The following is a 57671-nucleotide window of genomic DNA, read 5'->3' on the forward strand; positions in this document are numbered from 1 at the left end:
TCATCACTTGCGTATCAGCCTTATCCGCTATCAGTCCTGACACCCTGTGCAGATAAATTACAGGGATGACTGCGTATGGCAGTAGCCAGTAGTGAACGGATTAGGTAGTATCACGTTCAGACATCCAGACGTATATATGTTTGGAAGGATATCCCGGCAGGGAATCCGCATTACCGGATTTTACTGACCTGGCGGGGGACGGTTAAGGACAGGCAGCAAAAAACCAGGCAGGGCTGCAGGAAAATAACCGCAGTCGTTCTCTGCATTATTTTCTGAAAATCACAATAATCAGCCTGATGACAGGCGAACATTTCGGGGCAGAAGATGAAAAAAATAGCACTCTCGTTACTGGCACTGAGTTTATTTAGCAGCACTGCGGCTTTTGCCGAAACACCGGCGCCGCTGCCGGCAGCTCTGGCTAACCATCAGGGACCAGTGCGTATCGCGGTGATCCGCAACCTGGGGTCAGACGATAACACCACCCAGTTTGTGGCTGGTGCCATAAAGCAGGCGCGTAAGCTGGGTTTTAAAGTGAATACCTTTCTGAGCAACGGAGATGACGCCCGTTTCCAGGACTTCGTGAATCAGGCGATTACCCAGAAGTATGACGGCATTATTTTGTCGCAGGGCCGCGCTCCCTATTCTGAAGCGCTGGTTAAACAGATTGTCAAAGCAGGGATTGCGGTGTCGGTATTTGATACCGCAGTACCGGATAACATTCCTGGCGTCACTGTAACTCAGCAGGACGATGCATCGCTGACCGATATGTCCTTCGGGCAACTGGTCAAAGATTTCCACGGTAAAGCCAACATCGTGAAACTTTGGGTGGCTGGCTTTCCGCCGATGGACCGTCGTGAAAAAGAGTACCAGAAACTGCTGCAACAAAATCCGGGGATAAAACAACTGGAATCGCTGGGGGCTGTCTCCAGTGACGTTCAGGGAGATACCGCCAATAAAGTCGGAGCCATTCTGGCGAAATATCCAAAAGGTAAAATTGACGCTATCTGGGGTTCCTGGGATGCCTTTAGTCAGGGAGCCTATAAAGCGCTGCAGGAAAATCGTCGTACCGAAATTAAACTGTACAGTATCGATATTTCCAATCAGGACCTGCAGATGATGCACAGTAAAAACAGCCCGTGGCAGATGACCGCGGCGGTTGATCCACAGCTGATTGGGGCAACAAACGTCCGTCTGGTGGCGCTGAAAATTGCCGGTGAAAAGACTCCGGCGACTTATGATTTTAAAGCGTCATCTGTCTCTCAGGCCCTGCTGACTCAACAGAGTGGCGAGGTGAATATGGCAAGCCTGGCAAAAATTATCCCTGGCTGGGGACAAACTAATGATTTCGTCGCCCCCTGGTTCGCGACACTGGAAGCTAAAGCAAAGTAAGGGGTCAGAATGAACGCATTACCGCAACCCGACTACAGCCGCAATATGCGGCTGATTGGTCACAGCGATCAGGGCGGCAGGCCTGACGGCGTGCAGTTGATGGTGCACCGTGGCTTTGCTTATATCGGGCATATGGTCTCTTCAGGATTTTCGGTGGTGGATGTGCGTGATCCTGCCCGGCCAAAAAACGTCAATTATGTCGCAGCCCCGCCAGGTACGTGGAACGTTCATTTGCAGGCCCACGATGATCTGCTGCTGGTGATTAATGCCCGTGATCTGTTTGCGGATGTGCGTTTCGCTGATGAAAAGGTCTATTACACCCGTCAGGTGGGTCACACCGTGAGCGATGTACAGGATAAAGGCTGGAGTGCAGGGCTGCGGATATTTGATATTTCCTCTCCACAGCAGCCACGGGAAATCAGTTTTCTGTCGCTGGACGGTATTGGAATTCACCGTATCTGGTATGTAGGTGGCCGCTGGGCCTATGTTTCGGCACTGATTGATGGCTTTACTGACTATATCTTCCTGACCATTGATCTGGCCGACCCGCGTAAGCCGGTCGTCGCCGGAAAATGGTGGTTGCCGGGGATGAATCAGCAGACCGGTGAGGTGCCTGACTGGCCGGAAGGCAAACGCTATGCTCTGCATCACGCGATAATCAGCGGTGATACCGCATATGGCTGCTGGCGGGATGGTGGGCTGACGATTCTGGACGTGAAAGACCGGACCGCGCCTCAGTTGCTGAGCCACCGCAACTGGAGCCCGCCGTTTGGCGGAGGGACACACACCGCATTACCGTTACCGGATCGCGACCTGCTGGTGGTGCTGGATGAAGCCGTTCTGGATGAGCAGCAGGACGGTGAAAAACTGATCTGGTTGTTTGATATCCGCGATAAGACCAACCCGGTGAGTATCTCCACCTTTCCACAACCGGATGAAACCGATTATGTGGCGAAAGGGGCACATTTCGGGCCGCATAATCTGCATGAAAACCGGCCGGGCAGCTTTATCAGTTCAACGCTGATTTTTGCTACCTACCAGAATGCCGGGGTCAGGGCTTTTGATATCAGTAATCCGTATCGTCCGGTAGAGACAGGGGCACTGGTGCCTGCTGCACCACAAAAAATGATGGATACACGGCCCGGACGGCCAAAGGTCATTCAGTCCTGCGACGTGTTTGTGGATGCAGAAGGTATTATTTACAGCACCGACTACAATGCCGGGCTGTCGATCATCGAATACCTGGGATAACCTGATAAGCCAGCCGGCAGGTTGGCTTTTTTTCTCTGAATTACAGATCTTTAGAATACTCAATGGCTTCCCTAACCTGAAGCAACGCCGTTTCCAGAACAGGAATACCCACGGATCCTGGCGCGATACGTAACGCATCGGGAGGATTCCCCGTGACCGAAAAAGGTTCCGCTGTGGAAACCGCAATGTTCATCCCGGCGCTGAGTGCCGTTGTGATGACGGGAAAATGACTGACCATCATTATTTTATAGCCAGTAACCAGTTTTAAAGTATTTTACTAAAACCCGTTGCGTCCTTACTTTGGAGTCAATTAATGATGATTCACTAAGTACAGGGTAATGCTGTACCGAAAACCCTGCAGGGGATAGAGCTAATGACGACTGAGAAACTGGAAGTAGATACGCTGGTGGTTGGGGCCGGACAGGCGGGTGTAGCGATGAGTGAACACCTGACCAAACTGGAAATTCCTCACCTGGTGATTGAGCGTAACCGGATTGCCGGTAACTGGAGAAGCCGTCGCTGGGACAGTCTGGTGGCTAACGGCCCGGCCTGGCATGACCGCTTCCCGAATATGGAATTTGCTGATGTCAGTCCTGATGGCTTTGCCCCAAAAGAGAGTGTTGCTGACTATTTTGAAGCCTATGCCGAAAAATTTAATGCCCCCATTCGCACCGGTGTCGAAGTAAAAAAAGTGACCCGCAATACAGGGCGTCCGGGATTTACCATTGAAACTTCCGAAGGAATTATCGAAGCCCGCCGTCTGGTGGCTGCCACCGGTCCTTTCCAGAAGCCGGTCATCCCGCCGGTCATCCCACAGGATATTGGCCTGACCCAAATCCACTCCGCCGATTATCATAACCCGCAGCAGTTACCGGAAGGTGGAGTGCTGGTGGTAGGTGCCGGTTCTTCCGGAGTTCAGATTGCCGAAGAATTGTGCCGTGCCGGCAAAAAGGTCTATCTGTCGGTCGGTGCCCATGATCGCCCGCCACGCGCCTATCGTAACCGCGATTTTTGCTGGTGGCTGGGGGTGCTGGGTGAATGGGATGCCACGGCAACAAAACCGGGTAAAGAGCACGTAACCATTGCGGTCAGCGGTGCCAACGGGGGCTATACCATCGATTTCCGGAAACTGGCGAACGAGGGCGTGAATCTTGTGGGTCTGACCCGGGGTTACGCTGACGGTAAAGTCAGCTTTGCCGATGATCTGGCTCAGAATATTGCCAATGGTGATGCCAGCTACCTGGGGATGCTACAGGCGGCCGATCAGTATATTGCCCGTAACGGTCTGGATTTACCTCTGGAGCCTGAAGCACACGAAATTCTGCCGGATCCACTTTGCATGACAAACCCGACACTCTCGTTGGATCTGCAGGCCGAAGGGATCACTTCTATTGTCTGGGCTACCGGTTATTCGACAGATTACAGCTGGTTGCAGGTAGATGCTTTCGATGCTCAGGGCAAACCACAACATCAGCGCGGGATCTCTTCCGAGCCGGGAATTTATTTCCTGGGTCTGCCGTGGTTATCACGCCGTGGTTCAACCTTTATCTGGGGTGTCTGGCACGATGCTAAGTATATTGCTGACCAGATTGCTATTCAGCGTCAGTATATGAATTATCACCACCAGTCGGAATCGACAAAGTAATTTTCTTTTATCAGCGCCTTTCCGGGTCCACTGGTGGCGCTGAATCCGCAAACTGACTGTCAGCCAATACCAGGGGCTATGGCAGGGTTGTTTATTACAATTTAACCCGCACTACGGTTTCCCCCTGCGGTCCTTATCTGACCACTGGGGGAGTTTTTTTCGTTACCAGCTCACAGGTTTCAGTTGCATTCCGTGATTTCCACGATAGTCCGGAGACTTTGGTGAACTCCAGCCAGTCAGCAGTTCAGTCTGTGGTTTGAAAATCTCCACCCCCAACGGCCGGCAGACTTTCAGTGTATCTTCAGCTTCATCTCCCCACATTGGCAGGGACAAGTCACCCCCGGGGCAGGTAGAAATTGCGCATAACAGATCGATTTCGGCAAAGAACTCCAGGTAGTCCCCGGATTGTGCCGGGCAGGCCTTCATAAAGTACTGATCATTATCATTCAGGCCGGTGCACTGGAACACATTCATCACATCGTGAACATCAAATTCGGTCAGACCCCATGGCTGAACCGCACGCACCAGATTCGAGTGACAGTGATGGTCAAAATCTTCACCGGTCAGCAGCTTATTCACATAAGGATCGCAGCGGGTGCCCAGTAAGTCATGAACACGACCACCGTCACTGTCTGTCCCATAATCTGCCAGCGAATCGGCGGTAATGGTCGCCATCGGGCGGATAAATGGCAGATTCGACCACAGGCGATCGTAGACCGAAAGATGTGCCCGCTGAAGCTGTCGGGTGCGGGATACCCACATTCTCTCCCGCGGATCATGGCGGTTCCAGATATTCAGATCGCCCACCTGGGGGCCTTGCGGGGCGGTAATACGGAACAAATGACCGGCGGGTACTTCCCAGGCATATCCGGTGCGGATCGGCACCAGGTGAGAAGAGAGTAGTTCATGAGGACCTTCGGCCAGCGCTTTGTAAAACTGGCGATCGACATCAAGGGCGGAACCAGAAGTACTTTGATAGGCAGCAGGATAATTCGACATCGGGGTAATTCTCCGTATTAAACAGGATGACTGAAAGAATCGGTCAGCTGACGTTCTGAATAATCGAGGTAATCGATTAATGCAGTGCAGGCTGCCTGAGATTGTTGTTGGCGTAGTAGTGACAGAATGTCCTGGTCGCGGGCAATCCAGGGGAGCTGAAATTCCCTCTCTGCGGCGCCGCTGCAGAACAACAGACGTAACTGGGCCAGCAGGACACTGAAAAAGTCGTTGAAGCGCTGACAGGCCAGCATCCGGACAATACTTTGGTGAAAGCGCAGGCTCTGGGTACCCACCTCACGCCACTGTTCCGCACTGGCTGCCAAAGTTGCGTTATCGAGATGCTGTTGCATGCGTTGAAGATGAAACTCACTGACCGGTGTATTGGTGCTCAGTGCCAAGACCTCAAGATGTCGGCGGGCCTTAAAAATGTCGCGGATATCGCGTCGGTCCAGCTGTCGGACAAATACCCCGCGATTTTGCTGATAGTTCACCAGCCCCTCAGCATGCAGAAAGCGCAGTGCTTCCCGCAGGGTATTACGTGAACTGTCACAACGTTCTGCCAGCTCTGTCTCTGCCAGTGGCTGGCCGGCAATCAGGTTACCGTTAATAATATTCTCCCGCAGCAGGGTAGCGACCCGCGCAAATGCGGGCAGCCCTGAATAATCGGCATTATCCGGAGTTTCAATATTCAGTTGCCGTGAGGCGTGGGTAATCTCCTGCATCGTGATCTCTCAGGCCGCAGCCATATTGTTGATGAATTTAGAAATTCGGTGGTCATGCATTTTCAGGATTTCGGCAGGCGGGGCATCCACCCCAATCCGGCCCTGTTCCATAAAAACAATACGGTCTGATATCGCCAGGGCAAATTTCATTTCATGCGTCACAATCAGCATGGTGATACCTTCCCCGGCCAGTTTTTCAATCACTTGTAATACTTCGTTGACACGCTCCGGATCCAGCGCTGAGGTCGGCTCGTCAAACAGTACCACCGCCGGTTTCATTACCAGAGTTCTCGCAATAGCAACCCTTTGCTGCTGACCACCGGATAGCTGGTGAGGATACTTATTGGCATGTTCAAGCATGCCCACTTTATCCAGCATGATCAGGCTGCGTTGATGAAGCTCTTTACGTGAATCGCTCTGATGCAGAAGCGGCGCCAGCAACAGGTTTTCCAGAACCGTTTTATGTGGGAACAGGTTAAATCCCTGAAAAACCATACCCAGCCGGGTGATTTGTGCCCGATAGGGCAATGCATTTTCCTGTTGTCCGGCGGTGATAAATTCTCGTCCCAGTAATTCCACACTGCCTTTATCCATCTTTTCCAGTCCATTGACCATTCGGATCAGCGTGGTTTTACCCGAACCGGAAGGACCGATGATAGAAATGACTTCTCCGGGTCTGACACTGAGGCTGATATCATTTAATACTGGCTTGCCGTTAAATGCCTTACTCAAACCGTTTAGTTGCAGTATCGGCCTGGCTGAAGCACTGTGGCTTTTTCGTATTGCTTTCGGTGCTGCAGGCAATGATGCCCGGGTCTGTTCAGCATCGAAAAGGGCCGGTTTGCGATTTTTCACATCACAGCGACGTTCCAGCCAGCCAAACAGGCGTTCGAAGACGGTGACAATCAGCACGTAATAACAGGCCACCGCCAGCAATGTTTCCATCACCTTAAAGTTTTCGGTATATAACCGTTCGCCGACCATCAGGATTTCAGACAATGAGATGACTGAGACCAGCGAGGTCATTTTTACAATGGTAATAAACTCATTCACCAGAGTGGGTAATGAAATGCGCAATGACTGAGGAATAATAATACTGAAACGGATTTGCCGGGTGCTGAGTCCCAGTGCTTTACCCGCTTCAAATTGTCCTTGTTGCACCGAAAGCAGACCGCCACGGTGAATTTCGGCGATGTAGGCTGTTTCACTCAAAATTAATGCAATAAGCCCGGCAGCAAAGGGATTGGATAACACCACGCTGGTTGCCGGAATCATTTGCGGCAGGTTATAGGTAAAAATAAGCAGCACCAGCAACGGCAGGCTACGAAACAGCCAGATATAGCCTGCAGCCAGATTGCGAATCAGCGGATTTGCGGACTGTTTAGCCAGTGCAACACCCAGCCCTAGCACAATACCGCCTAGCCACGTCAGCACGCTGAGTTTCACCACCATCCAGCTGGCCTGCCAGAAATCCGCATCGCGGAATAAACTTATCAAATAAGACCAGTCAAAATTCATCTTTGCCCCCGCAGATAACAGTTACAGAGTTCCGGCCAGTGCTTTGGCGACTTCACTGTTATCCGGCATTTGCAGGTTGTATTTGTGCAGTAATGCCTGATAGCTGCCATCTTTGACTTTTTGCGCAAATGAAGCTTTTAGCTGGCTAAGCAGTTCCGGGTTATTTTTATTAACGGCCAGCCCGACTACCACAGGGTAGATAATCTGGGATGAACTGATTTTTAGTCGTGAACCGGTTTTTTCAACGGTTGCTTTAGCCACGGCTGCGTCTTCGTACTGAACATCTACGGCTTTGGATAGCAGTGCCTGCGCGGCTTCTGGTGAGGTCGGGAATTCAAGCACTGTAATTACTCCCAGGCCTTTTGGCTGGCAGTAGTCAGTGGAGAGTTTATTCAACCGCGCAATCCAGGCTCCCCCTTTAATTGATGAAACCCGCTTACCACATAAGTCTTCCGGTTTTTGCGGTAAAAATGTTGAGTTCGCCTGTACCAGTAATGAGCCGCCAGTTTTCATGTATGGCAGGAAATCGACCTGTTGTGCGCGTTCAGGAGTGACATAAAGCGTGGATGCGACGATATCGAAACGGTTACTTTTCAGGCCGAGGATCAGACTGGCAAAACGGGTATCAACCACAACCGGGGTCAGTTTTAGTGGGGCAGAGATTAGGTTGATAAATTCGGCATCAAAGCCTGCCGGTTTGCCCTGCTCTAAATAGTTGTACGGGGGATAGGTGAGGTCTGACCCCACCAGCAGATGACCAGGCTGCAAGGTTGCGGCCTGTGCCAGGCCGAAGAACAGAGGAGCTGTCAGGCAGCATAAGCGTAATATGGATTTCATTTCAGTATCTCCGCGATATATTGTTGAACAATGACAATTCATTTATCGTGCCATGTTTTATGAAGAGCGAATGATAACGAATGTTTTTACCGGCAAAGGAGAGTGAAGGCCCGGGGGGTGATGTGGAGTGGTGCAAATGCACCACAGATTGCACAGCGGTGGGGCAAAAAGTCAGGGTCAGGAGATTTTCAGCAATACATTCACCCGCAGGGGGAGCCGCCCCAATGTCGTGTAGTCGGAGAGATAACGGCGGCGTAGTTCCAAAGCCGACACTGTGCCGCGATCTATGTTGGCAGTTTTCTCCTGACGGGGGCGGGAGGGGGCCGGCACGCAAAAAAACCGGCGGCATAACAATAGTATCAGCGCAGTGCGGTGACCTTTTGCAGCAGCAATTCTTTCGCCTGATCGAGCAGTGCCGGGTTAGTTTGTCGGGACAGGGCCTCGCGAGGTTTTTTACCCAGGAAATAGTGAATTCGTTCACTGTTAGCGCCTGAAGGATGGGGCAGGCCTGTCAGTATCCTTGCAGGATCAATCAGTTGTTGTTCTGCCAACCATTCTACCCCAGCGGTTGCCACCGGTCCGAGAGGAACAAACACCGCTTGTGGCAGTTGTCGCGCTTCGGCTGTAAAGCCGCGCTCAATACTTTGTCGCAGTAACGAAGATCGTTGGAATGACGGGGTATTGTTGTAATTTTTACCGTTCACAAATACCGGCTGATTAAACAGCGAAGTAAAATGCACCAGTGCCATATCTTCAGCAAACAGTGAGCGGCAGGAGTGAATGCCTAGCCAGTCCGCCAGACCGATAACATCCAGTAGCTGTGTCAGATTATTTCGAATAGCGCCACTGAAGGCACCTTGCTGTTTGGCGAGAAAAAGCGCCTGCTGGTCCGTGTCGCCGTTGAGCAGTGACTGTTGGGCCGCAGTCACCGCATTCAGCCATTGCTGATAGCCAGGAGTAATGCCAACCAACACAACGCGCGCTGCAGGATTCAGATAATCGAACGGAATATAGTATTCGCTGAGCGTCCCTTCCTGATGTAACAGAAATTCCTGAGGCAACTGACGGGCAGCAGGCTGGCTGAAACTGAGAATCGCCGGACGAAACTGGCTAAACAGCATAAAAAATAACCCTAAAGTATCAGAAGAATAGTCTGACAAAGGGTAACATGCGCAACACCCGCGGCAAATCATCTGCAATGAAGAATACCGGACAACCCTGCCGCGAGGCGGCAGGGGAAAGGCAGTCAGTGACTGATAATCTGGCTGAGAAAGTCGCGGGCTCGCTGAGTTGCAGGGGCAGTGAAGTTGCGATGCCTACACTCAAATTACAGGATATGAGGCGCCACCATGTTATTCCCCCAGCAGAGTCAGAGCCCGGGAGAAAAAGTCCTCTTCACCGAAGTTACCGGATTTAAGCGCCAGTCCCAGTGGGCCTTGCTGATCACTTGCCAGTAAGGCCGGTACACCGGTGCTCAGTTCTGCGCCAATAACCACCGAACGGATGCCAAGCCCGGTGACAACCGCCCCCGATGTTTCACCTCCGCCAACCACCAGACGCCTGACTCCAGCCCCCGTCAGCAAGGGAGCCAGCCCTGCAAAGAATTGTTCGATGGCCTGAGAAACCTCTTCACGTCCATACTGCTGCTGTAACTCTCTGACCCGGGCGGCATCACCGGAGGTATAAATCAGCGGTAACTGCTGCTGATGGTCCGCCACAAACTGCAACAACTCATCATAGCCGGCTTCGCCACGGATAATTTGTTCCACATCCAGTGGCAGCACAGCATAACGCTGACGGTGATATTCAATTTGTCGTAACGTCATCCGTGAACAGCTGCCGACCAGAATGGCGCCCTGGCCCTGTACGGAAAAGGATTCTGGTTTTTCACCGCAGGCTTCCCCCCGGGAAATAAAGTTATGGGGTAGCCCACGGGCTATCGCTGACCCACCGGTCAGCAGCGGAGCATCATGGCAGGCTTTGGCAATCGACAATAGATCGTCATCACTGATGGCATCCACCAGAACCAGACATTTTTGTTGCTCAGCCTGCTGCTGTAACAGGGTTCGTATTGTTTCGCTGCCTTGCTGTACCTGTTGCCAGTGGATAAAACCTTGCGGCAGCGTTGACTGGCTGGCCAGCACTCGTCGCAGATCGGCGTCGGTCATCGGGGTCAGAGGATGGTTTTCCATCCCCGACTCGTTCAGCAACTGATCGTTGACAAACAGATGCCCCTGATACAAGGTCCGCTTCATGGCTGGGAATGACGGGCAAACCACCACGCCCCGCGCCGATAATTTTTCTGCCAGTGCTTCAGCGACCGGCCCGATGTTGCCCTGGTCGGTAGAGTCAAAGGTAGAACAGTACTTAAAGACAATCTGTCGGCAGCCTTGTGCCAGCAACCAGTCACAGGCCAGCAATGATTGTTCAATGGCCTGATCGACAGGCCAGGAACGGCTTTTCAGAGCGATAACGCCGGCACCGATGGCATTTTCAGCAGGGGCGTCGGGTACTCCCATATACAATGCGGTTTTCAGGCCACCTTCTTCCGGTAACCCACCAGCCAGTGTGACACCAATATCACTGGCCCCGGTGAAATCATCTGCTATCACACCTATTAACATGAGTCGCTCCGTGTGTCCCGGGCCAGCCGGTGTTTCATTTTCAAAACAGCGGACTGTGGTGCCGCCAGTATGGGTAAAGCGCTCGCCGCCTGAACGGTCGCCAGTGCGCCGGATGTCGAAAAGTGGGCCAGCATTATTGCCTGACAATCTGCCAGTTGTGCTGCATATTCAGCGACCAGCGCATGGTGACGCGGGGCATCCCCGGCCCGTAACGCTTCTATGGCGCCGGGGACACAGAGGGTTTTCAGGGTAGCCTGGCTCTGCCGCTGTCTGGTCAGTGCATAGAATTCGCTTTCCATACCACTGACGGCCGGGGCAAAGGTGGCCAGCATACCAATCCGGGTGCCGTGCTCCAGTGCAGCTTCAAACATCGCCTCATTCGGTTTCAGTACCGGAATAGTGAACATCTCGTCCAGCGCCTCCAGGGGTTCACCAAAAGCAAAACAGGTGGCCAGAATACCGTCAGCACCCATGTCACGGGCATAGGTACCAAAGCGGATAAAACGGCTTCTCAGTTCAGGCGTCATTTGAGAGGATTTTGCCCGCTCCAGCGATAATCCCTCATCCAGCAAATGAATGGCTGTGGCTTCCGGCCATAAAGCCTGCATTGCCTCCGTGATCGGTTGCATAGCCACCGGCGTGGCATGCAGCAGAACTATTGATTTCATCACAGTGTTCTCCCGGGTCAGGGATTAATTACGCAGTTCCAGACCAAATTTCTGATATTCATCGGCGGTTTCCGGCGCAGTCACAATATCGATCAATTCTGCTGCCTGTTGTTTACGTTCAGAACTGGCAAACTGCGCGATAGAAAATGCGGTGATCTTCTGTAATTCATCCGGCAGATAACCAATGATTTCGACGCCGGGAACCACCAGCAGCTCGCTAATTTGCTGAATGGCTAAATCTGCTTCCCCGGTGATCAGTTTTTCCGCAGTAAAACCTTCCGGGATAGGGCAGGCTTTGGCGTCAATCTCCTGTTCGATCCCGAGTTTTTTTAATACGGTTTTGAAATGAATACCACTGGCTCCGCCGACGGAGTAGCAGATGGAGCGTCCTTCACGCAGGGTTTTCACCAGCTGTTCTGTCCCGGAAACATCGACATGTGGGGCACCTTGTTTCACCGCAAATCCGATCCTTGAGATCACCAGCGGTTTTCGGGTTGCCGGATCGACAATCCCCTGAGCCACCAGTTGATCCATTGCCGGATCCGTGACAATTACCACGTCGCATTGCTGACCGTTTTCTATGTTTTTCATCAGTACTGTGGTCGGGGTCCAGTGAATATCAATCTCTCCGGACTGGCGACGATAGCGGTCGAGCAATGTCGCATCAAAAGGTGAACGAACGACCAATGCACTGTGCAGTGATAAAGGACCTGAATGACTCATAGTTAACTCCTGAATTCGTGGGGGTGGGCCGCCATAGAGCAGCCCGTTTGGCTACATGGCCAGCCAGATGGTAACGGGGACAGTAATCACTGCCAGTATGGTACTGACCATGATGGCAAAGGCTGCTTTTTCCGGATGCACATCCAGCGCTGAAGCTACTGCGGCAATATTGGCCGGAAGTGGGTTACAGGCCAGCATAACCATGACCACATATTCATAAGTCTGAAGATGAAACTGGCGGAAAATCAGGATAATCACCAGAGCATACAGCCCTTGTTTCCAGAGGATGGAGTAGAAGGCGAATTTCCAGTCCGGTACCAGTTTGTCAAATCTCGCCAGTGACATCCCGATAATCATCATCCCCAGGGTAGAGTATCCCCCCACAAAACCGTTCACTCCGCTTTTAATAAACTCAGGTAATTCAAAGTGAAAATATTTTAGAATCAATGCCAGGATCGCTGCATGCAGGGTAGGCATTTTGGCAACACGGATCAGACTGGTTTTCACTGAATAGAGGCCACGGGCGGTAATATAATAGGCCGCGGTAAATTCATAGATACTGGAAGCGACCTTGGCAAACACCACAATACTGATTGCCGCAGCGCCATCCGGAGTACCTCCCAGCAGCCCTATAGCCAGTGGCAGAACAAAATAGCCAACATTACCCTGTCCGCCGGCAGCGCCAAACAGGTTAGCACGGTTGTCTTTCCATAAAAAACGCCCGACGAATAACGCCAGAAAGGCAGCAATACAGGAGATGACATAAAATACTACCGAATACATGGCATATCCGACGCCTGCCGGAGAATTCAGTATTAATACAAAACAGACAATCGGTGAAAAAATATAAATTAATAAGTTGGCAATGTCTTTGGAATTTATTTTAAATTTCCTGGACGCATACCAGCCTATCATCGACACAGCGATTAAATATGCCACGCGTGGCATAATTTCATAAGCGGTCATTTTATTTTTACCTGTGTATAGTGAGTAGGGTAATTTAAACAGTGATTACCATCGGCATTTAAATGTTGTTTCCAAATCATTAATGGCCTGCTCAGAAAGCAGTGCTGCCTTGCGACCCGTTTCTATCCATAGTTTTGCTGTTTCTTCTAATTCTTCGAGAATATAACTTGCCTGTGAAACACTGTTTCCCCAGACAACCGGACCCAGCCGTTCCAGCATGACACCTTTGACCTTATCCGCCAGTCCGGCCACTATTTCTGCCACTTCCGGCGCACCTGGTCGTTGATATTCAATTAACGGGATTCTGCCGACTTTCATGACCTGATAAGGCGTGATGGGAGGCAGAATAGCATCAGGGCTCCAGACACCCAGTAAGGTTAGTAAGACCAAAGAGGTGGAATGGGTATGCAGAACACTGCTGGCAGCTGAATTCTGTTTATAGATACCGCGATGCAACAACAGTGTTTTGGAGGGTTTATTCCCACTAATCCATTCACCGGCCAGGCTGACTTTAGCAATATCATTCGGGTCAAGAGTCCCCAGACAGGCGTCGGTGGGGGTAATCAGCCAGCCATCATCCAGACAGGCACTGATATTACCCGATGAACCGACAATATATCCTCTGTTATATAAGCTTGCCCCGGTCAGACATATCTCTTCGCGTATTTTATTTTCGTCTTTCATAATAACTTCCTTCCTGAAATATATCGATAAAGGTCACTTTGGGTGACGTGACCTCAAGCAAGCTCTGCTTACATTCACCGGAAATAGAGTCGGTAATTATTTCATCCATTGAGGATAACGGGCAGACGGTATAAAAACCGTATTTTCCATATTTACTGCTATCCGATACCAGAATATTTCTATTTGATACAGAAATAACTGTCTGCTTAACCACTGCTTTACCTTCATATGGTGTCGAAATTCCGTGGACTAAATCCCAGGAACTGGCACTCAGAAAGGCTAAATCAATATTCAGCGCTTTGATAAAATTGGCTGCGCTTAATCCGACGCAGGACAAATTACGTTTATCTACCCGCCCCCCCACGTGATAGAGATCGATAGCGGGGTTAGACATCAGCAACTGACTGATAGAAAAATCATTGGTGACTACCGTCAGATGAAAATTAGCCGGAATACAACAGGCTATTTCAAACGTGGTGGTTCCCGCATCCAGATAGATAATGGTGCCTTCAGAGATGCGCTGCATAGCCCGTTTACCCAGCTCTTTTTTCAGCTTATGGTTCAGGTATGATTTTTCCTGATAGGGCAGTTCCTGATGCAGTAGTTCGCTGAGTCTGATACCGCCATTGACCCGTTGAACTTTTCCTTCCCGTTCCAGAATCTGTACGTCCCGGCGGATGGTCATGTGTGACACGTTCATCAGGGACGCCAGGGCGTCATAAAGCGCAATCTGGTTTTCATGGACATAGCGATAGATAAAGTCCCGACGTTCATTAGCCGTTAATGCAATCGCCATTTGCCACCACTCTTATCACTGTCTGTTCTGTGTCTGTGTTAATGAATGTAGTTTACGGTGATCAATTTCACATTAAAAGTTGCGTAATCACAGATTTTACACCGGGTAAAATTAAGGTTTTTTATTTAACTATATGAAAATTAATTATTTTAAATCTTAATAACCTGATTTTATTTTTCACACTGGCATGTGAAATATCAGAGTGACGGGGAGAGGGTGAAAATTTCCGTGGCTTGGGTGATTAAACAAAAGGTATCCGCGATGATAAGAGCACAGCACAGTTAAAAAAAACCTCACCAGAATGATGAGGTTTTCGCTAAGCAGAGATGTCGGAAAAATTATCCGACAGGCTGTGGATTAGTCATCCAGGAAGCTTCGCAGAACTTCCGAGCGGCTTGGGTGACGTAATTTACGCAGTGCTTTGGCTTCAATCTGACGAATACGCTCACGGGTAACATCGAACTGTTTACCGACTTCTTCCAGAGTATGGTCAGTATTCATATCAATACCAAAACGCATCCGCAGGACTTTAGCTTCACGGGCAGTCAGACCAGCCAGTACGTCATGCGTTGCAGAACGCAGGCTTTCAGACGTTGCTGAATCCAGCGGCAGCTCCAGCGTGGTGTCTTCGATAAAATCACCCAGATGTGAATCTTCGTCATCGCCAATCGGTGTTTCCATCGAAATAGGCTCTTTCGCGATTTTCAGCACCTTACGAATTTTATCTTCAGGCATCAGCATCCGCTCTGCCAGTTCTTCCGGTGAAGGTTCACGACCCATTTCCTGCAACATCTGACGTGAAATACGGTTCAGTTTGTTGATGGTTTCGATCATGTGTACCGGAATACGAATGGTTCTGGCCTGGTCTGCAATTGAACGGGTAATGGCCTGACGAATCCACCATGTCGCATAAGTTGAGAACTTGTAACCACGACGGTATTCAAACTTATCAACCGCTTTCATCAGACCAATGTTACCTTCCTGAATCAGATCCAGGAACTGCAGGCCACGGTTGGTGTATTTTTTAGCAATTGAAATCACCAGACGCAGGTTAGCTTCTACCATCTCTTTTTTCGCACGGCGGGCTTTCGCTTCACCGATAGACATACGACGGTTGATGTCCTTCACCTGCTCGATGGTCAGACCGGTTTCTTCCTCAACCTGAGCCAGTTTGTGAAGGCCACGTTCCACATCATCTTCGACTTCCAGCAGCTTTTCAGACCATGGTTTTTTCATTGCCAGAGCAGCTTTAAACCAGGTGCCATTGGTTTCGTTGCCGGTAAACAGTGTGATGAAGTTTTTCTTCGGCATTTTGCACACTTCAACACACAGTTTCATGATGGCGCGTTCCTGAGCACGGACACGATCCATCATCTGGCGCATATTGTTGACCAGATAATCAAACTGTTTTGGCACTAAACGGAACTGTTTAAAGACTTCAGACAGATTCTGAATTTCGGCAATCGCATCAGCATGGCTGCGGCTTTTGCTTTTGATGACGGTACGGGTGACTTCGTACTGGGCACGTAATTCGCCGAATTTTTCACGTGCCAGCTCAGGATCGATAGAGTTATCATCTTCTGAGTTATCATCATCGCTGTCTTCATCTTCGTCGTCGTCATCGTTACGGTCTTCTTCCGATAACTCTGACCCGATATTGGTCGCTGTCGGTGCCAGATCTTCCTCAGCATTCGGATCGACAAAACCAGTAATAATATCGGAAAGCCGTGCTTCTCCGGCTTCGACTCTGTCGTATTGTTCCAGCAGATAAGTGATTGCTTCCGGATATTCCGCGACTGAGCATTGAACCTGGTTGATACCATCTTCAATACGTTTAGCAATATCAATTTCGCCTTCGCGGGTAAGCAGTTCTACGGTACCCATTTCACGCATATACATGCGGACAGGGTCAGTGGTCCGGCCAATTTCAGACTCTACGCTGGAAAGTACCTGCGCGGCCGCTTCTGCTGCATCTTCATCAGTATCGGAACTGTTTTCATTCAGCATCAGATCATCGGCATCAGGGGCTTCTTCTACCACCTGAATACCCATGTCGTTGATCATCTGAATAATGTCTTCAATCTGATCGGAGTCGACAATATCTTCCGGCAGATGGTCATTGACCTCAGCATAGGTCAGATAGCCTTGCTCCTTACCACGGGTGACAAGTAGCTTCAGCTGTGACTGCGGGTTTTGCTCCATAAGACGGTATCCACACTTCTGTTAATGAGATCGGTGTTTGTCGGGGTTAACCGGCAAATAACAGTAAAGGCGTTTCATTGGCTGCGGCCTTCATCGCAGCAATGGGCATCTGCCCTGAGTAATCGGCAATTAAGCCGCGAGTAATCTTTTTGTCATCATTCAGGCTTCAGTATAGAAGAAGCCTGACAACTCTGTACAAACTGGTGGTTTTTACAGCAAAATTTACATTCAGTCACAGGTCGACGTGTCAGCAAACGCCAACCGACAATCTATTTTTTGGCCAGTGCTGTCAGCAACGATTGCAATTCAAGCCGTTCGTCACTGTTCAGCCCATGAGTGCGATCACGGGCAATCAGCCATTCGAGTCGCTGCTCCAACGCTGTGTTATAAATACTGGTCAGTGAGTCACTAAACACCGCTTCCACTTCATCATCTACTATCATGTGGTTCCAGACAGCCAGAGTTTCAAGGGACTGTGCCGTTTTAGTATCACGATAACTTTCCAGTAACTGGGCAGTAGTTAAGCCTGGCTGCTCATTACAGCGTTGTACCAGTTCAGCGAACAGTGGCAGTCCGGCAATACCCGTCTCTTTTAACCCTTCAAGCGACGGGACTTTAGCCGCCAGTGCCGGGTTCTGTAACAGCAACGCGACCAGAATCCGCATGGTGGTTTTTTTTCATCACTGGCGAAGCGTTCACCGGTTTGTTTTCGGCCTTTGCCGGTAACAATTTTTCCAACTGACGGTCGTCCAGAATACCCAGTTTGTTGCCCAGTACCTGACGTATATAAATCCGCAGCGTTTCTCCCGGGATCTGACTAATCAGTGGCAGAGCCAGGGTACTTAAACGTGCTTTTCCGTCACGGGTACTCAGGTCTACCTGAGGCAGTAAATTGTCGAACAGGAAGTCTGACAGCGGTACAGCCTGTTCCATTCGTTGCTCAAACGCCTGTTTGCCTTCTTTACGTACCAGCGTATCCGGATCTTCGCCATCCGGCAGAAACATAAAACGCAGCTGGCGGCCATCGGTAATGTAAGGCAGGGCAGTTTCCAGTGCACGCCATGCGGCGTCACGTCCCGCCCGGTCACCGTCATAACAGCAAATCACGGTATCGGTATTTCTGAACAGTAGCTGTATATGTTCACTGGTGGTTGAAGTCCCCAGAGAGGCTACTGCATAATCGATGCCAAACTGCGCCAGAGCCACCACATCCATATAGCCTTCAACCACTAATAACCTGGCGGGCTGGTTATGGATTTGTGTGACTTCATAGAGCCCGTATAGTTGCCGGCCTTTATGGAAAATTGAGGTCTCCGGTGAGTTAAGGTATTTGGGCGTATCATTCCCCAGTACCCGACCACCAAAACCAATCACTCTTCCTCGTTTATCACGAATTGGGAACATGACCCGGTCACGAAAACGGTCATAACTGCGGCCATTGTCATTAGTGACCAGCATCCCGGCTTCTGTCAGAGAGTGTTTATCTTCCTGATGTTTTCCAAAACGCTTTAAGGCGTTGTCCCATCCTGGTGGGGCGAACCCTATCGAAAAATGTTCGATCACCTGCTGACTCAGTCCGCGACTTTGCAGATAGTGCCGGGCAGGTTCTGCCTGAGGTTGTGATAAAGAAGACTGGTAAAACTGATTCAGACCGTCCATCAGCTGGTAAAGGCTTTGTCGCTGATGCCGCTCCATGGGGGTGTCACCGCTACCGCTTTCGTAGGGAACTTCCAGTCCATTCATGGTGGCCAGTTCTTCGATGGTTTCGACAAACTCCAGACGGTCAAAATTCATCAGAAAATCAATAGCATTACCATGAGCACCACAGCCAAAACAGTGGTAAAACTGTTTGTCACCGTTGACGGTAAAAGACGGGGTTTTTTCGTTATGGAAAGGGCAACAGGCGTGATAATTCTTGCCTTGCTTTTTCAGCTTCACGCGGGCATCAATAAGATCCACGATGTCTGTGCGGGCAAGCAAGTCATTGATAAATATACGCGGTATTTTCCCAGCCATAGACTCCGGTTCTTTAACTCATAAACGACAACAAGCCGCGCCTCCTTTCGGAAAGCACGGCCTTTCACTTTACTCAGTCTGCGTGTAACACGCATGGGAGCAGGCTCCCGGACAAATTAGTACAGACGAGTGCGGCGTGCGTTTTCGCGAGCCAGTTTCTTGGCATGACGTTTAACAGCAGACGCTTTAGCGCGCTTACGTTCGGTCGTTGGTTTTTCATAAAACTCACGACGACGGACTTCAGCCAGAACGCCTGCTTTTTCACAGGAACGCTTGAAGCGACGCAGTGCTACGTCGAAAGGCTCGTTTTCACGTACTTTAATTACCGGCATGTAACTCTCACCTCGATAAATTCGATTTGTGCAGCTGGCTGCAGCGCCAGCTTATTTCAAAATGGTGCAGTATTTTACTCCAGCGTGGGCTGGCTTGTAAAGCACCATGAACAATTTCAAACCAACAAAGCGCTTCGCAGCACTGTGGTTGCCGGTTTTTTTCAGACCGCGAAGTATAGCCTATTCTTTGGCCGGTAAAAAATCTTTTTAATGAAATCGTGCAGCATAGGCCAGAATTGTTAGCTGTGGTACACTCCTGCGGCGAAATCAGAGGTGAGTGTGATGCGAGTTTTGGGTATTGAAACGTCTTGCGATGAAACCGGAATTGCAATTTATGACGACGAATCCGGTCTGTTGGCTAATCAGCTATATAGCCAGGTGAGTTTACACGCTGATTATGGCGGTGTGGTGCCGGAACTGGCATCCCGCGACCATGTCCGTAAAACGGTACCCCTCATTCAGGCGGCGATGGCTGAGGCAGGGCTGACAGCTACAGATATTGATGCGGTGGCTTACACTGCCGGTCCCGGGCTGGTCGGGGCATTAATGGTCGGAGCTACCGTCGGTCGCTCTCTGGCTTTTGCCTGGCAGGTGCCGGCGATTGCCGTCCACCATATGGAAGGCCATCTGTTGGCTCCAATGCTGGAAGATAACCCACCTGAATTTCCTTTTGTTGCCTTGCTGGTCTCAGGGGGACATACCCAGCTTATCAGTGTCACCGGGATTGGTGAGTATGAACTGCTCGGCGAGTCGATTGATGATGCCGCCGGAGAAGCCTTTGATAAGACAGCTAAATTACTGGGGCTGGATTATCCCGGAGGGCCACTGCTGTCGAAAATGGCAGCGCAGGGGACGGCAGGACGTTTTACCTTTCCACGGCCAATGACCGACAGGCCAGGCCTGGATTTCAGTTTTTCGGGCCTGAAGACCTTTGCCGCGAATACCATCCGTAACCATGACGATGATGCCGGGACCAAAGCTGATATTGCGAGGGCATTTGAAGATGCGGTGGTGGATACCCTGATGATAAAATGTAAGCGCGCACTTCAGCAGACCGGGTTTAAAAAACTGGTGATTGCCGGAGGTGTCAGTGCTAACAAAACACTACGAGAAAGAATGGCAGAGATGATGCAGCAACGCGGCGGTGAAGTGTTTTATGCAAGGCCAGCGTTCTGTACCGATAATGGTGCCATGATAGCCTATGCAGGGATGGTTCGTCTGAAAGGGGGAACCCACAGTGATCTGGGGATTACAGTGCGACCACGCTGGCCACTGGCGGAATTGCCGCCGTTAGTGCCCTGATCTGGGAAATTTCAGGAGCGGCCGGAGGTTTAGTGTTTGCCGCTATCTGTAGGCTGCGATTTGGTTTTGCGTTTCCACAGGCGGGGCTCCATACCCCGCCACAGACGCTGAATATTGTCGTGATGACGTAGCAGAATCAGGCAGGACAGCATAGAGACAGGAAAGGTAAACTGTGGCTTAAACCACCAGACATAAAAGGGTGCAATTAATGCACTGATAATCGCTCCCAGCGAAGAGTAACCACTGAGTAGTACTGTCAGAATCCATGTGCCCATCATCAGCCCGGTCAGGTCCCAGCCAATGGGGGCAATCGCACCCAGCGCAGTCGCCACACCTTTACCGCCGCGAAAGCCAAAAAATACCGGATAGATATGGCCGAGACAGGCCGCTATTGCCGTCAAACCCAGGAAGAAGGGAGAAATATGTAACTCCCATGCCAGCCAGACCGGCAACATCCCTTTTATGACATCAAATAATAGCACCGCAACTGCGGCCAGTTTACCACCCACCCGTAAAATGTTGGTCGCACCGGGGTTGCCAGAACCCAGGGTACGGGGATCAGGGTATCCGCAGAGTTTGCACAACAGAATTGCTCCGGAAACGGAACCGCAAAGATACGCAAAAAGGATCATACCTGCAGCGATTACTGTCATAATACTTCCCATACCTGTCCGTTGTTTTGGTTGCTGTCTGGATAATACGCATAAAGCAACGGAAGTGGTATCTGATCACCATAAAAACACAGAGAGTATCACGATGGATCTTGTCTTTATCGAACAGCTGACCGTATTTACCACCATTGGCGCCTATGACTGGGAACAGACTATTCAGCAAAAATTGTTACTGGATATAGAAATGGCATGGGATAACCGCAAAGCCGCGAAGAGTGATGATGTGGCAGATTGTCTAAGTTATGCGGATGTTTCTGAGGCAGTGTTACAGCATTTACAGGGACAGCGCTTTGCCCTGGTTGAGCGGGTAGCAGAAGAAGTAGCGGAATTACTTATGCAGCGTTTTGACTTACCCGGAGTACGAATTAAAGTCAGTAAGCCCGGCGCTGTCGCGCAAGCGAGCCAGGTGGGAGTACGCATTGAGCGGGGAATTATTCCTAAATAACCGGAAACAGATAGTAAATAATTGCCATCAAACTGAAACCCAATCAGAGTATTGACTGTCATATGCCGTGGAACTCATTGTCGGTACAATGATTTAACGGTTCTGGCATAGTTCAGAAAAGTTCACATAACTGCTTATTTTAAGCCATCAGTAAAAATGGCAGCCAGGTGTTGTGTTGATTGGGGTGAATTGGAGAGGATTTTTTGATGGCAGATATGCACCACCTGTTTGTTGCAGCAATTTTGGGCATTGTTGAAGGGTTAACGGAATTCTTACCCGTTTCATCCACAGGCCACATGATTATTGTCGGCCATTTGCTGGGGTTTGAGGATGAAACCGCAGAAACCTTTGAAGTTGTCATCCAGTTGGGGTCGATACTGGCTGTCGTTGTGATGTTCTGGCGCAGGTTGTTTGGGTTGATAGGTATTCATTTTGGGAAGGTTCCCCATGAAGGTACTGGCCAGGGGCATCTGACGCTTATCCATATTTTACTGGGTATGATTCCGGCTGTCGTTCTCGGCCTAATTTTGCATGACCGGATCAAAACACTGTTTACCCCGATTAATGTGATGTATGCGCTGGTCGCCGGGGGGATTTTGTTGTTGCTGGCAGAATACTTTAAACCCAAACAGCCAAAATCGGTGGGTCTTGATGATATTACCTACCGCCAGGCTTTTATGATTGGTTGCTTTCAGTGTCTGGCTCTGTGGCCTGGTTTTTCACGTTCAGGCGCAACTATCTCCGGTGGAATGCTGATGGGGATAAGTCGCTATGCGGCTTCTGAATTTTCGTTTCTGCTGGCGGTGCCGATGATGATGGGCGCGACAGCACTGGATTTATATAAAAGCCTCAGCTTCCTGACTGTCAGCGATATTCCGATGTTTGGTATTGGTTTTATTATGGCATTTATCGTGGCACTGATTGCGATTAAGACCTTCCTGGAACTGATTAAACGAATTTCGTTTGTCCCGTTCGCTATCTACCGTTTTATCCTCGCGGTGGTGGTCTATATGATTTTTGCCTGACGATGATTCAAAAGATAAGCATGGCCGGAATTTATTTCCGGCCTTTTTTTATCTCAGGCGGAGGATGGGGAGTGGCCCTGAAGTGCTGCGACCCGGCGACGGGTCAGTTCAGTGCGGATTTGTGGGCCGCTGAATCCGTCACTAATCACTTCAGACACCGGTACTGCAACAGCAGCCTGGTACAACGCCAGAGTATAGTCGGCCTGTGGATAGGCTTGCCCGGTTAATCCTTCACGTCCACGGGCATCGGCTTCACTGGCAGTAATCAGTTGTGTCAGTCGTTCCGGCCTGCGCCATACGTCAATACTGTCAAACAGCTGGATCACTTTCTCCGGCGGCTGACGCTGGATAGTGTGGATCACATCATGATATTCGGTAATAACCAGAGACAGTTCACGAACATGATTAGGGACTTTCAGACGCTGACACAGCGCACTGACCAGTGGTAACCCGGCTGCACCATGTCCCGGATGAGAAGGCCAGACTTGTTTGGGGGTCAGGGCTTTGCCTGCATCATGGAACAGCGCAGCAAAGCGGATTGCGATATCTTCTGTCAGCCGTGCAGCCATATTCAGAGTCATCAGGCTGTGGACGCCGGTGTCAATTTCCGGGTGCCATTTGACCGGGGCCGGCACGCCGAACAGGTTATCCAGTTCAGGAAATAATACCTTCAGCGCACCACAATCCCGTAATACCTGAAAGTAAACATCAGGATTATCCGTAGCTAACGCTTTCTCCGTCTCTTTCCACACACGTTCGGCAGTCAGGTGTTGTAATTCACCACTATCAGACAGTTGCTTCATTAGCGTCAGCGTGGGATCCGCCACGCGAAACCCCTGTCCTGCAAACCGCGCCGCAAACCGGGCGACCCGTAATACCCGCAACGGATCCTCGACAAAGGCTGGTGAGACATGGCGTAACAAACGTTGTCTGAGATCCTGCTGCCCCTGCCATGGGTCAATAATTTCTCCGTCACTGTCCTGTGCCATCGCATTGATGGTCAGGTCGCGACGCTGTAAATCTTCAGGCAGAGTCACCTCGGGGGAGAAACAGGTTGTGAATCCGGTATAGCCATGTCCGGCTTTACGTTCAGTACGTGCCAGAGCATATTCTTCATGACTGACAGGATGCAGAAACACAGGGAAATCACGCCCGGCCTGTTGATACCCTAGGCTAAGCAGATCTTCCGGGGTTGCCCCTACCACGACCCAGTCCCGGTCTTTGACCGGCAAATTAAGCAACGCATCACGGACGGCACCACCGACCAGATAAGTTTTCACACCACAACTCCTGTGTCTGTTAGCCGTTCGCCGCTGCAGGCTGTCAGGTCAGCGCTCAGCGCGTGGTATTGTGCAGGAACCCGGAATCGGTCAGCGCATCCAGCGGTCATTACTTTTACGGCGTGGGATCATCCGTGGCAGTAACAGACCCAGCAACAGACCCAGGCCCATCACGCCACCACCATACATAAACCACTGCATGATAATCGCTCGTTGCTTGTCATCCAACTGAACATTCGCCGCCGCGACTTTTTTCTGCGCGACAATAAGAGAATTTTTCAGTGTCTGGTTTTCCTGTTTCAGGGCATCGATAGCACTGTCGCTGCCAGCCACTTTCTTCTGCATATCGGCAGTCCGCTGGTTCCAGCTGTTATCGATATTCGCCAGCTTATCTGTCAGTTGTTTCACCTGCTGTTGCAGTTGCGGCACCTGGGTACGCAGGCTGGGTGTGTCACTCAGTTGTGACAAAGGTATCCAGGTTGTGCGTCCTTCTGAATCACGAATTTGTGCGTATTTGCTGTCGGGATTAGTTTGCAATACTGTGACCTGATCGCCAGCGTTAACTTTGCCAACCAGGCGATATTGGTCGCCTGGTCCACTACGGACCCAGGTCGAAAGCTCATCAGAAATATAACGGGTAGTATCTGCGTGAACCGCAGGGGCTATAGTGCTGAAAGCGAGTAGAAAAATACCGGTGCGTGTAAGTTTATTCATTCGACGTCGTTTTTGCATATTATATGGGTAAATTTATTGCCACAGTCTGGAGAGGGGCCGGACGGATATAAATGAGAACTATCTTGTTCTCGGCGATGTTAAAGCCTAACAAATCAGAGACAGTGCGTCTTTAGTCGATTACTCTGGAAGCGGAGTAATTTACCGGTTTATTGATAGTAATTGTGACATTCAGAGATCCTATGACCATCGAAACAGAATTAAAGTTCATTGCCAGTTCACAGGCTGCTTCTCAACTGGCAGAACGGCTCAACCGCTGGCCACAGCAACACTCTGCGCCACAGACACTGGCCAACATCTACTTTGAGACACCGGATAACCAGTTACGCCGCTGGGATATGGGATTACGTATCCGTGGTATTAATCAGCAGTATGAAATGACGTTAAAGACCAGCGGTCAGACTATCGGTGGTTTGCATCAGCGTCCTGAGTTCAATGTCAGCCTGCAGAATGATGAGCTGGATATTCGTCTGCTACCGGAAAATGTCTGGCCTGAGGGCGCGGATATTCAGGAGCTGCAACAGCGTTTACAACCGCTATTCCGGACCGACTTTGTCCGGGAAAAGTGGCTGGTCAGTTATCAGGACAGCGAAATTGAGGTGGCTTTCGATCAGGGGGCCGTCATTGCCGGTGAGCTACAGTCACCACTGTTTGAAGTGGAACTGGAGCTAAAGCAGGGGTCGCGGCAGGCGCTGATGGCCTTTGCTTTTGATTTGATTGCTGACGGTGGCCTGCGACCGGGCAGCCTGAGTAAAGCAGCCAGAGGCTACCATCTCGCACAGGGCAATCCGCCGAAAAGTATCCGGCCGTTCCCGCGTTTACAGACAGAAAGGAAACTTAACTGCGAGCAGGGGCTGCTCACCATGTTGTCGGTGCTGCTAAGTGAATGGCAATACCATGAAGAGCTTTGGCTGGAAGGAAATGGTGATGCCGGTGCCCGGGTGGCTGAGATTCTGCTGGCCCTCCGTGAAGTGTTTACCCTGTTTGGTAGCATGCTGCCTCGTAAAGCCAGTGGCTCATTGCGTGAGTCTTTGCTGACGCTGGAACAGGAAATGACCCATATCCCTGCCAAAGAACTCTGTTTTTCTGCCCGCTGGAGTGAGACCCAGTTAGCGCTTACTCACTGGCTGACAGAGCAACCCTGGAAGTCAGTGCTGGAAGACAAACACCGTAAAAAATTGCAGGGTTCATTTAAACGGTTTTGCGATGTGATGCTGGGACGAGTATTTGCCGAACTGAAGGCGACCACTGCCGAATTTAATCAGCCGACCGAATATCAGGACAAAGCACAACGTATTCATAAACAACTGCTGGCCGTGTGTCTGTTATGTGGAGCTTACCCGCTGGCGGCGGTGGATAGCTGGCTGGAACCCTGGTGGCTGGTTCTTCAGCAAATTCACCAGGGACGTTATCAGGACTTGCCCTGGACGATTCGTTCTCTGCACCGTCAGGCGCCGTTCTGGATTAACGGTAGTGAAGTACGTCATACCGGCGAATAAGTCAGGCAGGACCGCCTTCCCATTGGATGTCACAGGATAAGTCTATGTTGCCGTTACCTTTGTTAATGAAAGAACACACCCAAAAAGTGGCAGAACTACTCGAACTGCCTGTGGCATCCCTGAGCGGGCCGGAATCTGCAGCCCTGGCTTTCAGCGATTTTATCGCCGAAAACCTGCAACAACATCCCGAATGGCGCACTAAATTACAGCAGCATCCCCCGCAGGCTAATGAGTGGCAACACTATGCCGTCTGGCTTAAACAGTGGCTGGAGGACGCGGACAGTGAAGCCGGGATGATGAAGGCGCTACGTCTTTTTCGGCGCTATATGATGGTGCGGATTGGCTGGATGCAATGTTTATCGCTCGCAGAGACCGAACAGAGCCTGCTACAGCTCAGTGAGCTGGCGGAGGTATTAATCATCGCCACAAGGGACTGGTGTTATCACCAGTGCTGCCTTGACTGGGGAATGCCCTGTAATGCTGACGGGGTGGAACAGCCGCTCTATATCCTGGGAATGGGCAAGCTTGGCGGACGTGAACTGAATTTTTCCTCAGATATTGATTTGATTTTTGCCTGGCCGGAGAACGGAGTTACCCGTGGCGGAAGACGTGAGCTGGACAACACTCAGTTTTTTACCCGTATGGGGCAACGACTGATCAAAATGCTGGACCAGCAAACTATTGATGGTTTTGTTTACCGGGTCGATATGCGGCTACGGCCGTTTGGTGACAGCGGGCCGCTGGTCATGAGCTACGCAGCACTAGAGGATTACTACCAGGAGCAGGGACGAGACTGGGAACGCTATGCAATGGTCAAGGCCCGTATCATGGGGCCCGCGGATAACCAGGGCTACCAGGAACTTCAGCAAATGTTACGGCCGTTTATCTACCGCCGTTATATCGATTTTAGCGTTATTCAGTCGTTGCGGACCATGAAGAGCATGATAGCCCGCGAGGTCAGGCGCCGTGGGCTTTCCGATAACATAAAACTGGGGGCCGGCGGGATTCGCGAATGCGAGTTTATCGTACAGGTATTCCAGTTAATCCGTGGCGGACGTGAGCGTTCACTTCAACAGCGCTCCTGGCTGGCGGCGCTGGAAGCGATATCCGGACTGGGGTTATTACCTCCGTTGCAGGTCAGTCAGTTACGGGATGCCTGGCGCTGGTTGCGTCGCCTGGAAAACCTGTTGCAAAGTATCAATGATGAGCAGACGCAGACCCTGCCGTCAGGTGCTCTGGATCGTGAACGTCTGGCCTGGGCGATGGGTGAAAACGACTGGACGGGTCTGAGTAGCCGGCTGTCAGAGCACATGGAACGGGTGCGAACGATTTTTAATGATTTGATTGGCGAAGATGTGCCTGAAGCGGCAGAACAGTCGGAACTTAGTGATTACAGTGAACTGTGGCTCGGCGATTATCAGGCCGGGGAGTTAGCACCGCTGACTCCTGAGCTGAATGATCAACAGCGCCAGCGCCTGCTCAGAGTATTGCAGGATTTTCGCAACGATGTAGCCCGGCGGACTATCGGCCCCCGCGGTCGTCTGGCGTTAGATCAACTGATGCCACGGCTGCTTTCCGGACTGTGTGGCAATTCGCAGGCTGATGAGACACTGCACCGGTTAATCCCGTTGCTGACGGGAGTATTGACCCGGAGTACTTATCTGGAATTACTGACCGAATATCCTGCCGCGTTATCTCACCTGATACGTCTGTGTGCGGCTTCACCTATGGTGGCCGACCAACTGGCCCGTCATCCGTTGCTGCTTGACGAGTTACTTGACCCTGCAACGCTGTATCAGCCAACCGCCACCGATGCTTATCGTGATGAACTGCGTCAGTATCTGATGCGTATTCCGGTGGATGATGAAGAGCAACAACTGGAAGCATTGCGTCAGTTTAAACTGACACAACAGTTGCGAATTGCCGCTGCCGATCTCGCCAGAACACTGCCGGTCATGAAAGTGAGTGATCACCTTACCTGGCTGGCTGAGGCCATTCTGGAAACCGTGGTACAGCAGGCCTGGAATATGATGGTGGCGCGTTATGGCAGGCCTTCACATCTCGGTGATCAACAGCAACGCGGCTTTGCTGTCGTCGGGTACGGTAAACTGGGCGGGCTTGAGCTGGGCTACAGTTCCGATCTGGATCTGGTTTTTTTGCATGACAGCCCGGACACTTCGTATACCGACGGAGAGCGCAGTATTGATAGTCGTCAGTTCTATCTGAGGCTGGCTCAGCGAGTGATGCATTTATTCAGCACCCGAACTGCGTCCGGTATTTTATACGAGGTCGATGCCAGGCTCCGTCCATCCGGAGCAGCCGGTATGCTGGTCAGCACCTGTGATGCTTTTCGTCAGTATCAACTGGAAGAAGCCTGGACCTGGGAACATCAGGCACTGGTGCGGGCCCGGGTGGTTTTTGGCGAGTCGTCGCTGGCAAACCGCTTTAACGATATCCGGCGCGAAGTATTGACCCGGGCGAGAGATCCACAGCAGCTGCAAAACGAAGTGCGTGAAATGCGTGAAAAAATGCGCCAGCACCTCGGCAATAAGCATAAGGGGCGCTGGGATATTAAAGCCGATAGCGGAGGGATTACCGATATTGAGTTTATTGCCCAGTATCTGGTTCTGCGTTATGCCGCCGGACAACCTGCGCTGACCCGCTGGCCGGACAACGTGCGGATTTTTGAAGCCATGGCCGGGGGAGGGATTATGCCGGAACCGGAAGCGTCGGAACTTACCACGACTTATGTCACCTTGCGGGATACCCTGCACCATCTGGCATTGCAGTCGTTACCCGGACATGTGGACCCGCAAATCTTTGAACAGCAGCGTCAGATTGTCAGTCAGAGCTGGCAGCACTGGCTGGAGCAACCTGCGGAGTAGAACCCGGAATCTGTTTGAATAATGGCAACTTTTTACGCTTGTTGTTGCCTTAAGTGAGATTTATTCTGCCGGCTGTATTGCATGGCCGGCCAGATTGTTTGCAGATAACCACTCCTGTCGAGTGTTTATGTTATTATCGGCAAAATTTTTTAGTCTGGTTTACACGCTCTGGAGTCGCTGGAATGAAAGTAACGCTGCCTGATTTTGGCCGTGCGGGTGTATTGGTAATTGGTGACGTTATGTTAGATCGTTACTGGTATGGGCCGACACAACGAATATCTCCTGAAGCCCCTGTGCCTGTGGTTAAAGTCGAAACTATCGAAGAACGTCCCGGTGGGGCTGCCAACGTGGCTATGAATATTGCCGCGCTGGGCACTGCGTCACGTCTGATCGGGTTGACCGGGGCCGATGAGGCCGCGCAAACCTTATCCCGTACCCTCGAAAATGTGAATGTTGGCTGCGATTTTGTCAAAGTCAGTACACATCCGACGATCACTAAATTACGAATTCTTTCAAGAAATCAGCAGCTTATTCGCCTTGATTTTGAAGAGGGATTCGACAATATCGATCCCGAACCCATTAATCAGCAGATGCGATCCACCGTCGGCAGTGTTGGCGCGGTAGTATTGTCTGATTATGCAAAAGGCGCACTGTCAGATGTACAGACACTGATTGGTATTGCACGTGATGCCGGGGTTCCGGTACTGATTGACCCGAAAGGCACCGATTTTGAGCGTTATCGCGGCGCCACACTGTTGACCCCTAATCTGTCTGAGTTTGAAGCCGTCGCCGGTAAATGCCGGGATGTTGACGATATTGTACAACGTGGCATGGCGCTGCTGAGCGACTATGAGCTGTCGGCACTGCTGGTGACCCGCTCAGAAAATGGTATGACACTGCTTCAGCCGGGTAAAGAGCCGGTGCATTTACCGACCCTGGCTCAGGAAGTTTATGATGTGACAGGGGCGGGAGATACAGTGATCGGCGTGCTGGCTGCCGCACTGGCGGCGGGTTGTTCACTGGAAGATGCCTGCTTCCTGGCCAATGCGGGAGCGGGTGTAGTGGTGGGTAAACTGGGCACATCGACTGTCAGCCCGGTCGAACTGGAAAATGCGATTCATGCCCGGCCAGACAGTGGTTTTGGGGTGATGGACGAACAGCAACTGAAAGCGGCTGTCGAACAGGCCCGCGCCCGTGGTGAGAAGGTGGTGATGACTAACGGCGTGTTTGATATTTTGCATGCCGGACATGTCTCTTACCTGGCAAATGCCCGTCAGTTGGGTGACCGGCTGATTGTTGCGGTCAACAGTGATGCTTCCACCCGCCGTCTGAAGGGGGACAGCCGTCCGGTCAACCCGTTGATCAACCGGATGATTGTACTGGGGGCTCTGGAAGCGGTGGACTGGGTGGTATCGTTTGAAGAGGATACGCCACAACGCCTGATCAGCGAAATTTTGCCGGATTTGCTGGTGAAAGGGGGAGATTATAAGCCTGAAGAGGTGGCCGGAGGCCAGGAAGTGGTGGCAAATGGCGGCGAGGTCCGGATTCTGAATTTCGAAGATGGAATTTCTACCACCAATATCATCAAAACCATCAGGAGCCGTTCATCCTGATAAGGACAGGCACTGCGGAAGTTGAGACTCCCGCAGTGCAGTCAGTCATAGCTTACGCTTCGCTATCGGTGGGTGCTGGCGGCTTAGCGATTGGCGTGCTCGCCGGGGCGGCCGCGGCCTCCAGTGCGTTAAGGCGTTGTTCCAGTGCCGCCAGTTTTTCCCGGGTCCGCAGTAAGACCTGAGTCTGAACATCAAATTCTTCGCGATTGACCAAATCCATACGACCCAGTTGCGCCTGGAGTACCTGACGAATTTTTTTCTCGACATCATCGCCTAAGTTACGGATCCCCTGTGGCATAGCATCCTGTACCTGACGGGCGAGCTGTTCAATTTTTTTAGTATCAATCATGACCGGTTCCTGTAGTTGTCGCCCGAAAGCGAATGAGGCGCTGTCGGTGGCGCCCCCTGGATAACTTAAGTGTAATGCCTCTGTCGGAAACGGGAAACCTATTAATTAAACCGCAGGATCTGTTAATAACTTTTAGTCGCCAGGTGATTGCCGTTTTTAACATTTGGGGATATAGTGATTTTGCTTATTCTCAGGGCGGGGCGAAATTCCCCACCGGCGGTAAATCAGTTTTCACTGAAAGCCCGCGAGCGCTTCAGCCCCTGGCTGAAGGTCAGCAGATCCGGTGTAATTCCGGGGCCGACGGTTAGAGTCCGGATGGGAGAGGGTAACGATACATTAGTGAGCCTGACCGGTTCTTACCGTTATTTTTTGTCTTACTGACATTCCTCCTAAGCTGCCCTGGTTCTGGTAACATTTATCAAATAAGGGTTTTTACCATGAATCAGACTCTTCTTTCTGAATTTGGCACGCCTGAACAGCGTGTAGAACGTGCTTTTGCGGCACTCCGCGAAAATCGCGGTGTGATGGTGCTTGATGACGAAAATCGCGAAAACGAAGCGGATATGATTTTCGCGGCAGAAACCATGACTGTTGAACAGATGGCTCTGACCATTCGTCATGGCAGTGGTATCGTTTGCCTGTGCATGACCGAACAGCGTCGCCGCCAGCTCGATTTGCCCATGATGGTTGATAACAACACCAGCCCTTACGGTACTGGTTTTACTGTGACCATTGAAGCTGCTCAGGGCGTAACCACGGGTGTGTCTGCTAAAGACCGTATCACGACCGTGCGTGCCGCAGTAGCTGATGATGCCCAACCTTCTGATCTGAACCGTCCTGGCCATGTGTTCCCGTTACGTGCTCGCGAAGGTGGCGTCCTGACCCGTGGTGGACATACTGAAGCGACGATTGATCTGGTCCGTCTGGCCGGATTTAAAGCGATGGGTGTACTGTGCGAACTGACCAATGATGATGGTTCAATGGCCCGTGCACCGGAAGCCATTGTGTTTGCTAAACAGCACAACATGCCGGTAGTCACTATTGAGGATTTGATTGCCTGGCGTCAACAGCACGATAATCGCCAGGCCGTCTGAATACCGGGCGCTCTGTACTCAGTTTTCTGAAAGCTGGCAAATTCTGCCAGCTTTTTTTATGCCTGCCAGCCTGTCACCTCACCTGCTTTCTGCGTGTCATTCAAAATCTCTGAATATGATCATCATTATCCACCGGGTGTGTTCCCTGTAAAAAAGAGTATTTTGTCATACATGAGCAATTTGAGTTTGCGGAGAAATATGATGACGGGTTCACGTATGCCGGTTCTGTTTTTAGGGCACGGCAGCCCAATGAATGTGCTGGAAGATAATCGTTATACACAATGCTGGCAGGCGCTGGGGCAACAGTTACCCCGGCCAAAAGCCATTCTGGCGATTTCTGCCCACTGGTATACCCGTGGCACAGCAGTGACGGCGATGGAAACCCCCCGGACTATCCATGACTTTGGGGGATTCCCGCAGGCGTTATTTGACACAATGTATAATGCGCCGGGATCTCCGGAACTGGCGGAGCAGGTCGCGGGATTGTTGTCGCCGGTACCCGTGATTATGGACCACGACTGGGGCCTGGACCATGGTTTCTGGGGCGTGTTAATCAAAATGTATCCGGACGCGTCGATTCCGGTCGTTCAGCTAAGTATTGATGGTACTCAACCGGCTGAATACCATTATGAGCTGGGACAGAAACTGGCGGCATTGCGCTCACAGGGTGTGATGATTGTGGCCAGTGGCAATGTGGTACATAACCTGCGCAAAGCTCGCTGGGGAGGCGGCGATGAAGCTTACCCCTGGGCCGAATCTTTTAATGATTATGTGCGGGAAAATCTACAGTGGCAGGGCAATCCGGCGCAACATCCGTTAGTGAATTTTATGCAGCATGACGGTGCCGCCTTATCGAATCCTTCGGTTGAGCACTACCTGCCCCTGCTGTATGTGCTGGGCGCAGCGACACCGGAAGATAAAATTTCAGTACCGGTTGACGGCATTGAAATGGGGTCGTTAAGTATGTTGTCAGTGCTGGTGGAATAACCGCCCGCATTACAGGGGACAAAAAGCGTTGTCCCCTGTAAAGAGGCTTAGCTGGTAAAGAAATGTGGATAAAAGCGTGACAGATCCTGAGTAATCAGCTGCTTATCTTCACGCAGGCCAATACCTGCGGGCTCATCATCAATCAGCCAGCTTCCGATGACAGTGTGGTTATCACCAAACACCGGTAACGGATGATATTGCTGGATGATCGATCCTTCTTCACCATAGGGGCCATCGGCACCGGCAATTTCGCGCCCTTGTTCGATGATCCTGATATTGGCACCTTCGCGGGAAAACAGAGGTTTCACCACATATTTTTCCGGAAGCGGCGGATTATCTTCACAGAACCATGCGGGCAGCAGATTAGGGTGCCCCGGAAACATCTCCCAAAGTAGCGGCAGAATAGCTTTGTTCGAGATAATACTTTTCCAGGCCGGTTCCAGCCAGCGCACCCCGGCATCAGCCAGTTTCATGGAAAAAGATTCACGGAACATAAACTCCCAGGGATAGAGTTTGAACAGATTACTGATCACCTGATCCTGCATATCGGTGAACTGACCTTTTTCGCCAAGCCCGATATCGTCGATATACAAAAATTCATTCGGGAGTCCTGCTTCTGTTGCACAATCCTGTAAATACTGGATGGTTGCGCGATCTTCACTGGTATCCCGGCAGCAGCTCAGATGCAGGTAATTGATACCGGATTGCTGATGCAGCTGCGCAAACCGTTCGATGAGCTTTTCCTGCAAACTGTTAAACTGATCACTGCCCGCGGGCAACACCCCTGCCGCAGACTGATCTTCCAGCCAGATCCACTGGAAAAATGCCGCTTCATACAATGAAGTCGGGGTATCGGCATTATTTTCCAGCAGTTTAGCATCGCCGCTGCCACTCCAGGCCAGATCGAGTCGGGAATAGAGCGATGGCTGGCGGCTATGCCATGATTCGGTCACGAATTCCCGTACATGCTTAGGAATGCGGAATTTATCCAGCAGTTGATCACTGCCGACCACTCTCTCAACCGCCTGCAGACACATCTGATGCAGTTCTGCCGTGACATTTTCCAGATATTCAATCTGGGACAGGCTAAACTGATAACAGGCTTCTTCACTCCAGTAGGGTTCGCCATACATGGTGTGAAAATTAAAACCATACTCTTCGGCTTTACGGCGCCAGTCCGGCCGTTCTGCAATGCTGACTCGTTGCATAATCTGGATTAGCCCCCGAATGAACGGGAAGTACTGCGACCTGCCGGAGCGGCACTCTGCCGTTGCATGGTATTCTGTCGCGCCACAGACTCACCAAATCCGCCACGGGTAATGGTTGTCGTGGTTGCGGGTTTGGGTGCCATAGCGCTTTTCGGCACGGTGGCAGTACGGCCGGCCGCTGCCGGACCATAGGATTTGCCGGCAGCATCGACAAACTGGCCATTCGCCGGACTCGCCGGATTACGCGGGGTAAACAGTGGCTGCGCCATGCCTCCCCCCATCATTCTGCCCATCATGTAACCTGCCATCAGTGGCATCCAGAAACTGCCACTTTGCTGTGGTTCGGCGGCGGTAGATGCCTGAGCCGGCGCCTGCTGGCACTGGTTTTCACCGAAGTCGGCCACACAGTCTTCACGGCTGGCATATTTAGGTGCCGTCCGGGCGGCTTCTTTGACCGCATTGTTATAGGCCACGCTGCATTGAGCCTCCTGGCCCGGGTTGGCCGAACTGCATTGATCGGCGTTCATGTACATTGTGACTTTTTCATCTTTTTGTTCGCAGCCACTGAGCAGTACAACTGCCGAAATGGCAACTGCAACCGGCGTCAGATGGCGCGCCTGCCAGCTTTTACGAAAAGCAGCATGCCGGATATTTTTTGTCCGTTTCATTTTATTTTTCCATAGCCCAAAGGTCAGGAATAAGGATAGGGGAAGGCCGGTTAAAAATGAAGCGGCAGGGCCGGTGAGACGGGGATCTTTACGTTGCTATACATAGATTTGCCGGGGAGCTGGGTTCCCCGGCAAATTCAGAACTATTGGCGGAAAGGATTTCCGCTGTGGCGGGTAGACCGGGTTTGGCGTGCTGCCGCAGGGGTGGCTTTTGCCGGGGTATCAGTCCCATCGGCATAAGCTTCCTGTTGCGGGTTTTCCGGGGCAACCACATCCGGTGATGTCGGTACTGGTTTACCTAACTGTGAATTTAATACCGCCAGATCCTGTTCATTCAGGGTACCCAGCGCATATTTAATATTCAGCTGATTAATCATATAGCTGTAGCGCGCATCGGAAAGTTGCTGCTTGGCATTATACAAGGTGGTGGTGGCATCCAGTACATCAACAATCGTACGGGTACCTACCTGATAACCGGCTTCCATCGCATCCAGTGAGCTTTGCGCAGAAACCACCGCCTGTTTATAAGCGTTAATACTGCTTATAGAAGCATTAACGTTGTTAAACGAAGAACGTACGGTCTGAATCGCTGAACGATGTGCGGCTTCCAGTTTTTCGCTGGCTCCGGCAAAATTATACTCAGCCTGTTTGACCTGCGAGGTGACTGCGCCGCCGCTATACAGCGGTATGGACAGGCTCAGGCCAATCTGATTGTTGCCGGTAATATTGTTATCCGTAGAGCTGGTAGTATTGGCATACTTACCACCATATCGGGTATTGGACAGGCCGGTCGAAGCGGTCAGACCCAGCGTTGGCATGTGTCCGGCTTCCGCAGATTTAATCTCCTCACGGGCTAAATCCTGGGTCAGACGGGCAGATAACAAGGTCAGGTTGTGATTATCCGCTTGTTTAAGCAGCGCATTAATGGTTTCAGGACGCTGAGTTCTGAATACACCCACATTCAGTGAGGCCAGTGCGTTATAATCATTTCCTGTCACCTGACGCAATGCTTCCATCATATTGTCGAGATTATTACGGGCGGTGACTTCATTGGCCAGAACCGCATCATATTGTGCGCGGGCGTTTTGCACATCCGTAATCGCCACCAGGCCAACATTAAACCGTTGGGTCGTCTGGTCGAGTTCACGGTAAATAGATTGCTTTTGTGCTTCAGTATATGAAAGTGTATCAATGGCATTCAGCACATTAAAATAGGCTGTTGCTGTGTTCAGTATCAGATCCTGTTGGGCAACCTGATAGGTCACATCCTGAATTCCTGCTGTTTTTTCCTGAAGTGTTAACGCGCGCCATTTCGACATATCAAAAATAGTCTGGGTTAACTGCAGTGATGCACTGACTGCATTTGAGTGCAGACCGCTGCCATCACGGTACCCGCTCTTGAAAGCGTAATCGCCGCCCAAACCTAACTGAGGTAATAACGGGCTGCGTGATTCATTGATTTTCTCAAACGCGGCATCACGATCGGCAGCAGCACTGCGCAGGTCCGGGTTAGTTGCCCTGGCCTGTTGGTAAACCTGAAGTAAATCTTCGGCCTGGCTAAGCTGAGAAAAGCCGGCAAGACTCAGGCTAATAAGAACGGGGAGCAATTTTTTCATTTGCATTCCTTGTATTGCAGCGAAATTGCATAAATGGTGCTGTCGGGAGCCAAAAAATAATCAGCGATTCTAGCAGAGTAAGATGGCATCTTAAGTTGGCTGAACGTGCCTTCTGCTCCGGATCATGCGAAATAAAGGACTGAATCCCCCGCAATGGGGTGTAACAATTACAGTATATAACTTTACATCAGCTTGTCAGTAAAGGTTCTCAGGAGTCAACGATGCAAAAATTATCACCTTCTCCGGTTATTTTCGGCCGTAGTGATGTCGAAATTATTACCAGAGACCCGGTTTATAACGGTTTCTTCTCTTTAGTGAAATACCGCTTTCGTCATCGACTGTATGGCGGGGGAATGAGTGGGGTAGTGACGCGAGAAGTCCTGGAACGTGGTAATGCTGTCGTATTAATGCTGTATGATGTATACCGCGATCAACTGGTTCTGACAGAACAAATCCGTATTCCTGCCTATGACAATTCAGCAACCCCCTGGTTACTGGAGATGGTGGCGGGTATGAAAGAACCCGGGGAGTCCGATGAAGATGTTGCCCGTCGCGAAGCACAGGAAGAAGCCGGATTGACCGTTGGCCGGATTAAACCTGTGCTAAATTATCTTTCAAGCCCCGGAGGAACCAGTGAACGAATTTCGATAATGGTCGGAGAAGTGGATGCCAGCCAGGCAACGGGATATCACGGGCTGGAGGAAGAGAATGAGGATATTCTGGTGCGGGTGGTGAGCCGGGGACAGGCTTATCAATGGGTAGAAGAGGGGATTATAGATAACGCAGCCTCAGTTATTGCTTTGCAATGGCTGGAACTGCACTACAAAAGACTGAAACAAGAGTGGACAACCACATGAGACAACGTTACACCCCGGATTTTCCTGAGATGATGCGCCTTAACGAGACAAATTACGCTCAGTTGCGTCGTCTGTTACCGCGTGATGAACAGGAAGGTGCCACAGTTACCTATCAGATTAATGGTGCCAGATACCGTCTGGCCATTGAAGAATCAACGCGTTACACAACCAGAGTCAATATCAGCCAGATAGCCCCGGCGGTAAGTTACTGGAGTCTGCCGGCGATGTCTGTCAGACTTTATCATGATGCTATGGTTGCGGAAGTGTGTTCGACTCAACAGATCTACCGTTTTAAAGCACGTTATGATTACCCGAATAAAAAATTGCATCAGCGTGATGAAAAACATCAGATAAACCAGTTTCTTGCCGAATGGCTACGTTATTGCCTGATTTACGGCGCAATGGCTGAGGCCGTATATTAAAGAATAATGGTGTACTCACTAAGGATTTGCCTTGGATAATGTGTTAGTCCCCGGGATTGCTGACGATTTGCAGATCAAAGTGCTGCAAATCACCGACACGCATTTGTTTAAGGGAAAAAATGAAACTCTGCTGGGGGTCAATACCTGGGCGGGTTATCAGGCCGTGCTGGATGAGGTGATCGCTTCGCAACAGCATTACGATCTGATTATTGCCACCGGCGATCTGTCGCAGGACCATTCTGTGGAGGCGTACCAGCATTTTGCAGAGGGTATCCAACGCCTGCCCGCGCCTTGTGTATGGCTGCCCGGAAACCACGATTTTCAGCCGGCAATGTACGATACTCTGGCCAAAGCCGGTATCAGCCAGTCTAAACATGTGTTGCTCGGCAATCGCTGGCAGATGCTGTTGCTGGACAGCCAGGTGTATGGCGTTCCTCATGGTATGCTGAGTGAGTTTCAACTGGAATGGCTGGAAACTGCGCTGGCGGCTTACCCCAACAGAGATACCGTGATTCTGTTACACCATCATCCTGTGGCATCAGGTTGCAGTTGGCTGGATCAGCACAGCTTACGTAATTCTCATCAGTTGGATATGATTCTGCAAAAATATCCCCGGGCTGCAACCCTGCTTTGCGGCCATATTCATCAGGAAATGGACGAGATTTGGCAAGGCCGCCGGGTGCTGGCAACGCCTTCAACCTGTGTGCAGTTCAAACCCCATTGTTCAGGATTCACTATCGACTCTGTCGCTCCGGGTTGGCGCTGGCTGAAACTGGGAGCCGATGGTCAGTTGGCGACGCAGGTGTGTCGTCTGAATACCCGTGAATTTCTGCCAGATATGGAATCGGAAGGATATTAACTAATGTCCACCTTGCTCTATTTGCATGGTTTTAACAGCTCTCCCCGTTCAGCAAAAGCCACCCTGTTACAACAATGGATTCAGCAGCACCATCCGGAAATTACTCTGCTGATCCCGCAGTTGCCTGCCTATCCGGATGAAGCGGCATTGCTGCTGGAGGAACTGGTGATGCAACATGCCGGGCGTCCGTTGGGTATTGTCGGATCTTCGCTGGGGGGGTTTTATGCGACCTGGTTGTCACAATGTTTTATGCTGCCGGCGGTGGTGATTAACCCGGCGACCCGGCCTTTTGAACTACTGGAAGATTTTCTCGGCGACAACCGGAACCCATACACCGGGCAAGATTATGTGTTAGAGTCTCGCCATATCTATGATCTGAAGGTGATGCATATTGATCCCCTTGAGGCTCCGGACCTGCTCTGGCTGTTATTGCAGACCGGAGATGAAGTCCTCGATTATCGCGTCGCACTGGAGTATTACTCCGCCTGCCGGCAGACCATCGAGGAAGGGGGAGATCATGCCTTCCAGGGCATTGATCGCTATTTTGCGCAGCTTATTGATTTCCTGGGGATAGCCAGCGAATAACTTCGCATCCGGCTAACAAAATTCAGAACTAACGAAAAGAGAACGATGACTCAATCAAGTTATAACGCGGATGCTATTGAGGTACTGACCGGGCTGGAGCCCGTTCGTCGGCGCCCCGGCATGTATACGGATACCACGCGTCCTAACCACCTTGGGCAGGAAGTCATCGATAACAGTATCGATGAAGCACTGGCCGGACACGCCAAACGTGTGGAAGTAATCCTGCATGCTGATCAGTCACTGGAAGTGATTGATGACGGACGAGGAATGCCGGTGGATATTCACCCCGAAGAAGGTGTACCGGCGATTGAATTAATTTTTTGCCGGTTGCATGCCGGGGGTAAGTTCTCTAACAAAAACTATCAGTTCTCCGGTGGCCTGCATGGCGTAGGGATCTCGGTAGTGAACGCGTTATCGACCCGTGTTGAAGTAGCGGTGCGTCGTAACGGCGAAGTGTATGAAATGGCGTTTGAAAACGGCGAGAAAGTCGAAGACCTGCGGGTTACCGGCACCGTCGGACGCCGTAACAGCGGAACCCGTGTGCATTTCTGGCCCGATGCGTCGTTCTTTGACAGTCCGCGTTTTTCAGTCTCACGTCTGACTCATCTGTTGAAAGCCAAAGCCGTGCTCTGCCCGGGCGTGGAGATTATTTTCCACGATAAAGCGAACAATACTGAGCAACGTTGGTGTTACCAGGACGGGCTGACAGATTATCTGAAAGAAGCGGTGGATGGCCTGCCGACATTACCCGAACAACCCTTTGTCGGCAGTTTTTCCGGCGATACCGAAGCGGTTGACTGGGCCTTACTCTGGCTGCCGGAAGGGGGTGAATTACTGACAGAAAGCTATGTTAACCTGATACCAACGATGCAGGGCGGAACTCATGTTAACGGGTTGCGTCAGGGACTGCTGGATGCGATGCGCAATTTCTGCGAATACCGGAATATTTTGCCGCGCGGAGTCAAACTCTCGGCAGAAGATATCTGGGATCGTTGTGCCTATGTGTTGTCGGTAAAAATGCAGGATCCGCAGTTTGCCGGACAGACCAAAGAGCGTCTCTCGTCCCGGCAGACGGCAGCCTTTGTATCCGGAGTGGTGAAAGATGCCTTTAGCCTGTGGCTGAACCAGAATGTCCAGCTGGCAGAACAACTGGCAGAAATGGCTATTGCCAGCGCTCAGCGGCGGATGCGGGCGGCGAAAAAGGTTGTACGCAAGAAAATTACCAGTGGTCCGGCACTGCCCGGCAAACTCGCCGATTGTACCGCGCAGGATTTGAATAAAACTGAACTGTTCCTGGTAGAGGGTGATTCCGCAGGAGGCTCAGCGAAACAGGCCCGCGACCGGGAGTATCAGGCCATTATGCCGTTGAAAGGCAAGATACTGAATACCTGGGAAGTCTCTTCGGATGAAGTGCTGGCTTCGCAGGAAGTTCATGATATTTCTGTAGCCATCGGCATCGATCCGGACAGCGAAGATCTCAGCCTGCTACGCTACGGTAAGATTTGTATCCTGGCCGATGCCGACTCTGACGGGCTGCATATTGCCACCTTACTGTGCGCGCTGTTCGTTCGTCATTTCCGTTCGCTGGTAAAAGGGGGGCATGTCTATGTTGCCATGCCGCCTTTGTACCGTATCGATCTTGGCAAAGAAGTCTACTATGCGCTGGATGAAGACGAGAAAGCCGGGGTTCTGGAACAACTGAAACGTAAACGCGGTAAGGTCAACGTTCAGCGCTTTAAAGGCCTGGGTGAGATGAATCCGCTGCAGTTACGTGAAACCACTCTTGATCCTAATACCCGTCGCCTGGTTCAACTGACCGTTGATGACGATGATGTGGATGAAACACTAAAAGTGATGGATATGTTGCTGGCGAAAAAACGCTCAGAAGACCGGCGTAACTGGTTGCAGGAGCGCGGTGATAAAGTTGACATTGAAGTCTAGTGGCTGACGGCAGGCTAAGCGCCTGCCGGTAATTTCCTTTCGGCCTTACCACTGTAAAATCAACATTTCCCTGTGATATGAAGGAGTTAAAGCTCAGTTAAGGTGGTTTTTGCCCGCTGTTTGTCCGGAGCTAAGGTAATAAATATTACCGACAGAATAATCAGCAGCGATCCTGTCCAGTCAGCCACACCAAAAGATACTCCCAGTATTAATACTGACAGTATGGTACTGCTCAGAGGTTCAGCACAGCTCAGGATGCTGGCATTCTGGCTGCCGGTCAGAAAGGCACCTCTCAGAAACAGACTGAAAGTTAAGGCGGTTCCTACCAGCACCAGATATCCCAGCGCCAGCCAGCCAGTGGTATCCAGCTGCCCAAGGTGAAGTCCCGGCAGGCAAAACGGAATCAGACAGCCTCCGGCAATCAGCATACTGATTCCGACCACCGGTAAGGTACCGAACTGGCGGATCAGTTTTGACGAGTAAGATGAGTTAAATGCCGCTGCGCCGGCAGAAATTAATCCCCAGATGAGTCCCCATACCGGAAGTTGCAACGAGGACAGGTCACCGTGAGTCGCCATTAATACCGTACCTGCCAGCGAAGTCAGTACAGCGATAAAAGTCATCAGCCCAGGTAAGGTTCGCTTGCTGAACATGGTATACAACACCAGCACCACCGGGGCCAGAAACTGTAATACCGTCGCCGTTGCCGCATTGGTTTTCTGAATAGTGATCAGAAAAGAGAGCTGGACCAGCAGGGTACCAAAGACACTGAAAATCAGCAGTCGTTTGAAAGAAGTAGCTTCGCGGAACATGGCCAGCGGATGATTGCCTTGTAATATTCCAAGCAAGGTCAGCAGCAGACCGGCAGCCAGCAGGCGGAGCATTGTCATTCCACCGGCACTAAAATGATATGATTCAAAAAGATACTGGGCACAGACCCCTGAGCTTCCCCACAACGTAGCGGCGAGTAAAACCAGATAGATACCCTGTCGGGATGTATTCATTGCAACCTTAAATTCTTCGGACACTTGTCGCTAAAATTATGGGCCATTCTATTTGTAATAACTTATGTATTCCAATAAAAAAAATGACAAAATTATCGGAGTTTATTGAACATTTATTAATGAAAAATGACTCAATAGCCCCGTAGTCACGGAGAGTCTTACCTTTACCTCAGGCAGGATGAAGGGCTTTACGATTTTCTTACGTTGGTATTTCAGAGTGTTATTGAAATTAAGAATAGTTATCATTACTATTTCTGTTCAATAATAATACACAGCAATAATACTCTTCTATGGCAAATAACTCATTGAAATACTCGCTGCTGGCATCGCTGGTAGCAGGCAGTTTTCTTATCCCTGTGTCTGAAGCAGCCGTTACTTCGGATCAGAATTCCACACAAAACACCGCCGCAGCAGTGACAAAACCGGCCTCTCCTGAAACCAAAAACGTATCCGCTCCTGAGGCGAAGAAAGAGGATAGATCCACCATAGTAGTGACCGGCCGGGTACAGACCTTACAGGCGCCGGGGGTCTCGATCATCGATCAGGAAGCCATCAAAAAACATCCCATTCAGCGCGATGTATCTGAAATTATCCGTACCATGCCTGGCGTTAACCTGACGGGCAACTCTACCAGTGGTCAGCGCGGTAACAACCGACAGATTGATATCCGGGGTATGGGACCGGAAAATACGCTGATCCTTATCGACGGTATGCCGGTCAGCAGCAAGAACTCCGTGCGTTATGGCTGGCGTGGCGAACGTGATACCCGCGGCGACAGCAACTGGGTGCCTCCGGAGATGATCGATCATATCGAGGTCATTCGCGGACCTGCTGCAGCTATGTATGGAAATGGAGCTATGGGTGGGGTAGTGAATATTGTCACTAAACCGACCGGTAAAACCTGGCATGGTAGCTTTAACAGTTATTACAACGTACCGGAACACAAACAGGAAGGGGCGACTAAACGTGAAAACTTCGACCTGAGTGGCGGGCTGACCGATAACCTGACGATGCGTCTGTACGGTAACTGGAGTAAGACCCAGGCCGATGGTCAGAATATTAACGACGGCCATTCCGCAGAACGTACCGGGAAATATGCAGGCCAGGTTCCGGCGGGCCGTGAAGGGGTCATCAACAAAAATATCAACGGTGTGCTGCGCTGGGAATTCGCTCCGATGCAGGCACTGGAGTTAGATGCAGGCTACAGCCGTCAGGGGAATCTGTATGCAGGAGATACCCAGAATACTAACAGTTCAACTCTGACCAAAGCTTACTACGGGAAGGAAACCAACATTATTTATCGCCAGACTCTGGCGCTGAAATATACCGGTGCCTGGGATAATGGTGTCACCACCAATAACTACATCCAGTTCGAGAAAACCCGTAATACCCGCCTGAAAGAAGGTTTATCCGGCGGCCTGGAAGGGCTGTTTTCAACCACCGATGAAGGTTTCGCCACCATTAATCTGAATGACACTAATGTCCACTCGGATATTAACATTCCGATCAATGGCTGGGTGCAGCAAAACCTGACCTTTGGCGCTGAATTTAACCATCAGGCGATGAAGGATCCGACGTCGAATTCCTATACCGCGACGTCAGAAATTGACGGAGTCTCTGAAACCAACCGAAGTGAATACAGCTCGGCAAACATCTGGGGTATTTATACCGAAGATAATATCGACCTGACCGATTCAACCCGTCTGACGCCAGGAGTGCGTTTTAACCATCAGTCTTATACCGGCAGTAATATCAGTCCGTCTCTGAATTTGTCTCAGGATCTGGGTGATGACTTCACTCTGAAGATGGGGATTGCGCGGGCATGGAAAGCGCCCAATCTTTACCAGACCAACCCGAACTACCTGCTGTACAGCAATGGCAACGGTTGTTATGACACAGGGTCAACCTGCTACCTGCAGGGCAATAAAAACCTGAAGGCTGAAACCAGCATCAATAAAGAAATTGGGATTGAATACCATCACAATGGTGTTCAGGCTGGTCTGACCTGGTACCGCAACGATTACCGTAACAAAATCCAGGCCGGTACCAGCTCTGCGTACTACAACGGCACTTCTAATATTTATCAGTGGACCAACGTACCTAAGTCACTGGTGGAGGGACTCGAAGGTACTCTTAACTTCCCGATCAGTGATAGCGTGACGATGAATAACAACTTCACCTATATCATTGCGAATGAGAATAAATCTACCGGTGATTACCTGTCGATTATTCCTAAATTTACCATCAACTCGACTCTGGACTGGCAGGCGACCAATGATTTAGCCGTTCAGGGCACCATGACCTGGTATGGCAGACAAAAACCGCAAAAATATAATACTCAGGGAGTCGCTACTTCCGGCACAGAAACCTGGCAGGTGAATCCTTATGCGGTGTTTGGATTTAGCGCAGTCTACAGTGTGAATAAAAATGTGGATGTGACTGCAGGTATCGATAACCTGCTGGATAAACGTCACTACCGTGAGGGTAATGCCCTAACTTCAGGAGCCAGTGGAACTTACGCCTATGGAGCCGGTGCCCGCACCTATAACGAATCAGGACGTACTTACTACATGGAGTTGGGAATGCACTTCTGATAATCAGTGCAATAGGGCGGCGATCCGTCGCCCTGATTTCCGCTGATTGTCTGACAGTGTTAACCCGATACCGCCAGTTTTTGCCGGCGGTATGACGATTGGAGAGATGTTGATGAATGCTTCTGACTGCAGACTGACTGGCTACAAAACTCTGATATCGCTGATCTGTATTAGCGGGTGGTTGGTCGGCACCTGCACTGTGGCAAATGCCAGACCCAATATGGCCCCACTGGGACCTAACATTGCTGACAAAGGTTCGGCAGTCTACCACTTCAGGATGAACAGTTTCGATTCGGCAGATGGACAGCGACATTACAGGGTGTGGACTGCAATTCCTGATAAAACACCACCGGTGAAAGGGTATCCGGTGCTGTATATGCTGGACGGTAACTCAGTGATGGATAAGCTCTCTGAACCGCTGCTGGAAAAGCTGTCGCAACATAACCCGCCTGTGATTGTGGCGGTCGGTTATCAGACCGACCTGCCGTTCGATCTTAACGCCCGGACCTACGACTATACCCCTGCGGCGTCCGGGGGCGGAACATCCCTGCAACAGAGGAGCCGTGGCAGACCTACCGGCGGGAGTCAGGTGTTCCGTAAATTGCTGGAAGAGACTATCGCACCGCAGGCAGAAAAAGGTCTGCCGCTGAATACCGCACAACGTGGGGTCTGGGGACACTCATTTGCCGGGCTATGGGTGTTGGACTCGTATGTTAATTCGGATTTCTTTCATCAGTATTATTCCGCCAGTCCATCGCTGGGGCAGATGGACTTTAGCCTGCTGACACAGATGACGTCACTTCCGGCTGAACAGCTGCGGGATAAACAACTGTTTCTGATGGAAGGTGATGGCGATCCGCAACGGAAAAATGCGGCACCAGGGAATGATGTATTGGGTGCGGTCAGCAGAACCGTGACTCAGCTGCATAACAAAGGCGCTGCGGCCAGTTATCTGCTTTTTCCCGGGCTGAGCCACGGTCAGATGTTCCCTGCTTCTCTGGAGCAAGCACTGCTGCGGGTGTCACAGCAGCAGTAACTATGGGCGGCAGGACTTCTGCCAGCCTCTGATTACTGTGCTTTCAGGACTACCACGGCGTAGCGGCATAACTGATCACTGGCGTTAGTAAAAACACAATCCACAGGATCACCTAATTCCAGGCAGTCGCCGCGGTCCAGTGTAAATTGATGATTGCCTTCGCTAAACACCAGTTCACCTTCCAGTACCCAGATCAGTTGTCTGCGTGACATGTATGAGATGGCGGGCATTGGCACCGAAACGCCGGCGGGTAATTCGACACTAACCAGATCGACGGGGATCGCGCCGGGGGAGACATGGCGGCGGATATAACCGGATTCGGGATCCTGCCAGACCGGCTGCTGATCATGGCGTAACAGAGTTCCGGCAGTGACTTCTGACAGAGCAATCAGCTGTGACATGGAAAGACCAAATGCACCGGCCAGTCTCGCCAGAAGTGTGGCGGTTGGGCTACTTTCTCCCCGTTCAATTTTGTGGATCATTGCCCGCGACACTCCCGAATGATCCGCCAGGGTGGTCAGTGACCAGCCACGATTTTCCCGCTCGCTTTTTACCTTCAGGCCGATGCGTATATTTATATCGTCTTCTTTACTGGACATTTCGTCTATCATGGTGGATATTCACTATATTAAATTATTGTCCATTTTAGTAAACTGAGCGGAGAGTGTCCACCATGAAAATACGCCACGCCAATGTTGAGGATTGTGAAGCGATTGCCGGTATCTATAACCATGCTGTTGTTCATTCAGCGGCTATCTGGACCGATCACACTGTAGACGGTGAAGAGCGCAAGTCATGGATGGTTCAGCGGCAACAGGCAGGTTATCCGGTGATTGTGATTACAGATGAGCAGGATAAGGTCGCCGGTTATGCCAGCTATGGAGAGTGGAGTGCGAAAGAAGGTTACCGCTTTACCGTTGAACATTCGGTCTATGTCCGGCATGACTTTCGGGGCAACGGGGCGGGGCGGTTGCTGATGAATGAACTTATTTCGCTGGCGGTCGCACAGGGATTACATGTGATGGTGGCTGCTATCGAATCCGGGAATCTGGCGTCGATTGCATTGCATCAGTCACTCGGGTTTACCGGTGAAGTCAGAATTCCGGAAGTCGGCACTAAGTTTGGTCGGTGGCTGGATCTGACCTTCCTTTATCTGCCTCTTGAACCTCTGCGGGCGACTTCAGCATCGGGTGATTCATAAACTCACGGGCAAAAAACTGGAGAAAGGCACGTAATCTGAGCCCGGCATTATGTTTCTCAGGCCAGACAATATTCACGGGACGGTCATGGATGTGCCTTTTCAGTGGCGTGCCCTCGCTGACGGCAGTTTTCTGATCAGCTGGCAGGAATCGGATAATAATACCGTGGTGCATTGTGATAACTTCGACACTGGCCGCTCCTACGTTTACTACACGACAATGGGTGGCGATTTTTATATTATGGAAGGGCAAATCGTCTGATACGGGACAGCAGGTCGTCCTCCCCCCTGGGCAGGTATTTTGTGCGGGTTCTCTGGTAGCCACCGCCCTGACGGTGGCAAACTGCAATCTTTGAATGTTTACAGGACCATCCATTCGTTCAACGTGGATGGCGGGGACCACTGAACTCACCAATGAAAGTCACACTGGAAGATATGCGAATCTGGGTCGCGGTCGCAGACAGCGGCTCAATCACTGCTGCTGCCACACAACTGGCAATGACGGTCTCTTCTGTCAGCCGCTCACTGAGCCGTCTGGAGATTAAGCTGGATACCACACTGATGCTGCGGACCACCCGGCGGATGGCATTGACTTCGGAAGGTGAGCTGTTTCTTCAGCGGGCCAGACAAATTCTGGCCTCTGTGGCATCGGCAGAAGATGAACTGGCCGTGCGTCGTGAAACACCCTCCGGACGGTTACGAATTAATACCGCCCCCTCATTTATGCAGCATGTGATCGTGCCACTATTGGGGGGATTTATCAGCCGTTATCCGCAGATAGACCCTGAACTGACAACGGATGATCTGCCGATTGATCTGTTGGAACAACAAACGGATATCGCGATTCGCATGGGCGCATTGCAGGATTCCCGCATTAACGCGCGTATCCTTGGCTACAGCCCGTTGCGCTTGTTTGCCAGTCCGGATTATTTGCGTCGTTATGGTATACCGGAGCAGACAGAGCAACTGGCAGACCATCGTACTTTGGGATTTACTCAGCCTGTGGTGCATAACCACTGGCCAGTGTTTAATCATCGTCAGGAATTCATTCAGATTACCCCGACGTTGCGTGCATCGAGTGGCGAAACGCTATTGCAGCTGGCGATTGCCGGTCAGGGGATCGCAAGATTGTCAGATTTTGCATCGAAAGTGGCGGTGAGAGAGGGGCGGTTGGTACCGATTCTGGAGCAGGAAATACAGAGTATGTTATTACCGGTTCATGCACTGTACTACCGTAACACCGCATTGGCGGTCCGAATCCGCTGTTTTCTGGATTATCTGCAACAGGCCGTGATTGAACACGACCTGTTGCTGCCACCCTCGGCGACGACAAAAAATTAACCGAAAACCTGCTGTAAATGCTGACGGTAATTTTCCAGGTACAACGGAACCTGGGGATTTTTGATCACATCATTACAGATAAAGGTTGGCAGACCACTCATTCCCAGGAACTGGAACGCTTTATGACTGTGCAGGTAAACACCATCTACACCCACACCCTCGAAGAATTGCTGAGGATCAGTAAATGCCTGTAATGGTGCGTTCCAGGTCAGTGACAGCATGTAGGTTTTGCCCTGCAGCAGTCCGCCGGAACCATATTTCTTTTCACTGTCGGCACGGGTACGTCCGTCACTGGCGTATAAACGCCCGTGGCCATAGGTAAAGACTTCATCGATATATTTTTTTACCGTCCAGGGCTCACCCATCCACCAACCTGGCATTTGCAGGATAACGGTGTCATGACTGGCAAATTTCTCAATTTCTGCTTCAATGTCGTATCCCTGGTCGATGCGGGTGACTGACACTTCATGTCCCAGACGGCTCAGTTCGCTGGCACCTTCGTCGCTGAGTGTATGGTTCAGGCGTCCGGCGGAATGGCCGAATGTGGTGCCCCCGTCAATAATCAGGATCTTACTCATTGTCTGTTCCTCTTGAAAAGTATGCGCCTATTGTTAACCGCAACGTTGCAGAAAAAAATAGCCTGTTCTGCATAATACCTTTGCAGCCAGCGCAATAATCAGGGAATGTAATCTGTTATCACTGCTTGCGGGGAAAAAAATGTTAAAAGTATTCTGTCCGGCCCTATTGTTACTGCCGCTGATGGTCAGTGCACAATCACATCTTGATACGGTATTGCAGACAAAAGTGTTGCGGGTCTGCACCACGGGTGATTATAAGCCCTATAGCTTCTTGCGGCCTGACGGGCACTATGAAGGGCTGGATATTTCGATGGCTGAATCACTGGCTGCCAGCCTTGGGGCTAAACCACAGTGGATTGCGACCCGCTGGAAGACTCTCAGTGATGATTTTGTCAGCCAGCATTGCGATATTGCGGTAGGCGGGGTATCGGTCACTCTGAATCGTCAGCGAATTGCCTGGTTTGCCAGACCGCTCGGCAGTGACGGAAAAATTCCGCTGGTCCGTTGTGTCGATCGGGAAAAGTATCAGACGGTGGAACAACTCAATCGCCCGGAGGTGCGGGTAACTGAACCGGCAGGAGGCACCAATGAAGCCTTTGTTCATCAGTATCTGCCGCGGGCTACCCTGCAACTGTTTCCTGATAATGTCACCATCTTCAGCCAGATTCTTAACGGAAAAGCAGACGTTATGATAACCGATGCCTCTGAAGCAGAATATCAACAGGGACGGAATCCGGGTTTATGTGCGCTGAACCCGAAAGCTCCGCTGCAATATGGTGAAAAAGCCTACATGATTCCGCGCGATGACAGTAGTTGGCAACAGTATGTCGATCAGTGGCAGCATCTGAGCCAGGAGACCGGTGAATACCGGAAAATTGCTGAACAATGGTTGGGCGCAGCAGGTTTATAAGTCCCGTCACTGGCAGGAAAGAGACTTACCAGGATAAGGGATGCTGATATTTTTTTATAACTTCCACCAAAATGCTGGCTAAAGCGGTAGCACTGTGCGTAACGCACCTGTGACTAAGCACGGCGAATAAGGTACTATCCCCGGCAGAGAACTGCCACAGACGGGTGTCTGTCTGGCTGCGAAGTGAGGATTGATAATCAATGAGTGACATGACCCGGGACGGTGCAGAACGTCTTGCATTGCACAAATTTACCGAAAACGCCTATCTGAACTACTCCATGTACGTGATCATGGATAGGGCTCTTCCTTATATCGGGGACGGACTCAAACCGGTTCAGCGACGTATTATTTATGCAATGTCCGAGCTGGGATTAAATGCCAGCGCGAAGTTTAAGAAATCGGCGCGTACCGTCGGGGATGTTCTGGGTAAATATCATCCACACGGTGACAGTGCCTGTTACGAAGCGATGGTGCTGATGGCACAGCCTTTCTCATACCGTTATCCGTTGGTTGACGGGCAGGGAAACTGGGGTGCTCCGGATGATCCGAAATCTTTTGCCGCTATGCGTTACACCGAATCGCGTTTGTCACGCTATGCCGAGTTGCTGCTCAGTGAACTGGGGCAGGGCACAGTCGATTATGTGGCTAACTTTGACGGTACTTTGCAGGAGCCGAAAATGCTGCCTGCCAGGCTACCCAATATCCTGCTGAACGGCACGACCGGTATTGCGGTAGGAATGGCGACCGATATTCCGCCACACAATTTGCGTGAAGTTGCCGATGCGGCCATTGCTCTGATTGATAAGCCCAATACCCCGCTCGACGAGTTGCTGGATATTGTGCAGGGACCGGACTTTCCCACCGAAGCTGAAATTATTACCCCACGTAGCGAAATCCGAAAGATTTATGAGAACGGTCGCGGCAGTGTCCGTCAGCGTGCTGTCTGGAAGAAAGAGGAAGGTGAAATTGTCATCACCGCGCTGCCTCACCAGGTGTCCGGCGCCAGGGTTCTGGAGCAGATTGCCGCCCAGATGCGCAATAAAAAGCTGCCGATGGTTGAAGATTTGCGTGATGAATCCGATCATGAAAATCCGACGCGGCTGGTCATTGTACCGCGTTCCAACCGGGTCGATGCTGATCCTCTGATGAACCATCTGTTTGCCACGACGGATCTGGAAAAAAGCTACCGTATTAACCTGAATATGATCGGCCTGGATAACCGCCCGGCAGTGAAGAACCTGCGGGAGATCCTCAGCGAATGGCTGGTATATCGTCGGGATACAGTACGCAAGCGCTTAAGTTTCCGTCTGGATAAAGTCCTTAACCGGCTGCATATTCTGGAAGGTTTACTGATTGCCTTTCTGAATATTGACGAAGTAATCGAGATTATCCGTCATGAGGATGAGCCGAAAGCTGTCCTGATGTCACGTTTTTCCATCAGCGAAACTCAGGCTGAAGCCATCCTTGAACTGAAATTACGTCACCTGGCAAAACTTGAGGAGATGAAAATTCGCGGTGAGCAGGATGCACTGGCTAAAGAACGTGATGAGTTGCAGGCACTGTTGGCCTCTGAACGTAAGATGAATACCCTGCTGAAGAAAGAGTTGCAGGCTGACAGTAAAACCTATGGTGATTCCCGCCGTTCTCCGCTCAGAGAACGCGAGGAAGCGAAAGCCATCAGTGAAACAGAATTGGTGCCTTCCGAGCCGGTGACGGTTGTACTGTCACAAATGGGCTGGGTAAGAAGTGCCAAGGGGCATGATATTGACCCGGCCGGACTGAGCTATAAAGCCGGCGACAGTTATCTGGCGTCGGCAAAAGGCAAGAGTAACCTGCCGGTGTCGTTTATAGACTCTACCGGGCGCAGCTACACTCTGGATCCAAACAGCCTGCCTTCAGCACGTGGTCAGGGAGAACCGCTGACCGGGAAGCTGACCCCGCCACCGGGGGCGGTCGTGGAACAGGTACTGATGGAAGCCGACGAACAGCGGTTGTTGATGGCCTCAGATGCCGGTTATGGCTTTATCTGTACCTTTAACGATTTACTGTCGCGTAACCGTGCCGGTAAAGCTGTGCTGAGCTTACCGGCAAATGCCAAAGTCATGACACCGCTGGCCGTACATAACGATGAAGATATGTTACTGGCGATTACTGCCGCAGGGCGGATGCTGATGTTCCCTGTGAAAGACCTGCCACAGTTATCGAAAGGAAAAGGGAATAAGATTATCTCCATTCCGGCGGCTGAAGCCGCTGCGGGAAGCGATAAGCTGGCCTGGTTGTTACTGCTGCCACCTCAGAGTGTGGTGACTCTGCATGTGGGCAAACGCAAACTGATGTTGCGTGAAGATGATTTACAAAAATTCAGGACCGAGCGCGGACGGCGTGGCACGCTGTTGCCCCGCGGTCTGCAAAGAATCGACCGGGTCGAAGTCGACGCTCCATCACTGAATCAGGACACGGTGGACACGACAGAATGATAAATTAGCCGGTAGTCTCTGCGAAAAGTAAAAAAACGTTATACTTGCCGGCTGTTTATCTGGGTTCTGATGACTACTGCCATTGTGGCGTTGCCCGCAATGGAGTTTCTGTCTGCTCTTCAGGGATGGAAGTGACGCAGGCTGCTATTATGAGGTTGTTATGCTGTTGATTGTGCGCGCAATTATCGTTGTTGTTTATTCTATTTTCGTGTGTGTGTTTGGTTGCCTCTGGTGTTGTTTTTCGCCCAGAAATCCACGACATGTCGCCACCTTTGCTCACGCTTTCGGCCGTCTGAGCTCTGTGTTTGGGATCCGCGTTGAGTTACGCAAACCTCTTGATGCCAAAAACTTCGGTAATGCTATCTATATTGCTAACCACCAGAATAACTACGATATGATAACGGCAGCGAATATGGTACAGCCGCCGACCGTAACGGTCGGTAAAAAAAGCCTGGCATGGATACCTTTTTTTGGTCAACTGTACTGGCTGACCGGAAATCTGCTGATTGACCGGGATAACCGTAATAAGGCCCACGATACCATCAGCGAATTAGTGGCTCAGTTTAAAAAGAAAGATATCTCCTTCTGGATGTTTCCGGAAGGAACCCGTAGCCGTGGTCGGGGATTGCTGCCGTTTAAAACCGGTGCCTTTCACGCAGCTCTGGCTGCCGGCGTACCGGTGATCCCGATTGTTATTTCCAATACGCATAATCAAATTAAGCTGAACCGCTGGCATAACGGACTGGTGATTGTCGAAATGCTGCCCCCGGTGGATGTAAAACAATTTGAAGGCCAGTCTGCGCGTAAGCTGGCAACCCATTGTCGTGAGCTGATGTCGGCCCGACTTGATGCGTTAAATGAAGAAGTCGCTCGCCGGGCAAAGGAAAAATAGTTGTTCGCTGCGGCCAAAAATGGGCCCGGCGTGTTGCTTGTTTGTGGTGAACCACCACCTGCGGTGTTATCAGTATAAGGTCAGAAGTATTATGTCTTTTAACCGTCGTCAGTTTCTGCAGTTATCCGCCGGCGCAGCTCTCGGCAGTACTTTACTTCCGCACAGTGCCCTGGCAGCAGACACCGGAGAAAATGCTCTGCCGGTACCTCCTCTGCTAGAGTCACGCCGTGGTCAGCCACTGTTTTTAACCTTACAGGCCAGTCACTGGGCATTTAACGGCACCAGTAAGGCTCCGGTCTGGGGATTTAACGGACTCTATCTCGGTCCCACCGTCCGGGTACATAATGGTGATAATGTTAAGCTGATCTACAGCAATCGTCTGCCCGAGCCGGTGTCAATGACCGTCAGCGGATTACAGGTGCAGGGGGCGTTAAATGGCGGGGCACCACGACAGATTTCACCTAATGTTGACTGGGCGCCGATACTGCCGGTGCGTCAGGCCGCAGCAACCTGCTGGTATCATGCCGATACTCCTCACCATATGGCCCCTCATGTGTATAACGGCCTGGCCGGTATGTGGCTGATAGAAGATGACAACAGTAAGTCTTTACCACTGCCTAAACATTATGGTGTGGATGACTTCCCATTGATTATTCAGGATAAACGTCTGGATAATTTTGGCTCACCGGTGTATGACAGTGGCGCAGATGAAGGATTTTACGGCGATATCCTGCTGGTCAATGGAATCAGAGAACCTTATGTCAATGTCTCCAGAGGCTGGGTCCGCTTACGGTTACTCAATGCTTCTAACGCCCGTCGATACCAGCTACAGCTCAGCGATAACCGTCCTTTCACTGTCATCGCGGGCGATCAGGGTTTCTTACCGTCTGCGGTCACCGTACAACAGTTATCACTGGCCCCCGGTGAACGCCGTGAAGTATTGATCGACCTCTCCCAGGGGAAAGATGTGTCTATCACCGCGGGGACTGCTGCGACCCTCATTGAGCGTATAAAAGGTATTTTTGAACCCTCATCGATTCTGACCTCAACACTGGTGTTAACTCTGCGTCCTACCGGATTATTACCACTGGTCACTGACGGCCTTCCTGCGCAACTCGCTCCACAGCCACAGGCAAATAATGTTTCCGGCAGCCGTCAGATTCGGCTGGACGATTCTCCGGCGGGAATCAACGGCGCAGCCTGGGATATAAATCGTATTGATACCGTGGTGCGGCAGGGCACGGTTGAGCGCTGGACAATTCAGGCAAATCAGCCTCAGCCGTTCCATATTCAGGGTGCTATGTTCCTGATAATCAGTGTTAACGGCGCCCCGGCGATGGTCGAAGATCGTGGCTGGAAAGATACTGTCTGGGTGGATGGCAGTGTTGAGTTACTGGTGACTTTCCCACAAAATTCTTCAGAGCATTTTCCGTTTGTCTACTATAGTCAGAATCTGGAACTGGCCGATCGTGGCTGTGCAGGCCAACTGATGGTCCAGCAGTCGATTAACTAACAACCCGTATCTCCGGAGCCGGAAATGTCGAAAGAAGATGATTTCACCGCAGCGAAAGCCATCTGTAATGAGACAGGGGGGCGGTACTGGAATTACTGGGCGACGGACAAAGCCTGTCTGTACAGGGACTGGTGACTGTTATGCAGCAGGCTCAACAGGATGGTCATTCCTACGGCGAACAGCGGGAAGAAGCCATGAACAGAGCCATCCGTTTGCTGCAAAAATTTATCAGTTAGCCACTGCCGTGGCAGTGGCTAAGCTGTGAACTATGCGGTTCAGGTCTTGTTAAAAGTATCCGGATCCGGGCCCAGTCGTTTACCTGCTTCCAGCACGGTCAGATCACTCAGCTCGGTTTTTTCCAGGCTAAAATCAAACACCGAAAAATTCTCTTCAATCCGTTTTGCGGTGACCGATTTAGGGATGACCACCAGACCATTATCGATATGCCAGCGGATGACAATCTGTGCCGGGGTTTTCTGATATTTATCCGCCAGAGCGCGAATTTTCGGATGATCGAAGACGCCTTTACCCCCCTGAGCTAACGGGCTCCAGGATTCGGTCTGAATATGATGTAATCCGTTCCATGCATGCATCGGACGTTGTTGGAACAAAGGGTGCAGTTCTATCTGATTAATCACCGGGGTGACGCCAGTTTCACGAATGATATTTTGCAGATGCTCCTGCTGGAAATTACATACGCCAATACTTTTAATCAGCCCCTGTTTCTGTAACTCAATCAGTTGCTGCCAGGCCCCGATATACTCATTCTGCTGCGGGCAGGGCCAGTGGATAAGATACAGGTCTATATAATCAAGCTGTAATTTTTTCAGGCTGAGCTCAAGGGCTTTAGCCGCGTGGGTCTGGTCACTGTTCCACAGTTTAGTGGTAATAAACAGCTCTTCGCGTGGCAGAGCTGTATCGCTTAGCGCCTGACCCACACCTTCTTCGTTCTGATATATGGCTGCAGTGTCGATGGAACGATAGCCGGTTTGCAATGCGTGTTGGACGGCATGTCGGGTTTCTTCGACTGAAGCCTGCCAGACGCCGAGTCCAACCTGTGGCATAAGCTGACCGTCATTGAGTCTGATCATGGATTGTTCGGACATTTCAGTTTCCTCCGTGGCAGAAAAACACGTCAGGTGGTGAGGGCTGAAGTTAAGTGTAGTTGCTATCCTGGTATCTGGCAGAGGGTGATTGTCTGATATTGAGTATTTTTTAGCCCCTCGCGGGGAGCCGGATACCGGCAAAACTGGAGATTTCATGTCTGATAACGGTTATTGTCAGCGTCTGGCGCAGCAGGTCATCGCTTTGCATCATTCCCTGTCCGGAGGGATCAGCCCGCTGAAAAATGTATCGCTGATGTATTCCGATAAACATTTAACACTCAGCCCGGTCATGTATCGTCCGGGGATAGCCATTTTGTTTCAGGGCAGTAAAACCGGATATCTTGGTGATGTTAGTTTCAGTTACGATCCCAGCCGTTATCTGTTGCTCAGTGTCGCACTACCGGTTGAATGTGAAACGCATGGCAGCCGGGAGCATCCACTGGCCGGGTTATTTATTGATGTGGATATGCTGTCGGTGCAGGAAATGATCCTTGAAATTGGCGAACAGTACGATTATCAGCCACCTCAGCTGACAACGGCTATCCATTCAGCAGAGTTAACTCACGATATGCTGAGAATTAGCGAAAGGCTGTTGGATATGATGACCCGGCCTCTGGAAGCCAGACTTCTGGCGAACCAGGTAATTAAAGAGATGTATTTTTATCTGCTGACCGGTCCTTGTGGCAGGGCACTGTTATCTCTGGCCAACAGTCAAACCCGCATTAGCCAGATAGCCAAAGCCCTGCGCAGAATTGAGCAGGATTACCGGACAGGGCTGAGTATTGATGTGCTGGCCGCCGAGGTCAATATGAGTACATCGGCATTTTATCACCATTTTAAAACGGTCACGCAGACCTCACCGCTGCAATACCTGAAACGTTACCGGCTACATGAGGCCAGACGGTTACTGGCTCATCAACAAATGAAAGCCGGCAATGCGGCTATCGAAGTGGGTTATGAAAGCGTGTCACAGTTTTCCCGCGAATATAAACGCTATTTCGGGGTAACGCCCGGAGAAGAAATTCAACGGGTACGTCAGGCATCAGCAGATGCCTGACGTCAGCAGGTTTCGTTTCAGACAGAGGTCTGGCGTTTTTTCTTCCACAGAAATACCAGGCTGCCTGCCAGACCGCAGACCAGCAGCAGCAGCGGTAACAGCATCAGTAAGGCCATGACCTGATCTTCATGACGTTTAATAAACGGCACGTGGCTGAAACCGTAACCCAGGGCGACCAGCAGTACCACCCACAACAGCCCGCTCAACCAGTTGAACAGCTGGAAACGAGTGTTGCTGAGCCCGGAAATTCCTGCCATGGTAGGCAGGACCGTGCGGACAAACGCCAGAAACCGGCCTGCCAGTAAAGCGGCCAGACCATGACGGTTAAACATCTGCCAGGCCCGCTGATGATATTTGGCGGGTAAATGTTTAAGCCACCCCTGTACCAGCCGGGTATTTCCCAGCCAGCGCCCCTGCAGATAGCCCATCCAGAATCCCAGGCTGGCAGCACTGGTGAGGATCACTATGGTGGGAATAAATCCCATCACGCCTTTGGCTACCATGGCACCTGCCAGCAGTAATAAACTGTCCCCCGGTAAAAAAGCCGCCGGTAAT

General features: G+C 51.0%; 53 protein-coding genes, 1 pseudogene and 1 riboswitch (2 of these 55 running past the window's edge). Of the genes and pseudogenes, 27 read left to right on the top strand and 27 right to left on the bottom strand.

The genetic code is table 11. The features are described from left to right. The 3 genes from HA49_RS11835 to HA49_RS11845 all read left to right on the top strand — a co-directional run. Window positions 1–40: the 3' portion of a hypothetical protein gene (locus HA49_RS11835; protein WP_052752485.1), read on the top strand. Its footprint begins 401 nt before the window's first position; only the last 40 of its 441 coding nucleotides appear in the window; the start codon falls outside the window, past its left edge; it ends in the stop codon at window positions 38–40. A 284-nt stretch (window positions 41–324) separates the two neighbouring features. Next, window positions 325–1389: a sugar ABC transporter substrate-binding protein gene (locus tag HA49_RS11840; protein WP_038017612.1), complete on the top strand. Its 1065-nt coding sequence runs from the start codon at window positions 325–327 to the stop codon at window positions 1387–1389. A 9-nt stretch (window positions 1390–1398) separates the two neighbouring features. Further along, the gene (locus HA49_RS11845) at window positions 1399–2640 is read left to right on the top strand and encodes an LVIVD repeat-containing protein (protein WP_038017615.1); all 1242 of its coding nucleotides are present in this window, start codon (window positions 1399–1401) and stop codon (window positions 2638–2640) included. 40 nt (window positions 2641–2680) lie between these two features. Here HA49_RS11845 and HA49_RS11850 read toward each other — a convergent pair whose 3' ends face one another. Next, complete coding sequence (locus HA49_RS11850) at window positions 2681–2881, bottom strand: hypothetical protein (protein WP_038017619.1); 201 nt, start codon at window positions 2879–2881, stop codon at window positions 2681–2683. Between the two features lie 132 nt (window positions 2882–3013). Here HA49_RS11850 and HA49_RS11855 point away from each other — a divergent pair, with 132 nt between their 5' ends. Further along, a complete protein-coding gene (locus HA49_RS11855) occupies window positions 3014–4285 on the top strand; it encodes a flavin-containing monooxygenase (RefSeq protein ID WP_038017622.1) in 1272 nt (423 codons plus the stop codon). 162 nt (window positions 4286–4447) lie between these two features. Here the strand turns inward: HA49_RS11855 and HA49_RS11860 are convergent, their stop codons facing one another. The 14 genes and pseudogenes from HA49_RS11860 to rpsU all read right to left on the bottom strand — a co-directional run bounded on the left by HA49_RS11860 (window position 4448) and on the right by rpsU (window position 19372). Further along, the gene (locus HA49_RS11860; protein ID WP_038017626.1) at window positions 4448–5284 is read right to left on the bottom strand and encodes an urea carboxylase-associated family protein; all 837 of its coding nucleotides are present in this window, start codon (window positions 5282–5284) and stop codon (window positions 4448–4450) included. A gap of 17 nt (window positions 5285–5301) precedes the next feature. Then, complete coding sequence (locus HA49_RS11865; protein WP_038017627.1) at window positions 5302–6006, bottom strand: GntR family transcriptional regulator; 705 nt, start codon at window positions 6004–6006, stop codon at window positions 5302–5304. 9 nt (window positions 6007–6015) lie between these two features. Further along, window positions 6016–7524 carry an amino acid ABC transporter permease/ATP-binding protein gene (locus HA49_RS11870; RefSeq protein WP_038017630.1) on the bottom strand — a complete coding sequence of 503 codons (1509 nt, stop codon included), beginning with the start codon at window positions 7522–7524 and terminating at the stop codon, window positions 6016–6018. 21 nt (window positions 7525–7545) lie between these two features. After that, window positions 7546–8361 (bottom strand): ABC transporter substrate-binding protein, encoded by an 816-nt coding sequence (locus HA49_RS11875; protein WP_038017633.1) that lies wholly within the window; start codon window positions 8359–8361, stop codon window positions 7546–7548. Window positions 8362–8720: 359 nt separating this feature from the next. After that, a complete protein-coding gene (locus HA49_RS11880) occupies window positions 8721–9521 on the bottom strand; it encodes a hypothetical protein (protein ID WP_211259069.1) in 801 nt (266 codons plus the stop codon). Window positions 9522–9713: 192 nt separating this feature from the next. Then, window positions 9714–10985 carry a 3-oxo-tetronate kinase gene (gene otnK / locus HA49_RS11885; RefSeq protein WP_038017639.1) on the bottom strand — a complete coding sequence of 424 codons (1272 nt, stop codon included), beginning with the start codon at window positions 10983–10985 and terminating at the stop codon, window positions 9714–9716. Next, window positions 10979–11653, bottom strand: a complete 675-nt coding sequence (locus HA49_RS11890; protein WP_038017641.1) for an aspartate/glutamate racemase family protein — start codon at window positions 11651–11653, stop codon at window positions 10979–10981. The genes otnK and HA49_RS11890 overlap by 7 nt, the downstream gene beginning before the upstream one ends. Window positions 11654–11677: 24 nt before the next feature. After that, entirely contained in the window at window positions 11678–12376 is a 699-nt protein-coding gene (locus tag HA49_RS11895) for a substrate-binding domain-containing protein (RefSeq protein ID WP_038017644.1), read from the bottom strand. Between the two features lie 51 nt (window positions 12377–12427). Then, complete coding sequence (locus HA49_RS11900) at window positions 12428–13342, bottom strand: AEC family transporter (protein WP_046791804.1); 915 nt, start codon at window positions 13340–13342, stop codon at window positions 12428–12430. Between the two features lie 45 nt (window positions 13343–13387). Beyond that, window positions 13388–14026 carry a 3-oxo-tetronate 4-phosphate decarboxylase gene (gene otnC / locus HA49_RS11905; protein ID WP_038017646.1) on the bottom strand — a complete coding sequence of 213 codons (639 nt, stop codon included), beginning with the start codon at window positions 14024–14026 and terminating at the stop codon, window positions 13388–13390. Further along, the gene (locus HA49_RS11910) at window positions 14010–14822 is read right to left on the bottom strand and encodes a DeoR/GlpR family DNA-binding transcription regulator (RefSeq protein ID WP_046791805.1); all 813 of its coding nucleotides are present in this window, start codon (window positions 14820–14822) and stop codon (window positions 14010–14012) included. Before HA49_RS11910 ends, otnC begins: the two co-directional genes overlap by 17 nt. A gap of 357 nt (window positions 14823–15179) precedes the next feature. Continuing rightward, complete coding sequence (rpoD, locus tag HA49_RS11915) at window positions 15180–17024, bottom strand: RNA polymerase sigma factor RpoD (RefSeq protein ID WP_038017648.1); 1845 nt, start codon at window positions 17022–17024, stop codon at window positions 15180–15182. A 269-nt stretch (window positions 17025–17293) separates the two neighbouring features. Then, a pseudogene (gene dnaG / locus HA49_RS11920) lies at window positions 17294–19040 on the bottom strand (DNA primase). A gap of 116 nt (window positions 19041–19156) precedes the next feature. After that, entirely contained in the window at window positions 19157–19372 is a 216-nt protein-coding gene (gene rpsU / locus HA49_RS11925; protein WP_001144069.1) for a 30S ribosomal protein S21, read from the bottom strand. Between the two features lie 282 nt (window positions 19373–19654). Here rpsU and tsaD point away from each other — a divergent pair, with 282 nt between their 5' ends. Next, on the top strand, window positions 19655–20674 hold the full coding sequence (gene tsaD / locus HA49_RS11930) for a tRNA (adenosine(37)-N6)-threonylcarbamoyltransferase complex transferase subunit TsaD (RefSeq protein WP_038017650.1): 1020 nt from the start codon (window positions 19655–19657) through the stop codon (window positions 20672–20674). 29 nt (window positions 20675–20703) lie between these two features. Here the strand turns inward: tsaD and plsY are convergent, their stop codons facing one another. After that, window positions 20704–21327 carry a glycerol-3-phosphate 1-O-acyltransferase PlsY gene (plsY, locus tag HA49_RS11935; RefSeq protein WP_038019249.1) on the bottom strand — a complete coding sequence of 208 codons (624 nt, stop codon included), beginning with the start codon at window positions 21325–21327 and terminating at the stop codon, window positions 20704–20706. Between the two features lie 103 nt (window positions 21328–21430). Between plsY and folB the strand changes: the two genes are divergently transcribed. Next, a complete protein-coding gene (gene folB / locus HA49_RS11940) occupies window positions 21431–21790 on the top strand; it encodes a bifunctional dihydroneopterin aldolase/7,8-dihydroneopterin epimerase (RefSeq protein ID WP_038017653.1) in 360 nt (119 codons plus the stop codon). Between the two features lie 206 nt (window positions 21791–21996). Continuing rightward, complete coding sequence (gene bacA / locus HA49_RS11945) at window positions 21997–22815, top strand: undecaprenyl-diphosphate phosphatase (protein ID WP_038017656.1); 819 nt, start codon at window positions 21997–21999, stop codon at window positions 22813–22815. Between the two features lie 53 nt (window positions 22816–22868). On the opposite strand, the gene HA49_RS11950 is transcribed toward bacA, so the two are convergent. Further along, window positions 22869–24095 (bottom strand): multifunctional CCA addition/repair protein, encoded by a 1227-nt coding sequence (locus HA49_RS11950; protein WP_038017660.1) that lies wholly within the window; start codon window positions 24093–24095, stop codon window positions 22869–22871. Between the two features lie 90 nt (window positions 24096–24185). Then, window positions 24186–24809, bottom strand: a complete 624-nt coding sequence (locus HA49_RS11955; RefSeq protein WP_038017663.1) for a TIGR04211 family SH3 domain-containing protein — start codon at window positions 24807–24809, stop codon at window positions 24186–24188. Between the two features lie 200 nt (window positions 24810–25009). Here HA49_RS11955 and HA49_RS11960 point away from each other — a divergent pair, with 200 nt between their 5' ends. The 3 genes from HA49_RS11960 to hldE all read left to right on the top strand — a co-directional run bounded on the left by HA49_RS11960 (window position 25010) and on the right by hldE (window position 30824). After that, window positions 25010–26326, top strand: a complete 1317-nt coding sequence (locus HA49_RS11960; protein ID WP_038017666.1) for a CYTH domain-containing protein — start codon at window positions 25010–25012, stop codon at window positions 26324–26326. 44 nt (window positions 26327–26370) lie between these two features. Continuing rightward, on the top strand, window positions 26371–29211 hold the full coding sequence (gene glnE / locus HA49_RS11965; RefSeq protein ID WP_038017669.1) for a bifunctional [glutamate--ammonia ligase]-adenylyl-L-tyrosine phosphorylase/[glutamate--ammonia-ligase] adenylyltransferase: 2841 nt from the start codon (window positions 26371–26373) through the stop codon (window positions 29209–29211). Window positions 29212–29393: 182 nt separating this feature from the next. Beyond that, window positions 29394–30824: a bifunctional D-glycero-beta-D-manno-heptose-7-phosphate kinase/D-glycero-beta-D-manno-heptose 1-phosphate adenylyltransferase HldE gene (gene hldE, locus HA49_RS11970; protein ID WP_038017672.1), complete on the top strand. Its 1431-nt coding sequence runs from the start codon at window positions 29394–29396 to the stop codon at window positions 30822–30824. 52 nt (window positions 30825–30876) lie between these two features. Here the strand turns inward: hldE and ubiK are convergent, their stop codons facing one another. Continuing rightward, on the bottom strand, window positions 30877–31173 hold the full coding sequence (gene ubiK, locus HA49_RS11975) for a ubiquinone biosynthesis accessory factor UbiK (RefSeq protein ID WP_038017675.1): 297 nt from the start codon (window positions 31171–31173) through the stop codon (window positions 30877–30879). Window positions 31174–31355: 182 nt separating this feature from the next. Further along, window positions 31356–31504: riboswitch (FMN riboswitch) on the top strand. Window positions 31505–31610: 106 nt separating this feature from the next. On the opposite strand from ubiK, the gene ribB reads away from it, so the two are divergent. Further along, on the top strand, window positions 31611–32267 hold the full coding sequence (ribB, locus tag HA49_RS11985; RefSeq protein WP_038017682.1) for a 3,4-dihydroxy-2-butanone-4-phosphate synthase: 657 nt from the start codon (window positions 31611–31613) through the stop codon (window positions 32265–32267). Between the two features lie 201 nt (window positions 32268–32468). Beyond that, window positions 32469–33254, top strand: coding sequence for a 4,5-DOPA-extradiol-dioxygenase (gene ygiD / locus HA49_RS11990; RefSeq protein WP_038017685.1), 786 nt, complete (start codon window positions 32469–32471; stop codon window positions 33252–33254). 47 nt (window positions 33255–33301) lie between these two features. Here ygiD and HA49_RS11995 read toward each other — a convergent pair whose 3' ends face one another. The 3 genes from HA49_RS11995 to tolC all read right to left on the bottom strand — a co-directional run bounded on the left by HA49_RS11995 (window position 33302) and on the right by tolC (window position 36746). Continuing rightward, the gene (locus HA49_RS11995) at window positions 33302–34462 is read right to left on the bottom strand and encodes a glutathionylspermidine synthase family protein (protein ID WP_038017688.1); all 1161 of its coding nucleotides are present in this window, start codon (window positions 34460–34462) and stop codon (window positions 33302–33304) included. 8 nt (window positions 34463–34470) lie between these two features. Continuing rightward, window positions 34471–35130, bottom strand: a complete 660-nt coding sequence (locus HA49_RS12000; protein WP_038017692.1) for a DUF1190 family protein — start codon at window positions 35128–35130, stop codon at window positions 34471–34473. A 143-nt stretch (window positions 35131–35273) separates the two neighbouring features. Then, window positions 35274–36746 (bottom strand): outer membrane channel protein TolC, encoded by a 1473-nt coding sequence (gene tolC / locus HA49_RS12005; RefSeq protein WP_038017695.1) that lies wholly within the window; start codon window positions 36744–36746, stop codon window positions 35274–35276. A 221-nt stretch (window positions 36747–36967) separates the two neighbouring features. Here tolC and nudF point away from each other — a divergent pair, with 221 nt between their 5' ends. Genes nudF through parE form a run of 5 tightly spaced genes read left to right on the top strand, consistent with a single transcriptional unit; the run spans window position 36968 to window position 41410 of the window. Further along, window positions 36968–37603: an ADP-ribose diphosphatase gene (gene nudF, locus HA49_RS12010; RefSeq protein WP_038017698.1), complete on the top strand. Its 636-nt coding sequence runs from the start codon at window positions 36968–36970 to the stop codon at window positions 37601–37603. After that, window positions 37600–38025, top strand: coding sequence for a DUF1249 family protein (locus HA49_RS12015; protein WP_038017701.1), 426 nt, complete (start codon window positions 37600–37602; stop codon window positions 38023–38025). Before nudF ends, HA49_RS12015 begins: the two co-directional genes overlap by 4 nt. A gap of 31 nt (window positions 38026–38056) precedes the next feature. Continuing rightward, window positions 38057–38884, top strand: a complete 828-nt coding sequence (gene cpdA, locus HA49_RS12020) for a 3',5'-cyclic-AMP phosphodiesterase (protein ID WP_038017704.1) — start codon at window positions 38057–38059, stop codon at window positions 38882–38884. A gap of 3 nt (window positions 38885–38887) precedes the next feature. Continuing rightward, window positions 38888–39469 carry an esterase YqiA gene (gene yqiA, locus HA49_RS12025; protein WP_038017707.1) on the top strand — a complete coding sequence of 194 codons (582 nt, stop codon included), beginning with the start codon at window positions 38888–38890 and terminating at the stop codon, window positions 39467–39469. Window positions 39470–39514: 45 nt separating this feature from the next. Continuing rightward, window positions 39515–41410, top strand: coding sequence for a DNA topoisomerase IV subunit B (gene parE / locus HA49_RS12030; RefSeq protein WP_038017710.1), 1896 nt, complete (start codon window positions 39515–39517; stop codon window positions 41408–41410). Between the two features lie 86 nt (window positions 41411–41496). Here parE and HA49_RS12035 read toward each other — a convergent pair whose 3' ends face one another. After that, window positions 41497–42414, bottom strand: coding sequence for a DMT family transporter (locus tag HA49_RS12035; RefSeq protein ID WP_038017713.1), 918 nt, complete (start codon window positions 42412–42414; stop codon window positions 41497–41499). A gap of 290 nt (window positions 42415–42704) precedes the next feature. Between HA49_RS12035 and HA49_RS12040 the strand changes: the two genes are divergently transcribed. After that, window positions 42705–45008 (top strand): TonB-dependent siderophore receptor, encoded by a 2304-nt coding sequence (locus HA49_RS12040; protein ID WP_038017715.1) that lies wholly within the window; start codon window positions 42705–42707, stop codon window positions 45006–45008. Window positions 45009–45228: 220 nt separating this feature from the next. Then, window positions 45229–46044: an alpha/beta hydrolase gene (locus HA49_RS12045; protein ID WP_425427735.1), complete on the top strand. Its 816-nt coding sequence runs from the start codon at window positions 45229–45231 to the stop codon at window positions 46042–46044. A gap of 32 nt (window positions 46045–46076) precedes the next feature. Here the strand turns inward: HA49_RS12045 and HA49_RS12050 are convergent, their stop codons facing one another. Then, window positions 46077–46655, bottom strand: a complete 579-nt coding sequence (locus HA49_RS12050; protein ID WP_038017719.1) for a helix-turn-helix domain-containing protein — start codon at window positions 46653–46655, stop codon at window positions 46077–46079. 62 nt (window positions 46656–46717) lie between these two features. Here HA49_RS12050 and HA49_RS12055 point away from each other — a divergent pair, with 62 nt between their 5' ends. The 3 genes from HA49_RS12055 (at window position 46718) to HA49_RS12065 (ending at window position 48583) form a co-directional block, all read left to right on the top strand. Then, a complete protein-coding gene (locus HA49_RS12055) occupies window positions 46718–47245 on the top strand; it encodes a GNAT family N-acetyltransferase (RefSeq protein WP_046791806.1) in 528 nt (175 codons plus the stop codon). 85 nt (window positions 47246–47330) lie between these two features. Further along, entirely contained in the window at window positions 47331–47504 is a 174-nt protein-coding gene (locus tag HA49_RS21460) for a MoaF-related domain-containing protein (RefSeq protein WP_156994639.1), read from the top strand. A gap of 152 nt (window positions 47505–47656) precedes the next feature. Beyond that, window positions 47657–48583, top strand: a complete 927-nt coding sequence (locus tag HA49_RS12065; protein ID WP_038017722.1) for a LysR substrate-binding domain-containing protein — start codon at window positions 47657–47659, stop codon at window positions 48581–48583. Here HA49_RS12065 and HA49_RS12070 read toward each other — a convergent pair. After that, window positions 48580–49161, bottom strand: coding sequence for an NAD(P)H-dependent oxidoreductase (locus HA49_RS12070; protein ID WP_038017725.1), 582 nt, complete (start codon window positions 49159–49161; stop codon window positions 48580–48582). The genes HA49_RS12065 and HA49_RS12070 overlap by 4 nt on opposite strands. Window positions 49162–49300: 139 nt before the next feature. Here HA49_RS12070 and HA49_RS12075 point away from each other — a divergent pair, with 139 nt between their 5' ends. The 4 genes from HA49_RS12075 to ftsP all read left to right on the top strand — a co-directional run bounded on the left by HA49_RS12075 (window position 49301) and on the right by ftsP (window position 54953). Next, on the top strand, window positions 49301–50071 hold the full coding sequence (locus HA49_RS12075; protein WP_046791807.1) for a transporter substrate-binding domain-containing protein: 771 nt from the start codon (window positions 49301–49303) through the stop codon (window positions 50069–50071). Between the two features lie 200 nt (window positions 50072–50271). Then, a complete protein-coding gene (gene parC / locus HA49_RS12080) occupies window positions 50272–52548 on the top strand; it encodes a DNA topoisomerase IV subunit A (RefSeq protein ID WP_038017731.1) in 2277 nt (758 codons plus the stop codon). A gap of 160 nt (window positions 52549–52708) precedes the next feature. Beyond that, on the top strand, window positions 52709–53440 hold the full coding sequence (locus HA49_RS12085) for a 1-acylglycerol-3-phosphate O-acyltransferase (protein WP_038017737.1): 732 nt from the start codon (window positions 52709–52711) through the stop codon (window positions 53438–53440). A gap of 91 nt (window positions 53441–53531) precedes the next feature. Next, window positions 53532–54953, top strand: a complete 1422-nt coding sequence (gene ftsP, locus HA49_RS12090) for a cell division protein FtsP (RefSeq protein WP_038019257.1) — start codon at window positions 53532–53534, stop codon at window positions 54951–54953. Window positions 54954–55228: 275 nt separating this feature from the next. On the opposite strand, the gene dkgA is transcribed toward ftsP, so the two are convergent. After that, entirely contained in the window at window positions 55229–56059 is an 831-nt protein-coding gene (gene dkgA, locus HA49_RS12095; protein WP_038017740.1) for a 2,5-didehydrogluconate reductase DkgA, read from the bottom strand. A 154-nt stretch (window positions 56060–56213) separates the two neighbouring features. Between dkgA and HA49_RS12100 the strand changes: the two genes are divergently transcribed. Next, a complete protein-coding gene (locus HA49_RS12100; RefSeq protein ID WP_038017743.1) occupies window positions 56214–57116 on the top strand; it encodes an AraC family transcriptional regulator in 903 nt (300 codons plus the stop codon). A gap of 17 nt (window positions 57117–57133) precedes the next feature. On the opposite strand, the gene HA49_RS12105 is transcribed toward HA49_RS12100, so the two are convergent. Beyond that, a protein-coding gene (locus tag HA49_RS12105) for a DedA family protein (protein WP_038019259.1) crosses the window boundary here: on the bottom strand, window positions 57134–57671 show its 3' portion. It continues 125 nt past the right edge of the window; 538 of the gene's 663 nt are visible here — the last part of the coding sequence; its start codon lies off the right edge, out of view; its stop codon occupies window positions 57134–57136.

Origin of the sequence: Tatumella morbirosei (assembly GCF_000757425.2) — a bacterium.
Lineage (GTDB): Bacteria > Pseudomonadota > Gammaproteobacteria > Enterobacterales > Enterobacteriaceae > Tatumella > Tatumella morbirosei.

Bases quoted from the DNA above. Each gene is read 5' to 3' on its own strand.
- HA49_RS12070 (WP_038017725.1), bottom strand. From the start codon at position 49,161: ATGAGTAAGATCCTGATTATTGACGGGGGCACCACATTCGGCCATTCC.
- folB (WP_038017653.1), top strand. From the start codon at position 21,431: ATGGATCTTGTCTTTATCGAACAGCTGACCGTATTTACCACCATTGGC.
- rpoD (WP_038017648.1), bottom strand. From the start codon at position 17,024: ATGGAGCAAAACCCGCAGTCACAGCTGAAGCTACTTGTCACCCGTGGT.
- HA49_RS11845 (WP_038017615.1), top strand. From the start codon at position 1,399: ATGAACGCATTACCGCAACCCGACTACAGCCGCAATATGCGGCTGATT.
- parE (WP_038017710.1), top strand. From the start codon at position 39,515: ATGACTCAATCAAGTTATAACGCGGATGCTATTGAGGTACTGACCGGG.
- plsY (WP_038019249.1), bottom strand. From the start codon at position 21,327: ATGACAGTAATCGCTGCAGGTATGATCCTTTTTGCGTATCTTTGCGGT.
- otnC (WP_038017646.1), bottom strand. From the start codon at position 14,026: ATGAAAGACGAAAATAAAATACGCGAAGAGATATGTCTGACCGGGGCA.
- yqiA (WP_038017707.1), top strand. From the start codon at position 38,888: ATGTCCACCTTGCTCTATTTGCATGGTTTTAACAGCTCTCCCCGTTCA.
- tsaD (WP_038017650.1), top strand. From the start codon at position 19,655: ATGCGAGTTTTGGGTATTGAAACGTCTTGCGATGAAACCGGAATTGCA.
- HA49_RS12100 (WP_038017743.1), top strand. From the start codon at position 56,214: ATGTCTGATAACGGTTATTGTCAGCGTCTGGCGCAGCAGGTCATCGCT.
- bacA (WP_038017656.1), top strand. From the start codon at position 21,997: ATGGCAGATATGCACCACCTGTTTGTTGCAGCAATTTTGGGCATTGTT.
- dkgA (WP_038017740.1), bottom strand. From the start codon at position 56,059: ATGTCCGAACAATCCATGATCAGACTCAATGACGGTCAGCTTATGCCA.
- HA49_RS11855 (WP_038017622.1), top strand. From the start codon at position 3,014: ATGACGACTGAGAAACTGGAAGTAGATACGCTGGTGGTTGGGGCCGGA.
- tolC (WP_038017695.1), bottom strand. From the start codon at position 36,746: ATGAAAAAATTGCTCCCCGTTCTTATTAGCCTGAGTCTTGCCGGCTTT.
- HA49_RS11895 (WP_038017644.1), bottom strand. From the start codon at position 12,376: ATGAGTCATTCAGGTCCTTTATCACTGCACAGTGCATTGGTCGTTCGT.
- HA49_RS11860 (WP_038017626.1), bottom strand. From the start codon at position 5,284: ATGTCGAATTATCCTGCTGCCTATCAAAGTACTTCTGGTTCCGCCCTT.
- HA49_RS11900 (WP_046791804.1), bottom strand. From the start codon at position 13,342: ATGACCGCTTATGAAATTATGCCACGCGTGGCATATTTAATCGCTGTG.
- HA49_RS11850 (WP_038017619.1), bottom strand. From the start codon at position 2,881: ATGATGGTCAGTCATTTTCCCGTCATCACAACGGCACTCAGCGCCGGG.
- HA49_RS12065 (WP_038017722.1), top strand. From the start codon at position 47,657: ATGAAAGTCACACTGGAAGATATGCGAATCTGGGTCGCGGTCGCAGAC.
- hldE (WP_038017672.1), top strand. From the start codon at position 29,394: ATGAAAGTAACGCTGCCTGATTTTGGCCGTGCGGGTGTATTGGTAATT.
- HA49_RS11995 (WP_038017688.1), bottom strand. From the start codon at position 34,462: ATGCAACGAGTCAGCATTGCAGAACGGCCGGACTGGCGCCGTAAAGCC.
- HA49_RS12055 (WP_046791806.1), top strand. From the start codon at position 46,718: ATGAAAATACGCCACGCCAATGTTGAGGATTGTGAAGCGATTGCCGGT.
- HA49_RS12085 (WP_038017737.1), top strand. From the start codon at position 52,709: ATGCTGTTGATTGTGCGCGCAATTATCGTTGTTGTTTATTCTATTTTC.
- HA49_RS12075 (WP_046791807.1), top strand. From the start codon at position 49,301: ATGTTAAAAGTATTCTGTCCGGCCCTATTGTTACTGCCGCTGATGGTC.
- HA49_RS11840 (WP_038017612.1), top strand. From the start codon at position 325: ATGAAAAAAATAGCACTCTCGTTACTGGCACTGAGTTTATTTAGCAGC.
- HA49_RS11865 (WP_038017627.1), bottom strand. From the start codon at position 6,006: ATGCAGGAGATTACCCACGCCTCACGGCAACTGAATATTGAAACTCCG.
- HA49_RS12035 (WP_038017713.1), bottom strand. From the start codon at position 42,414: ATGAATACATCCCGACAGGGTATCTATCTGGTTTTACTCGCCGCTACG.
- otnK (WP_038017639.1), bottom strand. From the start codon at position 10,985: ATGTTAATAGGTGTGATAGCAGATGATTTCACCGGGGCCAGTGATATT.
- nudF (WP_038017698.1), top strand. From the start codon at position 36,968: ATGCAAAAATTATCACCTTCTCCGGTTATTTTCGGCCGTAGTGATGTC.
- parC (WP_038017731.1), top strand. From the start codon at position 50,272: ATGAGTGACATGACCCGGGACGGTGCAGAACGTCTTGCATTGCACAAA.
- HA49_RS11960 (WP_038017666.1), top strand. From the start codon at position 25,010: ATGACCATCGAAACAGAATTAAAGTTCATTGCCAGTTCACAGGCTGCT.
- HA49_RS11870 (WP_038017630.1), bottom strand. From the start codon at position 7,524: ATGAATTTTGACTGGTCTTATTTGATAAGTTTATTCCGCGATGCGGAT.
- HA49_RS21460 (WP_156994639.1), top strand. From the start codon at position 47,331: ATGGATGTGCCTTTTCAGTGGCGTGCCCTCGCTGACGGCAGTTTTCTG.
- HA49_RS12050 (WP_038017719.1), bottom strand. From the start codon at position 46,655: ATGATAGACGAAATGTCCAGTAAAGAAGACGATATAAATATACGCATC.
- ribB (WP_038017682.1), top strand. From the start codon at position 31,611: ATGAATCAGACTCTTCTTTCTGAATTTGGCACGCCTGAACAGCGTGTA.
- HA49_RS12045 (WP_425427735.1), top strand. From the start codon at position 45,229: ATGGCCCCACTGGGACCTAACATTGCTGACAAAGGTTCGGCAGTCTAC.
- rpsU (WP_001144069.1), bottom strand. From the start codon at position 19,372: ATGCCGGTAATTAAAGTACGTGAAAACGAGCCTTTCGACGTAGCACTG.
- HA49_RS11875 (WP_038017633.1), bottom strand. From the start codon at position 8,361: ATGAAATCCATATTACGCTTATGCTGCCTGACAGCTCCTCTGTTCTTC.
- glnE (WP_038017669.1), top strand. From the start codon at position 26,371: ATGTTGCCGTTACCTTTGTTAATGAAAGAACACACCCAAAAAGTGGCA.
- HA49_RS11890 (WP_038017641.1), bottom strand. From the start codon at position 11,653: ATGAAATCAATAGTTCTGCTGCATGCCACGCCGGTGGCTATGCAACCG.
- HA49_RS12000 (WP_038017692.1), bottom strand. From the start codon at position 35,130: ATGAAACGGACAAAAAATATCCGGCATGCTGCTTTTCGTAAAAGCTGG.
- HA49_RS11955 (WP_038017663.1), bottom strand. From the start codon at position 24,809: ATGAATAAACTTACACGCACCGGTATTTTTCTACTCGCTTTCAGCACT.
- ygiD (WP_038017685.1), top strand. From the start codon at position 32,469: ATGACGGGTTCACGTATGCCGGTTCTGTTTTTAGGGCACGGCAGCCCA.
- ubiK (WP_038017675.1), bottom strand. From the start codon at position 31,173: ATGATTGATACTAAAAAAATTGAACAGCTCGCCCGTCAGGTACAGGAT.
- HA49_RS12015 (WP_038017701.1), top strand. From the start codon at position 37,600: ATGAGACAACGTTACACCCCGGATTTTCCTGAGATGATGCGCCTTAAC.
- HA49_RS11910 (WP_046791805.1), bottom strand. From the start codon at position 14,822: ATGGCGATTGCATTAACGGCTAATGAACGTCGGGACTTTATCTATCGC.
- HA49_RS12040 (WP_038017715.1), top strand. From the start codon at position 42,705: ATGGCAAATAACTCATTGAAATACTCGCTGCTGGCATCGCTGGTAGCA.
- ftsP (WP_038019257.1), top strand. From the start codon at position 53,532: ATGTCTTTTAACCGTCGTCAGTTTCTGCAGTTATCCGCCGGCGCAGCT.